At 62.3% G+C, this 57,362-nt stretch carries 51 protein-coding genes and 1 pseudogene (2 of these 52 only partly in view); 20 read left to right on the top strand and 32 right to left on the bottom strand.

Annotation, left to right across the window (positions count from 1 at the left end; translation table 11 throughout):
* The 4 genes in view from pdxA to KW825_RS15905 are tightly spaced (at most 6 nt apart) and all read left to right on the top strand, a layout consistent with a single transcriptional unit that may run on beyond the window.
* On the top strand, positions 1-48 hold the 3' portion of the coding sequence (gene pdxA, locus KW825_RS15890; RefSeq protein ID WP_042654326.1) for a 4-hydroxythreonine-4-phosphate dehydrogenase PdxA. The gene continues 948 nt to the left of window position 1, outside the view; only the last 48 of its 996 coding nucleotides appear in the window; the start codon falls outside the window, past its left edge; it ends in the stop codon at positions 46-48.
* Positions 38-865: a 16S rRNA (adenine(1518)-N(6)/adenine(1519)-N(6))-dimethyltransferase RsmA gene (rsmA, locus tag KW825_RS15895; RefSeq protein ID WP_042654236.1), complete on the top strand. Its 828-nt coding sequence runs from the start codon at positions 38-40 to the stop codon at positions 863-865. The genes pdxA and rsmA overlap by 11 nt, the downstream gene beginning before the upstream one ends.
* Before the next feature lie 4 nt (positions 866-869).
* A complete protein-coding gene (apaG, locus tag KW825_RS15900) occupies positions 870-1,232 on the top strand; it encodes a Co2+/Mg2+ efflux protein ApaG (RefSeq protein WP_218291746.1) in 363 nt (120 codons plus the stop codon).
* A gap of 6 nt (positions 1,233-1,238) precedes the next feature.
* Positions 1,239-2,060, top strand: coding sequence for a symmetrical bis(5'-nucleosyl)-tetraphosphatase (locus KW825_RS15905; RefSeq protein WP_218329754.1), 822 nt, complete (start codon positions 1,239-1,241; stop codon positions 2,058-2,060).
* A gap of 69 nt (positions 2,061-2,129) precedes the next feature.
* On the opposite strand, the gene KW825_RS15910 is transcribed toward KW825_RS15905, so the two are convergent.
* Together KW825_RS15910 and KW825_RS15915 are read right to left on the bottom strand one after the other, a co-directional pair.
* A complete protein-coding gene (locus KW825_RS15910; protein WP_042654239.1) occupies positions 2,130-2,615 on the bottom strand; it encodes a 2TM domain-containing protein in 486 nt (161 codons plus the stop codon).
* Between the two features lie 222 nt (positions 2,616-2,837).
* On the bottom strand, positions 2,838-3,827 hold the full coding sequence (locus tag KW825_RS15915) for a luciferase-like monooxygenase (RefSeq protein WP_218329755.1): 990 nt from the start codon (positions 3,825-3,827) through the stop codon (positions 2,838-2,840).
* Positions 3,828-4,075: 248 nt separating this feature from the next.
* Between KW825_RS15915 and KW825_RS15920 the strand changes: the two genes are divergently transcribed.
* Entirely contained in the window at positions 4,076-6,964 is a 2,889-nt protein-coding gene (locus KW825_RS15920) for an HD domain-containing phosphohydrolase (protein ID WP_371315819.1), read from the top strand.
* 58 nt (positions 6,965-7,022) lie between these two features.
* Here the strand turns inward: KW825_RS15920 and KW825_RS15925 are convergent, their stop codons facing one another.
* The 4 genes from KW825_RS15925 to rplU form a co-directional block, all read right to left on the bottom strand.
* Positions 7,023-8,393, bottom strand: a complete 1,371-nt coding sequence (locus tag KW825_RS15925) for a YjiH family protein (RefSeq protein WP_042654242.1) — start codon at positions 8,391-8,393, stop codon at positions 7,023-7,025.
* Between the two features lie 372 nt (positions 8,394-8,765).
* Entirely contained in the window at positions 8,766-9,971 is a 1,206-nt protein-coding gene (cgtA, locus tag KW825_RS15930; protein WP_218291741.1) for an Obg family GTPase CgtA, read from the bottom strand.
* A gap of 189 nt (positions 9,972-10,160) precedes the next feature.
* The gene (gene rpmA / locus KW825_RS15935) at positions 10,161-10,418 is read right to left on the bottom strand and encodes a 50S ribosomal protein L27 (RefSeq protein ID WP_042654244.1); all 258 of its coding nucleotides are present in this window, start codon (positions 10,416-10,418) and stop codon (positions 10,161-10,163) included.
* Positions 10,419-10,437: 19 nt separating this feature from the next.
* The gene (rplU, locus tag KW825_RS15940) at positions 10,438-10,749 is read right to left on the bottom strand and encodes a 50S ribosomal protein L21 (RefSeq protein WP_033130528.1); all 312 of its coding nucleotides are present in this window, start codon (positions 10,747-10,749) and stop codon (positions 10,438-10,440) included.
* 242 nt (positions 10,750-10,991) lie between these two features.
* Between rplU and ispB the strand changes: the two genes are divergently transcribed.
* Entirely contained in the window at positions 10,992-11,963 is a 972-nt protein-coding gene (gene ispB, locus KW825_RS15945) for an octaprenyl diphosphate synthase (protein ID WP_218329757.1), read from the top strand.
* A gap of 91 nt (positions 11,964-12,054) precedes the next feature.
* Here the strand turns inward: ispB and KW825_RS15950 are convergent, their stop codons facing one another.
* The 10 genes from KW825_RS15950 to KW825_RS15995 form a co-directional block, all read right to left on the bottom strand.
* The gene (locus KW825_RS15950) at positions 12,055-12,243 is read right to left on the bottom strand and encodes a DUF2065 family protein (protein WP_042654246.1); all 189 of its coding nucleotides are present in this window, start codon (positions 12,241-12,243) and stop codon (positions 12,055-12,057) included.
* A gap of 89 nt (positions 12,244-12,332) precedes the next feature.
* Entirely contained in the window at positions 12,333-13,217 is an 885-nt protein-coding gene (gene hflC / locus KW825_RS15955) for a protease modulator HflC (RefSeq protein WP_042654247.1), read from the bottom strand.
* Between the two features lie 3 nt (positions 13,218-13,220).
* Positions 13,221-14,372 (bottom strand): FtsH protease activity modulator HflK, encoded by a 1,152-nt coding sequence (hflK, locus tag KW825_RS15960; RefSeq protein ID WP_042654328.1) that lies wholly within the window; start codon positions 14,370-14,372, stop codon positions 13,221-13,223.
* Positions 14,373-14,463: 91 nt separating this feature from the next.
* Positions 14,464-15,750, bottom strand: a complete 1,287-nt coding sequence (gene hflX / locus KW825_RS15965) for a ribosome rescue GTPase HflX (protein WP_042654248.1) — start codon at positions 15,748-15,750, stop codon at positions 14,464-14,466.
* Positions 15,751-15,813: 63 nt separating this feature from the next.
* Entirely contained in the window at positions 15,814-16,077 is a 264-nt protein-coding gene (gene hfq, locus KW825_RS15970) for an RNA chaperone Hfq (RefSeq protein ID WP_218329758.1), read from the bottom strand.
* Positions 16,078-16,149: 72 nt separating this feature from the next.
* Positions 16,150-17,046 (bottom strand): tRNA (adenosine(37)-N6)-dimethylallyltransferase MiaA, encoded by an 897-nt coding sequence (miaA, locus tag KW825_RS15975; protein WP_218329794.1) that lies wholly within the window; start codon positions 17,044-17,046, stop codon positions 16,150-16,152.
* 118 nt (positions 17,047-17,164) lie between these two features.
* Positions 17,165-19,024, bottom strand: a complete 1,860-nt coding sequence (mutL, locus tag KW825_RS15980) for a DNA mismatch repair endonuclease MutL (protein WP_218329759.1) — start codon at positions 19,022-19,024, stop codon at positions 17,165-17,167.
* A gap of 139 nt (positions 19,025-19,163) precedes the next feature.
* A complete protein-coding gene (locus KW825_RS15985) occupies positions 19,164-20,666 on the bottom strand; it encodes an N-acetylmuramoyl-L-alanine amidase (protein WP_256353893.1) in 1,503 nt (500 codons plus the stop codon).
* Positions 20,667-20,689: 23 nt separating this feature from the next.
* The gene (gene tsaE / locus KW825_RS15990; protein ID WP_042654252.1) at positions 20,690-21,163 is read right to left on the bottom strand and encodes a tRNA (adenosine(37)-N6)-threonylcarbamoyltransferase complex ATPase subunit type 1 TsaE; all 474 of its coding nucleotides are present in this window, start codon (positions 21,161-21,163) and stop codon (positions 20,690-20,692) included.
* Between the two features lie 17 nt (positions 21,164-21,180).
* A complete protein-coding gene (locus tag KW825_RS15995) occupies positions 21,181-22,683 on the bottom strand; it encodes an NAD(P)H-hydrate dehydratase (RefSeq protein WP_218329761.1) in 1,503 nt (500 codons plus the stop codon).
* Positions 22,684-22,815: 132 nt separating this feature from the next.
* On the opposite strand from KW825_RS15995, the gene queG reads away from it, so the two are divergent.
* From queG to KW825_RS16030, 7 genes and pseudogenes are all read left to right on the top strand, one after another.
* The gene (queG, locus tag KW825_RS16000; protein WP_218291734.1) at positions 22,816-23,943 is read left to right on the top strand and encodes a tRNA epoxyqueuosine(34) reductase QueG; all 1,128 of its coding nucleotides are present in this window, start codon (positions 22,816-22,818) and stop codon (positions 23,941-23,943) included.
* A gap of 84 nt (positions 23,944-24,027) precedes the next feature.
* On the top strand, positions 24,028-24,768 hold the full coding sequence (ppgK, locus tag KW825_RS16005) for a polyphosphate--glucose phosphotransferase (RefSeq protein ID WP_218329762.1): 741 nt from the start codon (positions 24,028-24,030) through the stop codon (positions 24,766-24,768).
* A gap of 600 nt (positions 24,769-25,368) precedes the next feature.
* Complete coding sequence (metN, locus tag KW825_RS16010; RefSeq protein ID WP_042654256.1) at positions 25,369-26,412, top strand: methionine ABC transporter ATP-binding protein MetN; 1,044 nt, start codon at positions 25,369-25,371, stop codon at positions 26,410-26,412.
* Positions 26,393-27,046, top strand: coding sequence for a methionine ABC transporter permease (locus KW825_RS16015; RefSeq protein ID WP_218291732.1), 654 nt, complete (start codon positions 26,393-26,395; stop codon positions 27,044-27,046). The genes metN and KW825_RS16015 overlap by 20 nt, the downstream gene beginning before the upstream one ends.
* 26 nt (positions 27,047-27,072) lie before the next feature.
* On the top strand, positions 27,073-27,873 hold the full coding sequence (gene metQ / locus KW825_RS16020) for a methionine ABC transporter substrate-binding lipoprotein MetQ (protein WP_033128759.1): 801 nt from the start codon (positions 27,073-27,075) through the stop codon (positions 27,871-27,873).
* Between the two features lie 96 nt (positions 27,874-27,969).
* Positions 27,970-28,470: a transcription/translation regulatory transformer protein RfaH gene (gene rfaH / locus KW825_RS16025; RefSeq protein WP_218329763.1), complete on the top strand. Its 501-nt coding sequence runs from the start codon at positions 27,970-27,972 to the stop codon at positions 28,468-28,470.
* A 148-nt stretch (positions 28,471-28,618) separates the two neighbouring features.
* Positions 28,619-28,690, top strand: a pseudogene (locus KW825_RS16030) (transcription/translation regulatory transformer protein RfaH); the annotation flags it as partial.
* Positions 28,691-28,824: 134 nt separating this feature from the next.
* Here the strand turns inward: KW825_RS16030 and KW825_RS16035 are convergent.
* From KW825_RS16035 to arcB, 6 genes are all read right to left on the bottom strand, one after another.
* Complete coding sequence (locus KW825_RS16035) at positions 28,825-30,798, bottom strand: methyl-accepting chemotaxis protein (protein WP_218329764.1); 1,974 nt, start codon at positions 30,796-30,798, stop codon at positions 28,825-28,827.
* A 38-nt stretch (positions 30,799-30,836) separates the two neighbouring features.
* Positions 30,837-32,048 carry an EAL domain-containing protein gene (locus tag KW825_RS16040; protein WP_218329765.1) on the bottom strand — a complete coding sequence of 404 codons (1,212 nt, stop codon included), beginning with the start codon at positions 32,046-32,048 and terminating at the stop codon, positions 30,837-30,839.
* Positions 32,041-36,309, bottom strand: coding sequence for a transporter substrate-binding domain-containing protein (locus KW825_RS16045; protein WP_218329766.1), 4,269 nt, complete (start codon positions 36,307-36,309; stop codon positions 32,041-32,043). The genes KW825_RS16040 and KW825_RS16045 overlap by 8 nt, the downstream gene beginning before the upstream one ends.
* 144 nt (positions 36,310-36,453) lie before the next feature.
* Positions 36,454-36,657, bottom strand: a complete 204-nt coding sequence (locus KW825_RS16050) for a hypothetical protein (protein ID WP_084228378.1) — start codon at positions 36,655-36,657, stop codon at positions 36,454-36,456.
* 285 nt (positions 36,658-36,942) lie between these two features.
* Complete coding sequence (dgt, locus tag KW825_RS16055; protein ID WP_218329767.1) at positions 36,943-38,307, bottom strand: dGTPase; 1,365 nt, start codon at positions 38,305-38,307, stop codon at positions 36,943-36,945.
* 37 nt (positions 38,308-38,344) lie between these two features.
* Positions 38,345-40,657: an aerobic respiration two-component sensor histidine kinase ArcB gene (arcB, locus tag KW825_RS16060; protein WP_218329768.1), complete on the bottom strand. Its 2,313-nt coding sequence runs from the start codon at positions 40,655-40,657 to the stop codon at positions 38,345-38,347.
* Between the two features lie 201 nt (positions 40,658-40,858).
* Between arcB and KW825_RS16065 the strand changes: the two genes are divergently transcribed.
* Positions 40,859-41,857, top strand: a complete 999-nt coding sequence (locus tag KW825_RS16065) for a DUF2860 family protein (RefSeq protein ID WP_218329769.1) — start codon at positions 40,859-40,861, stop codon at positions 41,855-41,857.
* A 63-nt stretch (positions 41,858-41,920) separates the two neighbouring features.
* Here the strand turns inward: KW825_RS16065 and KW825_RS16070 are convergent, their stop codons facing one another.
* The 4 genes from KW825_RS16070 to KW825_RS16085 form a co-directional block, all read right to left on the bottom strand.
* Positions 41,921-42,616 (bottom strand): DUF3334 family protein, encoded by a 696-nt coding sequence (locus tag KW825_RS16070; protein ID WP_218329770.1) that lies wholly within the window; start codon positions 42,614-42,616, stop codon positions 41,921-41,923.
* Positions 42,617-42,724: 108 nt separating this feature from the next.
* A complete protein-coding gene (locus tag KW825_RS16075; protein WP_218329771.1) occupies positions 42,725-43,153 on the bottom strand; it encodes an HIT domain-containing protein in 429 nt (142 codons plus the stop codon).
* A 71-nt stretch (positions 43,154-43,224) separates the two neighbouring features.
* Positions 43,225-43,848, bottom strand: a complete 624-nt coding sequence (locus KW825_RS16080) for a DUF2057 domain-containing protein (protein ID WP_218329772.1) — start codon at positions 43,846-43,848, stop codon at positions 43,225-43,227.
* A gap of 84 nt (positions 43,849-43,932) precedes the next feature.
* Complete coding sequence (locus KW825_RS16085) at positions 43,933-44,832, bottom strand: LysR family transcriptional regulator (protein ID WP_218329773.1); 900 nt, start codon at positions 44,830-44,832, stop codon at positions 43,933-43,935.
* A 99-nt stretch (positions 44,833-44,931) separates the two neighbouring features.
* On the opposite strand from KW825_RS16085, the gene KW825_RS16090 reads away from it, so the two are divergent.
* A complete protein-coding gene (locus KW825_RS16090; RefSeq protein ID WP_218329774.1) occupies positions 44,932-45,534 on the top strand; it encodes a short chain dehydrogenase in 603 nt (200 codons plus the stop codon).
* Between the two features lie 139 nt (positions 45,535-45,673).
* On the opposite strand, the gene KW825_RS16095 is transcribed toward KW825_RS16090, so the two are convergent.
* From KW825_RS16095 to dapA, 3 genes are all read right to left on the bottom strand, one after another.
* Positions 45,674-46,777, bottom strand: a complete 1,104-nt coding sequence (locus tag KW825_RS16095; RefSeq protein ID WP_042654272.1) for a phosphoribosylaminoimidazolesuccinocarboxamide synthase — start codon at positions 46,775-46,777, stop codon at positions 45,674-45,676.
* 191 nt (positions 46,778-46,968) lie between these two features.
* Positions 46,969-48,096, bottom strand: a complete 1,128-nt coding sequence (gene bamC, locus KW825_RS16100) for an outer membrane protein assembly factor BamC (RefSeq protein ID WP_218291718.1) — start codon at positions 48,094-48,096, stop codon at positions 46,969-46,971.
* The gene (gene dapA / locus KW825_RS16105; RefSeq protein WP_218329775.1) at positions 48,089-48,976 is read right to left on the bottom strand and encodes a 4-hydroxy-tetrahydrodipicolinate synthase; all 888 of its coding nucleotides are present in this window, start codon (positions 48,974-48,976) and stop codon (positions 48,089-48,091) included. The genes bamC and dapA overlap by 8 nt, the downstream gene beginning before the upstream one ends.
* 201 nt (positions 48,977-49,177) lie before the next feature.
* Between dapA and KW825_RS16110 the strand changes: the two genes are divergently transcribed.
* The 3 genes from KW825_RS16110 to KW825_RS16120 all read left to right on the top strand — a co-directional run bounded on the left by KW825_RS16110 (position 49,178) and on the right by KW825_RS16120 (position 51,087).
* Positions 49,178-49,711 (top strand): glycine cleavage system protein R, encoded by a 534-nt coding sequence (locus KW825_RS16110; protein ID WP_042654275.1) that lies wholly within the window; start codon positions 49,178-49,180, stop codon positions 49,709-49,711.
* Positions 49,712-49,727: 16 nt separating this feature from the next.
* Positions 49,728-50,207 (top strand): thioredoxin-dependent thiol peroxidase, encoded by a 480-nt coding sequence (gene bcp, locus KW825_RS16115; protein WP_218329776.1) that lies wholly within the window; start codon positions 49,728-49,730, stop codon positions 50,205-50,207.
* A 379-nt stretch (positions 50,208-50,586) separates the two neighbouring features.
* Complete coding sequence (locus tag KW825_RS16120) at positions 50,587-51,087, top strand: YfbU family protein (RefSeq protein WP_033128739.1); 501 nt, start codon at positions 50,587-50,589, stop codon at positions 51,085-51,087.
* A gap of 52 nt (positions 51,088-51,139) precedes the next feature.
* On the opposite strand, the gene yfbV is transcribed toward KW825_RS16120, so the two are convergent.
* Positions 51,140-51,580, bottom strand: a complete 441-nt coding sequence (yfbV, locus tag KW825_RS16125; RefSeq protein ID WP_042654277.1) for a terminus macrodomain insulation protein YfbV — start codon at positions 51,578-51,580, stop codon at positions 51,140-51,142.
* A gap of 302 nt (positions 51,581-51,882) precedes the next feature.
* On the opposite strand from yfbV, the gene KW825_RS16130 reads away from it, so the two are divergent.
* A complete protein-coding gene (locus tag KW825_RS16130) occupies positions 51,883-53,085 on the top strand; it encodes an acetate kinase (RefSeq protein WP_042654278.1) in 1,203 nt (400 codons plus the stop codon).
* Positions 53,086-53,155: 70 nt separating this feature from the next.
* A complete protein-coding gene (pta, locus tag KW825_RS16135; protein WP_042654279.1) occupies positions 53,156-55,321 on the top strand; it encodes a phosphate acetyltransferase in 2,166 nt (721 codons plus the stop codon).
* A gap of 405 nt (positions 55,322-55,726) precedes the next feature.
* Here pta and ilvN read toward each other — a convergent pair whose 3' ends face one another.
* Positions 55,727-56,221 carry an acetolactate synthase small subunit gene (gene ilvN / locus KW825_RS16140; RefSeq protein WP_005311605.1) on the bottom strand — a complete coding sequence of 165 codons (495 nt, stop codon included), beginning with the start codon at positions 56,219-56,221 and terminating at the stop codon, positions 55,727-55,729.
* A gap of 79 nt (positions 56,222-56,300) precedes the next feature.
* Positions 56,301-57,362, bottom strand: the 3' portion of a protein-coding gene (locus KW825_RS16145) for an acetolactate synthase 3 large subunit (RefSeq protein WP_218329777.1). 657 nt of this gene lie beyond the right edge of the window; the window shows 1,062 of its 1,719 coding nt (coding positions 658-1,719); its start codon lies beyond the right edge, outside the window; it ends in the stop codon at positions 56,301-56,303.

Raw genomic sequence — 57,362 nt, forward strand, 5'->3', positions numbered from 1 at the left:
ATTAACCACGCCATTCAGATGGTAGAGAAAAAAAGCTATGAGCAGTAAGGTGCAGAGCAACAAGGTGCACATGGGCCACACGGCCCGTAAGCGTTTCGGTCAGAACTTCTTGCACGACCGTTATGTGATCGATCAGATAGTGGCCGCCATCAACCCGCAACCGGGTCAGAACCTGGTGGAGATCGGGCCGGGTCTGGCCGCGCTGACCGAGCCGGTCGCATCCCAGATGGACAAGATGACGGTGGTCGAACTGGACCGGGATCTCGCCGCACGCCTGCGCGAGCACCCCACCCTCAAAGACAAATTGACGGTGATCGAGGCCGATGCCATGCGCTTCGACTTCGGCACCCTGATGGGAGAAGGCAAGGGGCCGCTGCGCATCTTCGGCAACCTGCCCTACAACATCTCCACCCCGCTGATCTTCCACCTGTGCGAGTTCGCCGACCGGGTAGCAGACATGCACTTCATGCTGCAAAAAGAAGTGGTATTGCGGATGTGCGCAGGCCCGGGCAGCAAGGCCTATGGCCGCCTGAGCGTCATGGTCCAGTACTACTGCCAGGTGATCCCGGTGCTGGAAGTGGGCCCCGGTGCCTTCAAGCCAGCCCCCAAGGTGGATTCGGCCGTGGTGCGACTGGTGCCGCACCAGAACCCGACCATAGTCGCGAAGGATCTGCGCTGCCTGAGCCGCGTCTGTACCGAGGGCTTCGGCCAGCGCCGCAAGACCATTCGCAACAGCTTCTCCAACTTCATCACCGACGCTCAGCTGACCGAGCTTGGCATCGATGGCAGCCTGCGCCCGGAGAATCTCTCCCTCGCGCAGTTTGTCATGATCGCCAACTGGCTGGCCGACCAGCAGCAGGCCTGATCCCATGCCATCGTCCCGGATAGTGATCCGTCCGCACCCCAGCTATGTGGCCGGCACCCAGGATCCCTACCATTTTCTCTATCTCATCGAGATAGAGAATCTGGGGCCGGGTACGGTGCAGCTGCTGCATCGGCGCTGGCTCATCACCGACGCCAATGGCAAGATGCTGGAAGTGGAAGGCCCCGGGGTCGTGGGCGAGCAGCCCTTCATCGCCCCCGGTGAGACCTTCAGCTATCAGAGTGGCGTTCCCCTCGCCACTCCGCTCGGCGTGATGGAGGGTAGCTATACCCTGCAAGACGAGTCGGGGCAGCAGTTCGAGGCCCCCATCGCCCCCTTCACGCTGGCCGTTCCCCACATAATTAACTGAGGTTTCATGGCGAACTGTTTCGTCGGTGATGTCCAGGGCTGTTACGACGATCTGCGCCGTCTGCTGGATCTTGCCGAATTCGACTCCGACAAGGACATGCTCTGGCTGTGCGGCGATCTGGTCGCCCGTGGTCCGGACTCCCTCAACACCCTGCGTTTCGTCAAGTCGCTGGGGCAGCGTGCCGTCACCGTGCTCGGCAACCATGACCTGCACCTGCTGGCGGTCGCCAACGGGGTCGCGCCGCTCAAGAAGAAAGACAAGCTGCAGGCCCTGATGGAGGCGCCGGACAGGGACGATCTGTTGGAGTGGTTGCGCCAGCGCCCCCTGCTGGCGGAACACCCGGAGCTGCCCATCATGATGGTGCACGCCGGCCTCTCCCCCGCCTGGGACGCCCGCACCGCCCGCAACTGTGCCCGTGAGGTGGAGAGCCTGCTGCGCGGCGATCAATACCAGTGGCTGCTGCACAACATGTACGGCGATCAACCGGACAGCTGGCAGGATGATCTGGTGGGGATAGAGCGTTACCGCTACATCATCAACAGCTTCACCCGCATGCGCTTCTGCTACTTTGACGGCCGGCTCGAGTTCAAGTGCAAGAAGGGGCCCACGGAGTCCACTCCAGGCCTGCGCCCCTGGTTCGAGCAGCGCGAGCACCATGTGGATGACCCCATACTGGTGTTCGGCCACTGGGCGGCACTGATGGGCGCGACCGGCAAGGCCGACATCAAGGCCCTGGATACCGGCTGCGTGTGGGGCAATAGCCTCACCCTGTGGCGCTACGAGGACGATGCCCTGATAGCGACCCCCTGCCCGACCCATGCCAGCTGAGCGGCGGTATCGATAATGCGACGGGCCCGGCATATTGCCGGGCCCGTTTTTTATGTGGTGCCTGTCAGATCATAGCTTGCGGCCCAGCCGTTTCTCGACCTGACGCCGCTCCCACTCCGGTCCGAACAGCTTGAACGGCTGGAACAGGTTGATGGCATGGGACATCAGGCCCAACCCCCAGCCCAGCATGGGCCACCAGGCCCAGATGTAATCCGGGTTGCTCAGGTAGTTGATGACGAAGAGCCCGCCGATCACCAGCACATAGCTGATGAGGTGGCCGTAGAAGCCTTTGAGCCCCTCGACGAACTTCATCGCCTCCCGCTCATCCCTGGCGACATGTACGCTCCCCTGACTGTCGATCTCATTTCCTTTCATCTCGCTCTCCTGCAGTTGAGTCACATCGAGCTCAAAGACGGAGGCCAGGGCCTTGAGGGATTCCAGTCCGGGTGGTTGCCCCTGTTCGATCCGCTGTATGGTGCGCACACTCAGACCAGACAGGGTAGCCAACTGCTCCTGGGACCAGCCTCGCTGCAATCTCAATTTCCTGACTATCATCATCGGCTCCTCGTGGTTATGGACAGGGCCAGCATAGGGCCGAGCGGATGAAGGCAACACGACAAAGGCCTGACATCAACATGACTTTCCTTAAATATCAATACATTAACAGCAAAACATCATCAGAAGCCTGATCGGTAGGGCGGCATCCAAACCTGCTGCTGCCGTCCCGGCAGGGCTAAGGGACAGCTCGCTGCCGATGATGCACCGAGCAGCCAGGACTCACAGGCTTTGCATCAGCTCGGCCGCAATCTCGAACGAGCGCAGCCGCGCCTCATGATCGACGATGGGGCCGTTGAACATCAGCTCGTCAGCCCCGGTCTCGGCCAGCAGCGCCTGCAAGCCATGGCGGACTCTGTCTCGATCTCCCACCAGGGAGCGGGCCAGGGTCTGCTCCATCGCCATCAGCTCCCGCGCCGACCACTCCTCCCCCAGCTCCTGCACCGGCAGCGGCAACTTGCCCGCATCCCCCCGATAGAGCCGCAGGAACTGCTGCTGCACAGTAGTAAACAGGAAGCGGGCCTCCCGCTCTGTGTCGGCCGCCACCATGTTGATGCACACCACGGCATAGGGCTTGGGCCAGCGGGCTGAAGGCTGATACTGACTGCGGTAGAGCGCCAGCGCCTGCAGCAGCAAGCCGGGTGCGAAGTGGGAGGCGAAACCGAACGGCAACCCCATGGCCGCCGCCAGCTGGGCGCTGTAGAGACTGGAGCCCAGCAGCCAGATGGGTACCTCCAGCCCCTGCCCGGGTACGGCCTGCACCGCGCCCGGCTGATCGCCGAAATAGCGCATCAGCTCGCGCACATCGGCGGGAAAGTCATCCACCTCGCCGCTGCGTTGGCGACGCAGTGCCTGCATGGTGCGCTGATCGGTGCCGGGCGCTCGCCCCAGCCCCAGATCGATCCGATCCGGATAGAGCGAGGCCAGGGTGCCAAACTGCTCGGCGATCACCAGGGGCGAGTGATTCGGCAGCATGATGCCGCCGGAACCCAGCCGCAGGGTGCTGGTGCCGCCAGCCAGATGACCTATCAGCACCGAGGTGGCGGCACTGGCGATGCCCGGCATGTTGTGATGTTCCGCCAACCAGTAGCGGTGATAGCCCCACCGCTCGGCGTGTTGGGCCAGATCCAGCGAGCGGCGAAACGACTCGGCCGGTACAGACCCTTCGGGGACGGGCACCAGATCGAGGACGGAATAGGGGATGGCGGACATGGGACACTCCATTGCTTCACAATTCAATAACCTGGGGGGCAATGTAGCATGAGATACCTGAATGGCACACTCGATACCCCATCATCCAGGGTGCCTCTGTGGCCACTAGGCCAGACCAATAAAGCCCCATAAGAAACTTTGTTGTGGCGTGCTAATAATCCCGGCCGGATAATTGTGCTTTTTGTCGCCCTATGAGCACACTGAGAGGGAATCATCACGGCGATCGCCCGTGGGACAAGGATGCGTCCATGACAAAAGCTAGCCTCAGCCGTAGACCCTTTTACGTACACATCGCCACGCTCTTCATTCTGCTGTTCTCCGTGCTGGGGGGCGCCCTCATCCTGCTGCAGTTTCAACAGGGCATGCAGCAGGGACTGGAACACGAGCGCCAGAGCTTCCTGCAGTATCGGGAACAGCTGGCTCTGGCTCTCAAGCTGAACCAGCGCCCGGCCCGCATGTCATTGAGCCTGCTGCGCAGCGGCCAGCTGGCCGCGATGACCAGCCTGGACGCTCGCCTCAGCTACCTGCCCCAACTGGCCGAGGTGCTGGCCAACAGCGCCAGCTATGGCGCCATCTATGCCGGTTACGATAACGGTGACTTCTTCCTGGTGCGCAAGCTGACCAACAGAGCCAAGGCGCTACTGGACAGCCCTCCCCCCGCCAGCCACCTGCTGGTGCAGAGCCTGAGTCAGGACCAGGGAGAGTTCCTCTATTTCGACAAGCGGCTGCATCTGCTCGAGCGCCGGCCCATGCCGGACTACAGGTTCGATCCCCGCAGCCGTGACTGGTACAAGGAGGCGCGCTGGCGCACGGGTATCATAGTGACCCATCCCTATCTGTTCTTCACCACCAAGGAGCCGGGCATGACGCTGGCGGTGGAGAGCGACGATCGCCGGGCGGTACTCGGGCTGGATGCCGGCGTGGAGGGGCTCTCCGCCCTCATCGGCGAGCTGCCCCTGCCCAGCCACTGCCAGCTGGTGCTGTTCGACGAATTAGGCACCCTGCTGGCGACCGATCCCAAGCGGCTGCCCAGCTTCGAGCAACTGAGTCGGTTGCCCACGCTGTCGGTGCTCGAGCACCCCATCCTGACCCAGCTGCAACAACGGATAGTCACCCAGCCCACCCTGCTGCACGGGCCGACCGAGCTGACTCTGACCGCAGAGGATCGCAGTGACTGGCTGGTCAATCTCTCTCCTCTGGACGAAGGCTCCCCCTTCTACATCGCCCTGCTGATGCCGGCAGACATTCTCACCCAACAGGCCCGTCACGAAGCGCTGGTCAACCTTGCCTGGGCCCTGGCCGGCCTGCTGTTACTGCTGCCCGTCATCTGGCTGGTGGCGCGGCGTACCGCGGCCCCCTTGCTGGCGCTGACCCGGGAGGCGGAGCGGATCCAGCACTTCGACTTTGGCGAGAGTGAGGGGCCCGACTCGGCGATCCGCGAGATCGACGATCTGGCCCGCACCATGTCCGGCATGCGGCTGACCCTCGGCAATTTCATGAACATGGGGCGGGCGCTGGCGGCCGAGCGCCGCTTCGATTCCCTGCTCAATCGCATCTTGCACGAGACGGTCGCGGCCGCGCAGGCGGAAGGGGGCTGTCTCTACCTGGCGCAGGACAAGCACATGACGGCGGTACAGGCCATCTGGCGGCAGCAACCCCTGGCCTGCGAGCAGGTGCACTGGCAGGAGGAGCTGCTCGGCGGCCTCTATCACACCGAGCGCCTCAGCCTGCCGCTCGATGAAGACCACTGGCAGCAATATCTGGCCGACTGGGGCCCCTTTCCGGGCCCCCGCCAGCTGCTGGCTGAGCCGCTGTACAACCATCGCCAGGAGCTGATCGGCTGTCTGCTGCTGATCCTGCCGAACTGCTCGTCACAGGAGCTGGCGTCGCGCATCAGTCTGATCGAGGCGCTGGCGGGCATGTCCGCCTCCGCCATCGAGAACCAGCGCCTGCTGGAGGAGCAGAAACAGCTGCTGGAGGCCTTCATCGAGCTGATCGCGGGGGCCATCGATGCCAAGAGCCCCTATACCGGTGGCCACTGCCAGCGCGTCCCCGAGCTGACCCGCATGCTGACCGAGGCGGCCTGCGCCCAGCAGCAGGGCCCCTTCAGCGACTTCAGGCTCAGCGAAGAGGAGTGGGAAGCCATCCATATCGCGAGCTGGCTGCACGACTGTGGCAAGGTCACCACGCCGGAGTTCGTGGTCGACAAGGCCACCAAGCTGGAGACCATCTACGATCGGATCCACGAGATCCGCACCCGCTTCGAGGTGCTCAAGCGCGATGCCTATATCGAGGCGCTGGCGGCCCGCCTGCCGGAGCAGGAGAGGATGGCGAGCCGAGAGGCGGTGGCACCGCTCTGGTCGATCCTGGATCAGGAGTTTGCCTTCGTCGCCGAGTGCAACCTGGGGGGGGAATGGATGGCACCGGAGAAGCTGGCGCGGCTCGATGCCATCGCCAGCCGCAGTTGGCTGCGCACCCTGGATGACAGGCTCGGCATCAGCCGGGAGGAGCTCAGGCGATATGAGAACGAACCGGCCCCGCCGCTGCCCTGCCGCGAGCTTCTGCTGGCCGACAAACCCACCCACCTCATCCCTCGCCCCACCCAGGACAATATTGCGGCGCACAACCCCTGGGGATTCAAGGTCAAGGTCCCCACCTATCTCTACAACCGGGGGGAGCGCTACAACCTCGCCATCGGTCGCGGCACCCTCACCGAGGAGGAGCGCTACAAGATCAACGATCACATCATCCAGACCATCCGCATGCTGGAGCGGCTCCCCTTCCCTCATCATCTGCGCAAGGTACCGGAGATCGCCGGTGGTCATCATGAGCGGATGGATGGCAAGGGCTATCCCCGTCAGCTTCATGGGGCACAGATGAGCATCCCCGCCCGCATCATGGCCATCGCCGACATCTTCGAGGCACTGACCGCCAGCGATCGCCCCTATAAGTCGGGCAAGACGGTGTCCCAGTCGTTGGCCATCATGCGGCACATGGCACAGGATCAACACATAGATCCCGCCCTGTTTACCCTGTTCGTCGACAGCGGCATCTGGCGGGACTACGCCGAGCGTTTCCTGGCACCGGAACAGCTGGATGAGGTCAATAGCCAGAGCCTGCTGGTGGAGCCGGCCTAATCAGCGCCCATAAAAAACGGCCAACCTAGGTTGACCGTTTTATCGCGTAAGCGGGGGCTTAGAACAGCAGATGCGCTACCCCGGCGATCACCGGCAGGGTGACCAGGGTGCGCAGCAGGAAGATGACGAACAACTCCCACAGCTTGACCGGGATCTTGCTGCCCAGCAGCAGGGCGCCCACTTCCGACATATAGATGAGCTGGGTGACCGACATGGCGGCGATCACGAAGCGGGTGATGTCGCTCTCTATGGTCGAGGCCAGCACCGCCGGGATAAACATGTCGGCAAAGCCCACCATGATGGTCTTGGAGGCCGCCTCGGCCTCCGGCAGTTGCAGCAGCTCCAGCAAGGGGACGAAGGGGGCCCCCAGCCAGTTGAAGACCGGGGTATGCTCGGCCAGCATCAGGGCACAGGTCCCGATCGCCATCACCACCGGCAGTACGCCAAACACCATGTCCAGCGCATTCTTCACCCCTTCCCGCGCCACGGCGCCGAGATCCGTCATGCTGTCGGCCTTGGTCAGCGCGCGCTGATAGCCATAACTCAGCACGCTGTGCTGCTGGGGAATCGCCTCCTGCTTGCGGCACAGAGGAGTGCCATCGCTATAGACATCCTTCTTCCAGGAGAGCGGGGGCAGACGCGGCACCACGACGGCGGCCACCACGCCAGCCAGGCAGACGGTCAGGTAGAAGGGCACGAACATGTGCTCCAGCTTCACCTGGGAGATCACCACCAGACAGAAGGTGATGGAGACCGCGGAGAAGGTGGTGCCGATGACGGCGGCTTCACGCTGGGTGTAGAACTTGCCTTCATACTGCTTGCTGGTCAGCAGGATGCCGACGCTGCCGTCCCCCAGCCAGGAGGCGAAGCAATCCACCGCAGAGCGCCCCGGCAGGCGGAACACCGGGCGCATGATGCGGGTCATCATGGTGCCGACAAACTCCAGCAGGCCGAAGTCCAACAGCAGCGGCAACAGCAGGCCGGCGAAGATGAACACCGAGAACAGCACCGGCAGCAGATCGTGCAGCACCAGGCCACCGGTCGCCCCGGAGCGCAGCACCTCGGGACCGGCCTCGAAGAAGGTCAGCAGCACGAAGACGCCGCCCAGCACCCGTACGCAGGCCCAGAAGGGGGAGACGTTGAACAGGCTGTTGAGGAAGGGGCGCCTCACCAGGATCGCCGGCTTGAACAGCCAGGTGACCAGGGTCATCAGCATGGTGGTGGTAATGATGCCACTGACCATGGCCACCAGATGATCGGCGAACACCGTCTGCACCAGCTTCGCCAGCACGGCGACGGGGATGGTGACATTGCCGTCATAGATGACGGGGGTCATAAACAGCAGGATCCCGATGAGTGACGGGACCAGGAACATCAGCACGTTGCGGCGGGTATGGATCGCCGGTGCCTGCAGGGTCTTTTCCAACATGATCTACAGCCTTAATGTTACTTTTCCTTCAGCCAGGCCGCCTGCATATTCATGCCCTCGCCCGGCAAACGGGCGCAAGAATAACCCAAAAAAATGCACAAACAAGCTTTAAATGAATTATTTCAAGCATAAGTATTTTATCAGGCAAACCGTCCATAAGAACAACCCGAAACAGACATGCATATCAATTCAATTCAATTGGTTAGCATATTGTTTCATACAGGTTAAGTTCAGGTGCGCAGTATAATCAGTTGCGGTTGGCAGGCAATAAGTGGCATGAGAAATATATCTATAGAGTGATCCGGTCGATCCTCCCATAAAAAAACCGGCGCCTGTTGCCAGGCACCGGTTTCTCAGCGAAGCAGATGAAGATCAGTCGCGGACGTAGATGACTTCGACGCCGTCGTCGTCTTCATCGTCCAGATCGTCATCGTCTTCCAGACCATCATCAAAGGCCATAGAGGCTGCCAGGGCGTCCGCCTCGGCCTGAGCCAGCTGGTTCTTGTGGTAGTCGTCCCACTTGAACTCGACCTTCTCGATGGCGGCCTTGGCGTCGGCTTCCAGCTGACGGGGCATGGTATCCAGCAGATCCAGGATGTCGTAGCACACCTTCTTGGTGCCTTCCTTGCTGATGGCGGTGATCTGGTAGACAGGACCTTCGTAGGCCAGCGCGGTCTTGACCCGCTCCATCACCTCAACCGCATCTTCTTCCAGGATCAGATCCATCTTGTTGAACACCAGCCAGCGCGGCTTGGCCGCGAGTTCCGGGCTGTATTTCTCCAGCTCGCGGACTATGGTGACGGCGTTCTCGGCAGGATCCGAGTCATCGACCGGGCAGATATCCACCAGGTGGAGCAGCACACGGCAGCGTTCCAGGTGCTTCAGGAAGCGAATACCCAGACCGGCACCCTCGGCGGCGCCCTCGATCAGACCCGGAATATCGGCGATCACGAAGGAGCGGGAGTTCTCACCACGCACTACACCCAGGTTGGGTACCAGAGTGGTGAAGGGGTAATCGGCCACTTTTGGACGGGCGGCAGACACGGCGCGGATGAAGGTAGACTTGCCCGCGTTGGGCAGACCCAGCATGCCGACGTCGGCCAGCAGCAGCAGCTCCAGCTTCAGGGTGCGCACTTCACCCGGCGTACCGCTGCTCTTCTGATAGGGCGTACGGTTGACCGAGCTCTTGAAACGGGTGTTGCCGAGACCGTGGAAACCGCCCTTGGCGACCAGCAGCTTCTGGCCGTGACTGGTCAGATCCCCCAGCAGTTCACCGGTATCTTCATCACTGGCACGGGTACCGACCGGTACCTTCAGGACCCTGTCCTTGCCGCGACGACCGGTACAGTTGGAACCTCGACCGTTCTCACCGCGCTCGGCGGCGTGGAAACGCTCGAAACGGTAGTCGATCAGGGTATTCAGGTTTTCGTCGGCAACCAGATAGACGTCACCGCCGTCACCACCGTCACCGCCATCCGGCCCACCGTTGGGAATGTACAATTCCCGACGAAAGCTCACACAACCGTTACCACCGTCACCGGCATCGACTCGAATCTGGACTTCATCAACAAACTTCATAGGTAACCGTCACCCTTAATTCGAAAAACCGATACGCAATTATAGTGGTACAGACCCCTGGGGGCGAGACGCATCTAGGCGATAAGGCCTGTCAACGCCGGCTCATCAGCGTGCCGTTTTTTCGTCAAACTCTTCAGAAAAACAAAAGCCCCGCCTGTTGGCGGGGCTTCGGATCCTTGCGGTCCGTAATTACTCAGCAACGATGCTAACGTACTTACGATTCAGCGGACCTTTAACTTCGAACAGGATCTTGCCAGTCGCTTTCGCGAACAGGGTGTGATCGGTGCCCAGACCAACGTTGGTGCCAGGGTGGAACTTGGTGCCACGCTGACGAACGATGATGCTGCCTGCCAGTACAGTTTCGCCACCGAAGCGCTTCACGCCGAGGCGTTTGGCTTCTGAGTCGCGACCGTTACGGGATGAACCGCCAGCTTTTTTATGTGCCATTTTTCAGATTCCTCTCGAATTAAGCGCTGATGCCAGTGATTTTGACTTCAGTGAACCACTGACGGTGGCCCGCTTGCTTGCGATGGTGCTTACGACGACGGAACTTGACGATAGTCACTTTCTCGCCACGGCCGTGAGCCACAACTTCAGCAATAACCTTGCCACCTTCAACGAAAGGAGCACCTACTTTAAAAGTGTCGCCTGCAGCAACCATCAGAACTTCGTTGAAGTCGATGGTAGCGCCAGTCTCAACGTTCAGCTTTTCCAGACGAACGATTTGACCTTCGGCCACACGGTGTTGTTTTCCGCCGCTTTGGAATACCGCGTACATTTGATTAACTCCGTAAAGGCGTGTCTTTTGCTCAAGGCCAGACACGCGCAAAAACCTATAACAATGGGCCGGCATTCTACGCAAATCGATTTGCTCAGGCAAGGCCAATTTCGCAAAAAGTTTATTTTGTGCGCATATCTGCCGCCGTGAATAAACGCTTAACTGTAACCCATTGTGAAATCGTGTAGAATCCCCGCCATTGCTAAAAACGCAGTAATTGCTGCCGTCACGTTACGAGACTTATGGACCAACAGACTATCCGTGCGCTCTGTGCCGCCGACATGACGGCGGTCAATGAACTGATCTTGGCGAGGCTTCAGTCCGATGTCAGCCTGATCAACCAGCTGGGTTTCTACATTGTCAGTGCAGGCGGGAAACGGATGCGCCCCATGCTGACGGTGATGGCCGCTCGCGCACTGGGGTACCAAGGTCAGGATCATCTCAAGCTCGCTGCCATCATCGAATTCATTCACACCTCTACCCTGCTGCACGACGACGTGGTCGATGAATCCGACCTGCGCCGCGGTCGGGAGACCGCCAACGCGCTGTTTGGCAATGCCGCCAGCGTGCTGGTCGGCGACTACCTCTACAGCCGCTCCTTCCAGATGATGAGCGAGCTCTCCAACCTGAGGGTGATGGAGATCCTGTCGGATGCCACCAACACCATCGCCGAGGGGGAAGTGTTGCAGCTGATGAACTGCAACGATCCGGACACCACGGAACAGAGCTACATGACGGTCATCTACTGCAAGACCGCCAAGCTGTTCGAGGCGGCCACCCGTCTCGCCGCGGTGCTGACCCATCAGCCCGAGCCCGTCGAGCAGGCCATGACCGACTACGGCAAGTACCTGGGCACCGCCTTCCAGATCATCGATGACGTCATGGACTACTGCTCCCAGAGCGACGAGATGGGCAAGAACGTCGGCGATGACTTGGCCGAGGGCAAACCGACCCTGCCGCTGCTGCGCGCCATGGCGGTGGGCTCGCCCGAGGAGCGCCAACTCATCCGCGATGCCATCGAGCACCGCAATGGCATGGATCACCTTGACCGGATCCTGGCCATCCTGGACAGCACCGGCGCCCTCGAATACTCCCGCCAGCGCGCCCGGGAAGAGGCCGACAAGGCCATAGCCGCGCTTGCCATCCTGCCGGATTCAGAGCACAAGCAGGCGCTGGCCACCCTGGCCCAGATGGCGGTGCAGCGCAGCGCCTGAGTCAGCATTCAACAGCGAATGAAAAAAGAGGCCCATTGGCCTCTTTTTTATGCGCTGCGCTGCGCTGCGCCGCAGCCTCCGTTTCTACGGCTCAATGCGCCAGCGCCCAGAGGATCACGCCCCCCGCCACCACCAGGCAGCCACCGATGCGGCGCAGTTGCTCCGGCGGCTGATCGCCGAGCAGGCGCAGCATCTGCTGCCAGGCCCTCGGCATCAGCAAGGGGCCCAGCCCTTCAAACAACAGCAGCAGCCCCAATCCCATCAGCATGGATGTCAGCATCCTCTCTCCTTGCACAAAAAAAGCCACCCGCTCGGCAGGTGGCTTGGCGCCATAATGCAAAAGGGCCTGAATGCTCAGGCCCTCTGGTCTTACTCTTTGGTGCCGTGAGGCGACTTGAGGTAGCGGAAGAACTCGCTGTCCGGCTTCAGGACCATCAGGTCGTTGCCACCGGCGAAGCTCTTGCGATAGGCCTCCATGCTACGCACGAAGCTGAAAAACTCGGGGTCTTTCTTGTAGCTGTCGGCATAGATCTTGGCGGCCTCGGCATCCCCTTCACCACGCAGCTGACGCGCGTTACGCTCGGCGTCTGCGATCATGACGGTCACCTTGCGGTCGATGTCGGCACGCAGGATCTCGGCCTGCTCGCGGCCCTGGGAGCGATGCTCACGGGCAACGGCGGTCCGCTCGGCACGCATCCGCTGATAGATGGAGCTGGAGACTTCCACCGGCAGGTTGATCTGCTTGATCCGCACATCCACCACCTTGATACCGAGCTCGGAGGAGCGCGCCATCTTCATCAGGGCATCTTCCATCACGGTACTGCGCTCACCGGAGACGATGTCCTTGATGGTGCGGTTACCGATCTCGGAACGCAGACCGTTGTTGATCTTGCGCTTGAGCAGGTCTTCGGCCTGGATCTTGTTGCCACCACCTGTTGCCAGATAGTACTTGGAGAAGTCCTCGATCTTCCACTTCACGTAGGAGTCGATGATGAGGTCTTTCTTCTCCGAGGTGACGAAGCGATCCGCCTGACCTTCCAGAGTCTGGATGCGAGCATCCATCTTGCGAACCTGGTCAATCACCGGCACCTTGAAGTGCAGGCCCGGCTCGAAGAGGCGGGGCTCACCAGAGTCAACCCGCTTCACCTTGCCAAACTGCACGACTATCCCTTTCTGCCCTTCATCGACGATGAAGACGGAAGAGAAGCAGACCATGGCGGCCACAGCGATGACACCAATAGCTATTTTTTTCATCTATTAGTTTCTCCCTGTGCTGAAACGGTCACCGCCACGCAGCGGCGTCGGAGTGGAGTTAGCCCCTTCGTTGGACGGCTGGGCCGGCTCCACCGCAGGTGTGCCCGCCGGACGTGCCGGTTGCACGGCATTCGCCTTGCCAGACAGCTTGTCGAGCGGCAGGTAGATCATGCTGTTGTTGCCAGCAGGCATGTCGACCAGCACCTTGTTGGCTTGCTGATAGAGCTCTTCCATGGTTTCCAGGTAGATACGCTCGCGAGTCAGCTCGGGGGCAGACTGATACTGGGGCAGCAGCTCGTTGAAGCGAGCGACCTCACCCTTGGCCTTCAGCACGATCTGGGACTTGTAGCCTTCGGCTTCCTGTTCCAGACGCTTGACCGAGCCGCGGGCCTTTGGCTCCACTTCACGGGCATAGGCTTCCGCTTCACGAATGAAGCGCTGCTCATCTTCCTGGGCGGAGATGGCGTCATCGAAGGCGTCCTTCACTTCTTCTGGCGGACGAGCCGGCAGGAAGTTGACGTCGACGATCTGCAGACCCATCTGGTAGGGCTCGATGATGCCATCGATCACCTGCCAGGTCTCCTGACGGACTTTTTCCCGACCCGTGGTCAGGACGTCATCCATCTTGGTGTGACCCACCACGTAGCGCAGGGCGCTGTCGGTGGCCTGGCTCAGACTCTCGTCGGCATTGGTGACGCTGAACAGATACTGCTCCGGATCGACCACGCGATACTGCACGTCCATCTCGACCCGGACCACGTTCTCGTCCTGGGTCAACATGAAGCCGGAGGCCGGCAGGGAGCGTACAGACTCGACGTCCACCGGGATCACCCGATCGATGAAGGTCGGCTTCCAGCGCAGGCCGGGATCCACGTTATGGGAATACTCCCCAAAGCGCAGTACCACCCCGCGTTCGGCTTCACGGATGGTGTAGAAGCCGCTGACGACCCACACCACCACGGCCACAACCAGTGCGATGGAGAGGCCAAACTTGCCTACATCACCACCACCCGATTTGCCACCACCGAACAGGCCACCGAACCGACGGCTCACCTTACGCAGCATTTCATCCAGATCAGGGGGTCCCTGATTCTTGCCGTTATTCCCCCAAGGGTCACGGTCTTTGCCGTTGTTTCCAGGCTCATTCCAAGCCATCAGCGTCTCCATTAATACATGCGGATGGATATCATCTCTACCGGGCCATCGATCGTTGACGAAGCCGCTAAGCCTTCATCTTCATCGACCATCAATGCCTGATAAAGCGTTGTAAACTCTCACCTTCTTGTTTCATGAGGCGGTTCCAGTCGGCCACTTGCAAGCGCACCTCCAGGACAAAATCCCCCTCCTCACTGAAACCTTCCTGCTCGATGCCTTTCAGCCGATAGAGCGCACTGCGCAATCTCGCGGCCGAGGGCGGCAACTGCAGGGTGTGATGGACCATGGATCCGGCCAGCAATTCGGTCAGGGCCGCGAACAGGTATTCGCTCCCCTCACCGGTCTGGGCCGACAGCCAGACCCGCAGTGGACGACCCTCGTCATCCCGCTCCAGGCCGGCCGGACGATCGGTCAGCTTGTCTATCTTGTTACAGATCATCAGCTGGGGACGGTCGTCCGCCTCGATCTCGGCCAAGACTGTCTGCACCGAATCGACATTCTCCTGCATCTGCTCATCGGCACAATCCACGACGTGCAGCAGCAGGTCCGCTTCGCGGGTCTCCTGCAGCGTCGCCTTGAAGGCCGCGACCAGATCATGGGGCAAGTGTCGAATAAATCCAACTGTATCCGCCAGGATCACATCACCCACATCCTGGATCACCAATTTACGCAGGGTGGGATCCAGAGTTGCGAACAATTGGTCGGCAGCATACACGCTGGCATCTGTAAGTTGGTTGAACAAAGTGGACTTTCCGGCGTTGGTATAGCCCACCAGTGAAACGGTTGGCACCTCGTTGCGGTTGCGGGCGCGACGGCCCTGCTCCCGCTGCTTCGCCACCTTGTCGAGTCGACGCAGGATCGCCTTGATGCGTTCCCGCAACAGGCGTCGGTCGGTTTCAAGCTGAGTTTCACCCGGGCCGCGCAGACCGATCCCGCCCTTCTGACGCTCGAGGTGGGTCCAGCCTCGCACCAGGCGAGTAGAAAGATGACGTAATTGGGCCAGTTCGACCTGCAACTTGCCTTCGTGGGTACGGGCGCGCTGGGCGAAGATATCCAGGATCAGGCCGGTTCTGTCCACCACCCGGCACTGGAACAGACGCTCCAGGTTGCGCTCCTGGGCAGGGGTCAGGGCATGGTTGAAGATGACCACGTCGGCACCCAGCATCTGTACCTGGGACGCGATCTCTTCAGCCTTGCCGCTACCGACAAAAAATTTGGCACTGGGAGCGCTGCGGCTGGTAGTCACCACCCCCAGCGCATTCACCCCGGCCGAGCTCACCAGCATCTTGAGCTCTTCCAGATCCTCCCGCTCACCCTCATCGCTGAAGTTGACATGTACCAGAACGGCCTGTTCACCAGCTTCGTAACGGTCAAACAAGCGCTTGCTCCTTAACGGGTCTCATGATGAAACTGAGTTGGCGAGTCGGCTCGCCGCGGGATATCACGCCTCGGCTTCACCCTGTTCTTCACCGACGGCGCCCGGGGCGGGCTGGTGATGGTTGACGGCGCGGGCCGGCACCACGGTGGAAATGGCGTGCTTGTAAACCATCTGGCTCACGGTGTTCTTCAGCAAAATGACAAACTGGTCAAACGATTCGATCTGACCCTGCAGTTTGATGCCGTTGACCAAATAAATAGAAACAGGAATCCGCTCACGGCGCAGCGCATTCAAAAACGGGTCTTGGAGAGATTGCCCCTTAGCCATCTTTCTTTTCCTTATAGTTTGTTGTTTTTAAACACCGGATATCAATATAACAACCTGATTATACAGGGAGTGTCAAGCCGCACCAGCACAGGCTAAGACCCTTGCCAGATTGCCAGACTCACCAGATTCCAACCAGGTCAGGTTGGGCCAACCGCGCAACCAGGTCATCTGACGCTTGGCCAATTGGCGGGTGGCAACAATGCCACGATAACGCATCTCATCATATCCCACTTCCCCTGCCAGGTAGTCCCACATTTGGCGGTAGCCAACGCAGCGAATTGCAGGCAGGTCGGGGGTGAGATCCCCCCGCTCAAACAGAGCGCGCACCTCTTGCTCGAAGCCGTTTTGCAGCATCAGATCGAAGCGTTGCTCGATACGTTGATGCAGCACGGCGCGATCGGAGGGCGCGATGGCAAACTGGTGCACCCGGTAGGGTAATCCTTCCCCCTGTACCTGGGTCAACTCGGTTAGCGTCTTGCCGCTGATGCGATAGACCTCCAGGGCCCGGCTCAGGCGCTGCGGGTCATTGGGGTGGATACGCGCCCCGGCGACCGGGTCGATGCGCACCAGCTCATCGTGCAGGGCCTGCCACCCGAGGCGGGCCGCCTCTTCTTCCAGCACGGCGCGGATGGCCGGGTCGGCAGGCGGCAGTGGTGAGAGCCCCTCCAGCAGCGCCTTGAAGTAGAGCATGGTGCCCCCCACCAGCAGCGGGATGCGGCCACGCCCGGCGATCTCGTCCATCTCGCGCAGGGCGTCGCGGCAAAAATCCGCCGCCGAATAACTCATGGCCGGATCCAGGATGTCGATCAGCCGATGGGGCGCCTGGGCCAGCTCGGCGGCACTCGGTTTGGCGGTGCCGATATCCATGCCGCGATAGATGAGCGCGGAATCCACGCTGATGATGTCGCAGGGCAGCGCCTGACACAGGGCGATGGCGAGATCCGTCTTGCCGGAGGCCGTCGGCCCCATCAGAAAAATTGCGTTCGGCAAGTCAGCCACGTTTAGGTTCCTCTAACACGTCTGCCCACAACAACAGGCACAGGGTGCGATAACTAGCCATTGTGTGAAGGCGTTGGCCCGGGGCGAATCAGCCGCCATGGGCAAACTCTTCCAACACGGTCGCCAACGACAGGGGGCGTACCATGCGAATGTCTGCCAGTTGGTCACTGAAATCGGTCACAAGTTCCGTCAGTAAACGACTGGCCGTTGAAAAATCATATATTTTTTCAGAGCTTATGCCCTGCTCTACCAACCATTGGCATACTACCTCGGCCAGCTGGCTGCCATCACTGTCAGATCCGCTCTCGATTAACTGCAGCAATTCGGGTAAGAGCCGCACCAGATCGGTCTGGCGCAACAGCGCCGGCACCCGAGTCAGGATCATGGTGTCGCGCCCGCCGCTTTTCAACTCCAGCCCGATGCGTTTGAGCAAACGTTCCTGCTCTTCCACCAGCGCAATCAGGTTTTTCGGCAACTTGAAGGAGACCGGCAGCAGCAAGGGTTGCGCCGCCAGCCCCTGACCCCAGGCATCCAGCAGCCAGTGGCGCAGCAGCACCCGCTCGGCCCGCACCAGGGAGAGCAGCACCAGCTGACCGTTGCGCTCCAGCAGCAGGTAGGCCTGCTCCACCAGGGTCAGGGCGCGGCAACCCTGCGGCGACGGGCTGGTCGTGGCGCCGGCGGTCGGCGTCGCCACAGCCGCGTCACCCGCCATCGGCAGGGTGGTGAGCAGGGCGCCCATGCCGCGCATCGCCTCCTGGCCGGGGGGCTCGGGCGGCTGATAGCTGCCGGCGCGAGCCGCTCCCCCTTCCCGCACCTCCCGCGTAGGCGCCGGGGCTCGATAGCTGTGCTCGGTGCCGTACCACTCAGGGCGGGGCGCCTGGCCGGGGTACTCTATCTGCGGGCTGGCTGGCAGCTCGACCTGACTCTCGGCCAGCGGCTCGGCGGCCGGGGCCTCGCGGCGCAGGGCGGTGAACAGGGCCTGGAAGATGAAGTCGTGCACCAGGCGGGCCTGGTGGAAGCGCACCTCGTGCTTGGCCGGGTGGACGTTCACATCCACCTGGTGCGGATCCAGCTCGATGTAGAGCACATAGGCGGCGAAGCGGTCGGCCGGCAGCAGCTCGTCATAGGCCTGGCGGATGGCATGATTGATCAGCTTGTCGCGCATCATGCGGCCATTGACGTAGGTGTATTGCAGATCGTTCTGCGGCCTGGCCCCCGCCGGCAGCGCCAGCCAGCCCCGAAGGCGCACGTCGCTGTGCTCGCTCTCCACCGCCAGGGCGTGGTGCATGAAGGGGGTGCCACAGACGGCGGCGAGGCGGCGCTCCTGCTCCGCCACCGTGTTGGCGGACTTGTACTGGCGCACCACCTTGCCGTTGTGGCGCAGGATCAGGGTGCAGTCGAAGCGGGAGAGCGCGATGCGGCGGATCAGCTCGTCGATGTGGGCGAACTCGGTCTTCTCGCTGCGCATGAACTTGCGCCGGGCCGGGGTGTTGAAGAAGAGATCCACCACCTCCACAGTCGTGCCCACCGGGTGGGCCGCCGGCTTGACGGTGACGTTCATCTCGCGCCCCTGCGCCTCGGCCTGCCAGGCTTCGGTCTGCTCCTGGGTGCGGGAAGTCAGGGTGAGGCGGGAGACTGAGCTGATGGAGGCGAGCGCCTCCCCCCGAAAGCCGAGGCTGTTGATCCCCTCGAGATCATCCAGGGTTGCCACCTTGGAGGTGGCGTGGCGGGAGAGCGCCAGCACCAGCTCGTCCTTGGGCACACCGCTGCCGTTGTCACGGATGCGGATGAGCTTGGCGCCGCCCTTGTCGATGTCGACCTCGATCCGGTCGGCGCCCGCATCCAGGCTGTTCTCCACCAGCTCCTTCACCACGGAGGAGGGCCGTTCCACCACCTCACCGGCGGCAATCTGGTTGGCCAGGATCGGCGGCAAAATACGGATCGGCATCGTTTACTCCTGACGTTTCATCTTGCGGGATCCAGACGCCTTCACAACGAAGGCTGGCCGCTCGACCACCTCACTGGCGGCAATCTGCTTGGCCAGAATGGGGGCCAAAATAGGGATCGCCATCGCTGGCTCCCGATCTTTATCCTTGGGGGATATAGATCACCTGCCCAATCTGGATGTCCCGCGACTTGAGTTTGTTGATCTCGACCAGCTTCGCCTGGCTCACTCCGTGCTTCTCGGCGAGACGGGAGAGGCTCTGGCCACGGGTGACCACGTGCCGGATCATCTTGGACTTGTCGTTGCTCTGCGCGCTGGTGACCGGCACGCTCGGCTCCTTGGACGCCACCGAATAGGGCTTGATCACCCCGGCGCCGGATCCGCCGCTGACGCTGCTGACCGGGGCGCCGCCGTCATTGCTGCGGCTCGGCACCGTCGCCGGCATGCGGTTGGTCACCTGCTGCTGGGGCGCGGCCGCAACCACCGCCTTTTTCGCCGCTGGTTGACTGCTCCTGGCCACTTGCTGGCCCTTGCCGGTCATCATGGGGCCCTTGGTCGGGTGGCTGCGATAGTAGTTGCGGATCCCCTCGAAGATGGCGCGCGCCAGCTGATCCTGATAACTGGCGGTGGCCAGCAGCTTCTCTTCCCCATGGTTGGAGATGAAGCCGGTCTCCACCAGCACCGAGGGGATATCTGGCGCCTTGAGCACCGCCAGGCTGGCGTGCTCCGGCGCCTTCTTGTGCAGCCGGGCGACCTTGCCCATGGAGCGCAGGATCTGGCGGCTGACGTCATAACCCTCGGCCCTGGACTTGTCCATGGAGAGATCGAGGAAGGTCTGCGCCAGATAGGGGTTGGGGTCGGATTCGGCCAATACCTTGCCTACCCCGCCCAGCAGTTCGCCCTGTTTCTCCTGCTTCTCCAGCCAGCTGCCCATCTCGCGGTTGGCGCGGTTGGTCGACAGCACCCAGACCGAGGCGCCGCGCGGCGTGGAGTTGTGGAAGCTGTCCGCATGCACCGACACCAGCAGATCGGCCTTGGCCTTGCGGGCGATCTCGGAGCGCTTGTTCAGGTCGACGAAGTAGTCACCACGGCGGGTCATCACGGCGCGCATGCCCGGCTCGCGATCGATCAGCGCCGCCAGCTTCTGCGACACCGCCAGGGTCACCCGTTTCTCGTAGGTGCGGCGCGGACCTATGGAGCCCGGATCTTCCCCGCCATGGCCCGGATCGATAGCGATCACTATGGCCTTGCCCTGTCCGCCGACCGGCGCTGCCTGGGCCGTGGTGGCACCCTTCTCTTCATAGGGCAGGTCGATCACCAGCCGGTGACCATAGGGGCCCGCCGGAGCCAGCGGGAACACCACCGGCTTGATGGTGGAGCTGAGATCCAGCACCAGACGCAGGCTGCCCTTCTCGAGGGGCGTGCTCTCGCGGATCTTGCGCACCAGCTCGCTCTTGTTCCCGATGCGAGTCAGATTGGCGGCGTTGCTCGCCCCTTTCAGGTCGATCACCAGGCGGCTCGGGCCGCTCAGGGTGAAGTAGTTGAAATTGGGGGCGCTGCTCATGTCGAGCACCACCCGGGTGTTATCCGGCGACGGCCAGACCCGCACACTCTTGAGCTGATTCGCCCAGGAGGGTAAGGCCATCAAGGAGAGGACAATAACAAGGATCAAGCGCACTGAGATGACAACCGTTCCAGAATGGCTTCGCCGATAGCAGTGCGGGCCGCTATCAGGGCCTCGCGCTGCTCGTGTACATACGTCAGGGTAATCTCCAGATCCGGGGATGGCAGCCAGCCCTCCCCTTTCTCCGGCCACTCGACCAGGCAGAGGGTATCGGCGCCGAAATAGTCCCGAATCCCCATGAACTCCAGCTCTTCCGGATCGGCAAGGCGATAGAGGTCGAAGTGGTAGACCTGCCAGCGGTCCAGCTCATAGGGTTCGACCAGGGTATAGGTTGGACTCTTAACCTTGCCTTGATGGCCGAGCCCCTGCACCCAACCGCGGGTCAGGGTGGTCTTGCCAGCCCCCAGAGAGCCGTGCAGAAATACCGTGGTCGCCTGCTGGCACGCCTGTGCCAGGCGGCCACCCAGTGCCACTGTTGCTGCCTCATCCGGCAGTGTCATCATCAACGTTTTTGCCATGTTCTTCTTGTTACTTGTTACTGTGTCGGATTGACCAGACGGCGGATCCAGGGCAGCAGATCCGATGCCAGCATGCCCCTCTCCCCCTCGGCGGCAGCCAGATCGGCCGCCTCGCCGTGGATCACGGCCCCCAGCCGGGTTGCCATGCTGGCAGACCAGCCCTGTGCCAGGAGGGCGGCGATTATACCAGATAACAGGTCACCCATGCCGCCACTGGCCATGCCGGGATTGCCTTCATCACAGAGGCTGATGCGCTGGCCGTCGCAGATGAGCGAGCCCGCCCCCTTGAGCAGCACGACGCCGCCGTAACGCCGCTGCAGCCGCGCGACGGCGGCGAAGCGATCCGCCTCGATCTCGGCTATGGTGCAGTCCAGCAGACGGGCCGCCTCCCCGGGGTGGGGCGTGAGCACCCAATTATCCTGATGACGGGGCCCCTGCGCCAGCCAATTCAATCCATCGGCGTCCAATACCAATGCCCCGTCGGCCCTGACCAGCCGCTCGTACTGGGCGCGTCCCCACTCGTCCTGACCGAGCCCGGGCCCCACCACCTTCACCTCGGCCCAGTCCTCGTCGACCCCGGCTTGCCCGCTCATCAGCTCGGGCTGCACCAGGCTGACGGCGCCATGGCTCGGGTGCTGGCACAGCCGCACCAGACCGGCCCCCGCCCGCAGGCAGGCCAGCCCCACCAGCAGTATGGCCCCCTGCATGCCCAGGTTGCCCCCCACCAGCAGGACCCTGCCGTTGCTGCCCTTGTGCGCCGAGCGTGGGCGCGGGGTCAGCAGGGACTTGAGGGCGGGGTAATCGATCCGCTCGGCGGCGGGGACAAGGCCGGCATCCGGCGTCACCCCGAGGCTGTCGCAGTCGAGCAGACCGACACCGTCCACTCCGTCGGCGGTCAGCATGCCCTGCTTGATGCCGATGAAGCTGAGGGTGCGAGTGGCGCGCACCAGGGCGCCCATGGCGCGACCGGTGTCGGCGTTGAGCCCGGAGGGCAGGTCCACCGCCAGCACGGGGGCATTCAAGCCGTTGATTGTTGCGACGATCTTTGTCATGGAAGGGGAGAGGGGGATATGGACACCGGTGCCGAGCAGTGCATCTATCACCAGATCCGGTGGCGTCAGCGACGAGAGTTCGAGCTCGTCGACCAGCTGCACGCTGCCCCCAGCGGCCAGCCATTCATCGGCGGCCCGTCTGGCATCCCCTGTCAGCAGGGCGGGGGCCCGCGCGGCGATCACCAGGGGATCGAGGCCGATCCGTCTGGCGAGGCGCGCCAGCACATAGCCGTCGCCGCCATTGTTGCCGGGGCCGACGAAGATCCACCAGTTGCCGCACTGGGGCCAGTGGTGGCTGGCGTAGCAGAGCAGGGCCGCGCCGGCCCGCGTCATCAGCTCATAGGTGTCGCACCCTTCGCGCCGGGCCCAGCGCTGCTCCAGCGTGCGGATCTGTTCGGCCCGCCACAGCGGCTGTGCTAAACTGGTGCCTTCTTTCCCGCTGATAGCATCCTCGATAACCTGTACCATGACGGCTCCCGACCTTCATCCTCTAGTGGCCCGGCTCCCCGCCTGGCGTATGACCCGGCATGACGATGCCCGGCCCTTGCCACATTATCGCCCACATATGCAGACCCTCCGCCTGCAGGCAGATGAGGCAGCATGACGGCCACCGAACTTCAGCAACTGGCCCAAGATATCAAGCTCTGGGCACGCGAGCTAGGATTTGACCAGGTCGGCATCACCGACACGGATCTCGCCGTCGAGGAGCCCAGATTGCAGGCCTGGCTGGACGCCGGCTATCACGGCAGCATGGACTACATGGCCCGCCACGGCATGATGCGGGCCAGGCCCCATGAGCTGCTGCCTGGCACCCTGCGGGTGCTGTCGGTGCGGATGAACTATCTCCCCTTCGAGGCGGGCTTTGCCGCCACCCTGCGCGATCCCACCCTGGGCTACATCAGCCGCTATGCGCTCGGCCGCGACTATCACAAGGTGCTGCGCAACCGGCTCAAGCAGCTGGGGGAGCGCATCGAGCAACGCTGCGAGACGCTAGGCTGGCGTCCCTTCGTCGACTCGGCCCCGGTGCTGGAGCGCCCGCTGGCGGCCAAGGCGGGGCTCGGCTGGGTGGGCAAGCATTCGCTGCTGCTCAACGAAGCGGCCGGCTCCTTCTTCTTCCTCGGGGAGTTGCTGGTCGACCTGCCACTGCCGATGGACGCCCCGGTGGAGAAAGAACAGTGCGGCAAGTGCGTGGCCTGCATCAACATCTGCCCCACCGGCGCCATCGTCGCGCCCTATGTGGTGGATGGCCGGCGCTGCATCTCCTACCTCACCATTGAGAGCGACGAGCCCATTCCGCTGGAGCTGCGCCCCCTGCTGGGCAATCGCATCTATGGCTGCGACGACTGCCAGCTGATCTGCCCCTGGAATCGCTATGCTGATGTGAGCCCGGAGCCCGACTTCAACCCTCGCCCCAATCTGCACCGCCCGCCCCTGCTCGACCTCTGGCAGTGGTCGGAGGCCGAGTTCTTGAAGCACACCGAGGGCAGCCCCATCCGCCGCATCGGTTATCAACGCTGGCGCCGCAACTTGGCGGTGGCGCTCGGCAACGGCCCGGCCACCGCAACGGTGAGCGACGCCCTGCAAGGGGCGCTCGGCGCGGCCGAGACCATGGTGGCCGAACATATCGAGTGGGCGCTGGCGACCCTGGCCCAACGCCAGCAGGATGACAGCAAAAAGACTCGCTTGTTGATCCGCTGCATCGAAAAAGGTCTGCCGGATCACGCCTAAGTGATCTGCCCCTTGCCGGATGCGGGTCATTTTTTCATGCTCTGCCGACGTTTGACCCTCGGCACACTAAAAAGGAACACTCTGATGCAGATGTTGGGAGTAGATATAGGGGGATCCGGGATCAAGGGCTGCCTGGTCGATACCAAGACGGGCATGCTCATCGGTGAACGTTACCGCCTGGCCACCCCGCAACCGGCTACCCCGGCCGCCATCGCCCACACCCTCAAGGCGCTGGTCGAACACTTCGAATGGAAGGGGCCCGTGGGTTGCGGCTTCCCCGCCATCATTCACAACGGCATCGCCAAGAGTGCCGCCAACATCGACAAGAGCTGGGTCGAGACCGATGCCGCCCACCTGTTTGCGGATGTGACCGGCCTGCCCTGCCACGTGCTCAACGATGCCGATGCGGCGGGCCTTGCCGAGATGCGCTTCGGCACCGGCCGGGATCGCAAGGGGGTCATCATCCTCATCACCGTCGGCACCGGCATCGGTACCGCCCTGTTCGTCAACGGCCAGCTGCTGCCGAACACCGAGCTGGGTCACCTGATGCTGGAGGGCATGGTTGCCGAGCACTACTGCTCGGACGCCGCCCGCAAGCGGGAAGATCTCTCCTGGAGCCGCTGGGGCAAGCGTTTCAACAAGTATCTGGCCAGACTGGAGTTCCTGTTCTCCCCCGACCTCTTCATCCTGGGGGGCGGCAGCGCCGCCAAGCTCGACAAGTTCATCGACAGGATCGAGACCCGGGCCCCGCTGGTCGCCGCGACCAGTCTCAATCAGGCCGGCATCATAGGGGCGGCGCTCCATGCCGTGGAGCAAGGGGGCTGAGTCTACTTCCCCTTATAGTGATCCACTTCCTATAGATGACAGAGGCCCGGCTTATGCCGGGCCTCTGTCATTGGGCGGCGGGCGATCAGCGGGGCGCCACCCCAAACCGGCCTGCTCAACCCTTCTCTCTGCTCCCGAGCCAGGATGCCGATGGACCGCCACGCCTCCCCAAGGCCCCGCCCCTGCTGGCGTGACTGGTTATTTATTGTTCTTCATCAAGGGGATGGCTCAAAAAAGAGCAGGGGACAAGGTGCCAGTATCTATGCGACCTTAAGCACGGGTGATGAAGACGGGGAGAGAGTCGGTTCTGGCGCTGGCTAACAAAACAGGCATTTAACCTGCATTAACCAGCTTATATTCGGCATTTTAAAAAAAAACGAAATCCGATATCGCCACCTGCGAAATCACCACTTTCCATAGTCATCCGGCAGGAATCCTTAGCATTTTTTTAGACGTCTAGACGTAGAAACATGCGTTGACACAGCCATCCGGACATCTTAGCATCATCCTCCATGATGGCAGAGCAACCCAGTGAAACCTCTGCCCAATTCACCCGCCTGTAGCGCCCTGTGCTTTAAGGCTGTTAGCACGGAAGAATCCATGATTAAGTTGATCGGTCTCAACAAAGTCTACGGTAAAGGCAGTGACGCCGTGCACGCCCTGCGTGACGTGAGCCTGCATGTGCCACAAGGCAAGATTTTCGGGGTGATCGGTGCCTCCGGTGCCGGCAAGAGCACCCTCATTCGTTGCGTCAACCTGCTGGAGCGCCCCACCCAGGGCCAGGTCTTTGTCGATGGCCAGGATCTGGCGGCCCTGCCCGAGCGGGATCTGACCCAGGCCCGTCGTCAGATCGGCATGATTTTCCAGCACTTCAACCTGCTCGCCTCCCGCACCGTGTTCGCCAACATTGCCTTCCCGCTGGAGCTGGCGGGCTGGAGCAAGGCGCAGATCCAGGCGAGGGTCGAGGAGCTGCTCGCCCTGGTCGGGCTGGAGGCCCGCGCCCACGCCTATCCATCCGAGCTGTCCGGTGGTCAGAAGCAGCGCGTCGCCATCGCCCGCGCCCTGGCGCCGGCCCCCAAGGTGCTGCTTTGTGACGAGGCCACCTCGGCGCTCGATCCCCAGACCACCCGCTCCATCCTGAGCCTGCTCAAGGAGATCAACCTCAAGCTGGGGCTCACCATCTTGCTCATCACCCACGAGATGGACGTGGTGAAGGGGATCTGCGACGAGGTGGCCATCATCAGCGACGGCAGCCTGATCGAGCAGGGCGAGGTGGCCTGGTTCTTCAGCAATGCCAAGACCCAGCTGGCCCGTGACTTCATCCACTCCACCATCCATCTGGAGGTACCGCAGGAGTATCAGGACAGGATGAGCCCCGAGCGGGTGGCCAACAGCTATCCGCTGGTCAAGCTCGGCTTCACCGGCAGCACGGTCGATTCGCCGTTGATCTCCGAGGTGAGCCGCCGTTTCAACATCGATATCAGCATCCTGAGTGCCGACATCGAGTACGCCGGCGGGGTCAAGTTCGGCTTCCTGCTGGCCGAGCTGTTCGGGGACGAGGCCCAGTGCGAGGCCACCCAGCAGTTCTTCATCGACAACCACATTCAGCTGGAGGTTATGGGCTATGTCCGAAGCAATGATTAATCTGCTGTTCACGGCCCTCGGCGACACCCTGATCATGGTGTTTGCCTCCGCCCTGTTTGGCTGCCTGCTCGGGCTGCCGCTCGGCGTGGCACTGCACGTGACCAAGGCCGGCCAGATCCTGGCCAACCCGCTGCTGAACAAGACGCTCGGCATCATAGTCAACGTCGGCCGCTCTGTGCCCTTCATCATACTGCTGGTCGCCATCATTCCGCTGACCCGGCTGATCGTCGGCACCAGCATCGGCACCATAGCCGCCATAGTGCCGCTGACCGTCGGTTGCATCCCCTTCATCGCCCGTCTGGTGGAAGGGGCGCTGATGGAGGTGCCGGACGGCCTGCTCGAGGCCGCCAAGGCCATGGGTGCCAAACCCTTGCAAATCATCGCCAAGGTGCTGCTGCCAGAGGCCCTGCCCGGGATCCTCAACAGCATCATCATCACGCTCGTCACGCTCGTGAACTACTCCGCCATGGCCGGTGCCATCGGTGGTGGTGGTCTGGGGGATGTGGGTATTCGCTACGGTTACCAGCGCTTCGATCCAACCGTCATGCTGGTCACCGTGGTCATTCTGGTAGTGCTGGTTCAACTCATCCAGAGCGCGGGTGAGCGCCTGGTCAAACAATGTGATCATCGTTAATAGTCGATTTCTGACAGGAGGTTTTTATGAAATTGGGCATTAAATCCGCTGCGGCAGCGCTGCTGGCAACTCTGGTACTGGTCGGCTGCGGCCAGAAAGAAGAGAACAAGACCCTGAAGGTCGGCGCCATCGCCGGCCCCGAGACCGAGCTGGTCGAGACCGCGGCCAAGGTGGCCAAGGAGAAATACGGTCTGAACGTCGAGATCGTCACCTTCTCTGACTACGTCACCCCCAACGTGGCCCTGAATGATGGCAGCGTCGACGTCAACGCCTTCCAGCACAAACCCTATCTGGATGCGCAGATCCGTGATCGCGGCTTCAAGCTGGTGCCGGTTGGCAACACCTTCGTCTACCCGATCGCCGGTTACTCCAAGAAGATCAAGGCTCTGAGCGAGCTCAAGGACGGTGCCCAGATCGCGGTGCCGAACGATCCGACCAACCTGGGTCGCTCCCTGATCCTGCTGGAGAAGCAGGGCCTGCTGAAGCTGAAGGAAGGCGCCGGTCTGGAAGCGACCGTGCTGGACATCGCCAGCAACCCGCGCAACTTCAAGATCGTCGAGCTGGAAGCCGCTCAGCTGCCCCGCTCCCTGGAAGATGTTGATCTCTCCATCATCAACAACACCTTCGCCGGTCAGATTGGCCTGACCCCGACCGAGAACGGCCTGTTTGTCGAAGACAAGGAGTCCCCCTACGTCAACCTGATCGTCGCTCGTGAAAACAACAAGGACGAAGAGAAGGTCAAGCAGTTCGTCCAGTCCTTCCAGACCGACGAGGTCTACAAGAAAGGGACCGAACTGTTCAAGGGTGGTCTGGTGAAAGGTTGGTAATCACTCACTCTGCAAAAAAGGCCGCGCCAAGCGTGGCCTTTTTTTTTGCCCCCGTTATCATGGGCGTCAGCACGGTAACAAACACAAAACAGAACAATGAAAAAATGGTATCTGGCCTACTGCAAGCCTAAGGAAGAAGCCCGCGCCCGCGCCCATCTGGCAGCCCAGGGTGTCGAATCCTATTACCCCATGGTGGAAATCGAGAAGCTGCGCCGCGGCAAGCGGGTACCGGTGCGTGAGCCCATGTTTCCCAACTACCTGTTCATCCACGTGGATCTCGACGAGGTCTCGCCCATCACCCTGAAGTCGACCCGCGGCATCAGCCGCATCGTTCATTTCGGCAAGGAGTGGACGGATGTCAGCAGCCAGCTGATCTATCGGCTGATGAGCCGTGACGACAGCGATGAGGCCAGGGCCAGCTATGCGCGCCTGCCGGGTCAGGGGGACAAGGTGCTTATCGAATCTGGCCCCCTTGCCGGGTTCGAGGCCATCTATCTGGAGCCGGATGGCGAGAAGCGGGCGATCCTGCTGGTCAGCCTGCTCAATCAGGAGACCAGCAGCAGCTTCGACAACCAGGCCTTCCGGCGCCTGGACTGACCCTCCCCAGACGTCTGCGGCGAGAAGCGCCCCCATTCCTGCTGGTCAGCCTGCTGAATCAGGACACCAGTAGCAGCTTCGACAACCAGGCCTTCCGGCGTCTGGACTGACACTCACCGGGCGTCTGCGGCGAGAAGCGCCCCCATTCCTGCTGGTCAGCCTGCTCAACCAGGAAACCAGCAGCAGCTTCGACAACCAGGCCTTCCGGCGCCTGGACTGACGATAAGCCGAGCCTGGGATAACAGGGTGACACGGGCAGATCAGCCTGCTCCCTCAAGAGGCTGGCAGCTGCTTTGACAACCAAGCCTTTCATCACCGGGATAAGACAGAGGCGGGCATTTGCCCGCATCTGTCTTATCCCAGCTCGAACCGGCTGATGACCGAGGTCAGGCGCCCCGTCTCCCGGCTCAGCCTGGCGACTATCTCCTCCCCCTGCTGACTGCGCTCACTGGATTGGCGGCTGAGCCCGGCGATCTCCTCGACAGTCCCGGCCACCTCCTGCGCCACCCGCGACTGCTGCTCGGTGGCGGTGGCGATGGCTCCCAACTGGCCGCAGAGATCCTGCACCAGCCGGGTCATGGTCTCCAGGGTCTCGGTCACCGACGCCACAGCGCCGTGCCCCTGCTCCACCAGCCGGGTGCCGCTGCCCACGGTGTCGGCGGTCTGCCGGGTCTGTTGCTGGATGCTGGCGATGGTCAGGTTGATCTCCGCCGTCGACTGGCTGGTGCGACTGGCGAGCTGGCGCACCTCGTCCGCCACCACGGCGAAACCACGGCCCTGCTCCCCGGCACGCGCCGCCTCTATGGCCGCGTTGAGCGCCAGCAGGTTGGTCTGCTCGGCGAGGGTGGCGATGACCTCGGTGACGCGCCCCACCTGCTCACTCTGGCGGCTCAACTGCCCCATCGCCTGGTTGGCCTCGGCAATCATGGCGGCGATCTGCTGCATGGTGGTGGTCATGCGCGTTAGGGCGTCGCCCCCCTGGCGGGCCTGTCGCTCGGTCTGGCGGGCCGCCTCGGCCGCCTCGGCAATGTTGCCCGCCACGTCCCGGGTGCTGGCCGACATCTGCTCTATGGCCGCGGCAACCGTATCGACCCGCTGATTCTGGCTCGCCAGATCCCCCACTATGATGTTGCTGGTACGGCCCACCTCGCCGCAGGCGCCTTCCACCTGCCCCACGGCACCCTGGATCTCCCCCACCAGCTGACGCAGCTGGCCCGACATCCGGTTGATGGAGCCGGTCAAGCCACCCAGCTCGTCTCGCCGCAATACCGGTAGGGGCGCGGCCGGCAACCGGCCATCCGCCACCAGACCGGCACGGGCCACCAGGCTGGCGATGTCCCGGGTCAGCCGACGGCTGAACAGCAGGGCCACCAGGGTGCCGAGCGATATGGTGCTGAGGGTGGTCAGCAGCAGGCTGTGATGGATGGTCTGGCCGGCGGCGGCCATCTGACCGGCGATCTTGTCGACCTCTGCCCGGGTGTGGGTCACCTGGGACGCCAGCTGGCCGGCGAGCCTGTCCAGAGCCGGCTCGACGTCGGTGGCCATCAGGTGATTGGCCTGATCCCAGTCGGGCGCCTGCCGCCTGGCGATCACCTGGCTGACCAGCTCGGCGAAGGGCGCCGACATCTGCTCGAACAGGGCCCAGAGCCCCTGCTCGGCCTCGGTGAACTGGCCCTGCTGCTGTTTCAGCTCGGCCACCCGCTGCAGATGAAACTGGTAGTAATCCTGGTACTTGGCCTGATACTCCTTGTCACCCGAGATGAGGAAATCCCGCAGGGCGGAGAGGGCGTTGGCGAGGCCGTTGTAGGCATCGCCCACCTGCTTGAGCAACAGGCGCCTATCGCCGGGCAACTCGGCTTGGGGGGTCGCCACCTCTTCGTTGGCGAAGGATTGCAGCTGATCGAGTGCAGCCTCGGCCAGGGGGCCCGCCTCCAGCAGCATCAGGCTATGGGCCGGCAGGTTCTCCTCGGTGTGAGCCAGGGCCCACACCTTCTCCTGCTTGCCCTTGAACGCCTCTAGGGCCCGGGTCAGGGCGGGGGTAAACGCCTGCCGCTCGATGGCCTGCCAGGCGCCGCCCCACTCCAGCTTGAGGCGCTGGGCCTGGGCCGGATCCTTGCCGAGGATCAGGTAGGCCCGCAGGGAGGAGACGGTGGCGATCAGCGCCTTCTGGCTCGCCTCATCCCGTTGCAGGGCGGGCAGGGCCTGCTCCAGCAAGGCCGACTGCGACAGCTGGATCCGGCCCAGCTGATGGTACACCAGGGCGGAGGAGAGGATGATGAGCAGATTGATAAAACAAAAGCTAAACAACAGCTTGCTTGAAATTTTCATGAACGTCCTTGTTCGACTGCGGGCATCCTGCCCCGGGTTCAGTTCTTGATCAGAGCGGGTAATCGATCCAGCCAGGAGCGATGCCACTCCAGCAACTCATCCCGCGGCATGGGGCGGGCGGAGAAGAAGCCCTGGCACTGATCGCAGCCCAGTCTGGCCAGCAACTGCCAGGTGGACTCATCCTCGACCCCCTCGGCCACCGACTTGAGCCCCAGCTTGCGGGCCAGCTCGATGCTCGACTCTATGATGGCGAGCCGGGAGGGATCCTCATAGCAGCGATCGACGAAGGAGCGATCCAGCTTCAGCTCGGTGAAGGGCAGCAGCGCCAACTGCTGCATGGAGGAGTAACCTGTGCCGAAGTCATCGATGGAGAGCCCGAAGCCGTGCATGCGCAGGCGCGTCAGCACCTCCAGCGACTTGCCGAGATCCTTGACGAAGGCACTCTCGGTCACCTCCAGGGTGATGAGCTCAGGGTTGATGCTCCAGCGCTGGCAATGATTGAGCAGGGTGTTGCAGAGATCCCCCTCGATCAGCGAGGTGGTGGAGAGGTTCATCGACAGGTTGAGGGAGAGCCCGGTCTGTTCCCACAGGTGCCCATCGCGCAGGGACTTGTTGATGATCACCTCGGTCAGCTGATCGATCAGTCCATGGCGCTCCGCCAGAGGGATGAAGTGCACCGGTGAGACCAGGCCATACTCGGGGTGCTGCCAGCGGGCGAGCGCCTCCATGCCGATCCACTGACCGGTGCCGAAGCTGACCTTGGGCTGATACCAGGGCAGCAGCTGATCCTGCTCCAGGGCGGCGCTGAGATCGTCTTGAGTCAGGCTGTGGCCGTCCTCCTCCTGGGTCCGCTCCTGCTGGGGCCGCCAGGCACCGATCAGCTGCCTGATCTGCTGCGGGTCGGCGGGCTTGTCGATGCGCCCCAGCACCTGCAGGCCATAGGCCGTGCTCATGCGCAGCACGGCGTCGACCACATCGTCTTCCAGCGCACTGCACAGGATGACGCCACCCCTGAAGCCTCCCAGCGAGAGCCGGCGCAGCAAAGCCATGCCGTCCATGCCGGGCATGCGCAGATCGCAAAACAGGATGTCGACCTGGTGGTGCTGACACAGCTCCAGCGCCGCCTCGCCATCCTGTGCCTCCAGCAGCTGGCCGTAGCCGAGCCTGCTGATCTGGTGCATCAGGGCCTTGCGCTGGAAGTTGTGATCCTCCACCACCATGATCACCAACTCATGCTGCTTGTTATTCATCGAGCCATAGTCCAATTTCGCATGCAATAGCATCCATCAATACCTGTACTGTCTGACTCAACTCATCGAGCCTGTCCAGCTGTTTCAATCTGGCCGCAGCCTCCAGCTGAGCCGCCTCCGTCGCCAGGGCCGTCTGCCCGACCATGCGGGCCGCCCCCTTGATGCGGTGTGCCGTCTCCACCAGCGCCTGGGTATCCTGACACGCCAGCGCTCGCACCATCTCCTCGCTATCCTGGCGATTGGAGTCCAGATACTCCTGCGCCATGCTGCGGGCCAGCGCCTCATCACCGAACAGGGAGATCCAGCTCAGCGCCTGCTCCTGGGTCGAAGCCTGAACGCGGGGCTGCGGCTCGCTCGGCGCACTGGCGACCGGCAACCAGCGCTGCAGCGTCTGGCGCAAGGTCTCCAGGCTGTAGGGTTTGAACAGCATATCGTTCATCCCCGCCGCCTGCATCTGCCGGCTGGCCTCCTCCGAGGTATCGGCCGTGACGCCGATGATGGGCGCCGGATCCCCCGCCGCCCGCAGGGTCCTGGTCAGGCTGTAGCCATCCATCACCGGCATGTGGCAATCGGTCAGCAGCAGGGCGAAGCCCTGCCCCTGCCAGGCGCGCAGCGCCTTCTCGCCATCATCGACCAGCTCGGCATCGATGCCGAGAATGGCGAGCTGGCGGGCCAGCAGCGCACGGTTGATAGGATGATCATCGGCGACCAGGACACGGCCCTGCAACTTGTCTACCAGGAATTGCCCCGGCTGAGTGGCCCGCTCCCCCGCCAGCTGGCGGCAGGTTTCCAGCAGCAGGTCGGGATAGAGCGGCGACTGACCCAGCCGCCACCAGGCATCGCTGCCCATACGTCCGCGCAGCGCCTCCTGGGGGGAGAGCACTATGCCCTTGAGCGCGGATTGCTGCAAATGCTGCTGCCAGTCCGTGCCCAGCGCCCGCTCCAGCAGGCGCTCCTCCGCCAGCAGGCGACCGCTCAGCGGTTGCCGCCACTGATGCGGCTCCAGCCGATGCAGCCGGGCGCCCAGCTGCTCCATGGTCGCCCGCAGCGCGGCATCCTCCCCCAGCCACCACCAATCCTGATCGACCAGCGGCGGGGCATCCCACTGACACTCGGTCAGCGGGATCTTGAAAGTCACGCAGGTCCCGGTGCCGGGCTTGCTCTCCAGCGCCAGGCTGCCCCCCATCTTGTGGATCAACTGCTGGCAGATGGCGAGCCCGAGCCCGGTCCCGCCGAAGCGCCGGGTGATGTCGGATTCGACCTGCTTGAAGGGGGTGAACAGGTTCACCTGCTTGTCATCGGCGATGCCGATCCCCGTATCCCGCACGGCAAACAGCAGCTGGTTCGCCTGATAGCCGACCCGGATGGCGATCTCGCCCCACTCGGTAAATTTCACCGCGTTGTTGAGCAGGTTGGAGATCACCTGCCCCACCCGGATCGCGTCCATGCTGGCCTGATCCGGCACCTCGGCGGCCCACTCCAGCGTCACTTTGAGCCCCTTGCCATAGGCCAGGGTGGCGTGACCGCGGATGACATCGCAGATGACCGAGGTGAGTCGGCAGACGTGGTAATGCAGCTGCAGCTGGCCCGCCTCTATCTTGGAGAAGTCCAGAATATCGTTGACCAGATAGAGCAGGTTGTTGGTCGAGGTCGCGATGTTGCGCAGCATGTAGCGCTGATCGTCGTTGAGGTCGCTCATCTGCAACAGCTCCAGCATGCCGTGCATGCCGGAGATGGGGGTGCGCAACTCGTGGCTCATGGTGGCGAGGAAGCGACTGCGCGCCTGCATCGCCTGCTCCGCATAGGCGCGCGCCTCCCTGAGCTCGTGTTCCTGCTGCTTGAGGGCCGTGATGTCGTGGATGACGCCGTTGAGGATCAGGTTGCCCTCCTCCTGGCGCACGAAGCTGCCGCGCACCTGCAGGTAGCGCAGCCCCTCTGCTCGCTCGACCTTGACCTCCAGATCGAGGGGAGCCAGGGTCTCGGCGTGATTGGCCACCTTGCTGACGAAATCCTGCAGCGCCGCCTCGGTAAAGCCGAACACCTCGCCGCCCGACTCCACCGACAGCAGCCCCTCCCCGCTGCTGCCCAGGATCTCCCTCGCCCCCTGGGACACATAGAGGAAGCGCCCCTGGCCCGGCCCCTGCCACAGATACTGATAGACGATGCCAGGCATGCTGTCGGTGATCTGGGTGAGGCGGGTCTCCGCCTGGCGGGCCCGCGCCTCGGCCTCCTTGATCCGGGTCACATCGGTCAGCACCGTCAGGACCCCCAGCTGCTCGCCGCTCTGCGCGCGATAGGGCTGTTTGGCATAGATGACGTGGAACGCGGTGCCATCATGGCGCCGGCTGTAACCCGCCCCCTCCATCGCCTGGCCGCTCAGCCACACCTCCTGCTCCTCCCTCAGCACCTTCTCCCGCTCCAGGGATGGCAGGTTGTCCAGGTGATAGAGGCCGCCATCGCTGCGCTCGCTGATGAAGGCATCGCGATAGGCCCGATTGCACAGGGTGATGCGCAGGTATTTGTCACGCAGCACCACCATGTTGGGCAGCGAGTCAAGCAGGGTCTGCACGAAGGTGAGCTGCTCGTTCAGCTGCTGCTCGGCCAGCTGGCGCTGCACTATCTGGCGGCGCAGGGTCCGGTTCCAGCCCATGAACAGCAGCACGCAGAGCAGGAAGATACCCACCCCGAGGGAGGACCACATCAGCACTGTCCCCGGGTTGATGCCCGTCTGTATGGTCAGCGACAGCCACTTGTGTTCCAGCTTGGCCAGCTCTTCCGGCCGGATGGAGAGCAGCACCTTGGTCAGGATCTGCTGCAACATGGGATCCTGCTGACGCACCGCCATGGCGATGGGTACCCTCAGCTCGTTGCCGGAGAAGACCACCTGATAGCGATCGCTGAAGCCCTTTTGCAGCGCCTGCTCCAGGGTGGTCATGCTCATCAGCACATAGTCCACCTGGCGGCTGTCGAGCAGCGGGAGCAGTCCCGCATCGCTGCTGGCCATCACCGGGATGGCGCCGACCTCGGCCAGCAGCCGCGTCTCGACCGAGCCATCGACCATGCCCACCTTGTGCCCCCTCAGCTCCGCCGCGCTGGACAGCTCCGCCATCCCTTGCCGGGCCGCGATCACCCTGTGTATGAAGGCGTAATCCGGGGTGAACAGCAAGGATTGACGGCGATCCTCGGTCGAGGTCATCGCCGGGACGAAGTCCAGCTTGCGCGCCTTGAACAGGGCCTGGGTCTCGGCCCAGCTCTGGGTCGGCACCAGGGTGAATTGGAGACCGGTGCGCACACTCAGCAGTTTCAACAGGTCGGCGATGAAGCCGTGCAGCTGGCCGCGGCTGTCGATCTCACTCACCGCAGGCCAGTCGGGGGCCACGCCATAGCTCAGGGTGGGGTGTTGCGCCAGCCAGTTCAGCTCGCTCTGGTTGAAGACGATCTGGCGTGGGCCATGGGCCAGCTCATAGTCGACTATGCCCCCCGTCTCCAGAATGCGGCGCCGTTCATCGATCGGAATGTCGTTGAGCGCCGCCTCCAGCAAGCCCTGCAACGCCTTGTTCTTGGGGCCGACCGCGATGGCCAGCGAAGTGTCCTGCACCCAGTCCGGGGTCGACACCGTCAGGTTCGCCTGTTGCTGCAGCCGCTGCAGCCGTATCAGAGATGGCAGATCCCCCAGATAGGCATCCGCCAGCCCCTTCTTGACCATGAAGACCGCCTCATCACTGCTGTCGGCCTCGACCATGTCGTTGATGCCCAACAAGGCCAGCTCTTCGCAGGAGCTGAAGCCGAACTCGCACACCCAGCGCAGCTCCCGCGCCTCCTCCAGGGTGGGCTCCTCTTTCGACTTGGCCAGCAGGACGGCCCGCGGCAGCACCATGAGATCCGAGGTAAACAGCATCTGCTCCAGCCTGGTCTGGCTCGGAGTCACCCCGATCAGCATGTCGACCTCGTCATCCATCAAGGCTTGCTGGGCACCGGCATAGTAGGGATAGGTCTTGTAGCGCAGGGTCAGGTGCAACTTGTTCGCCAGCAGGGTGGCAAAATCGTCAAGCGGGCCGCTGAAGCCACCCCGGCTATTGGTATAGACATAGGGGGGCCAGGCCACGGAAGGCATGCCGACCACCAGTTCGTTGTGCGACGAGAGCCACAGCCGTTCCGACAACCCCAATCTGTTCTTATCCAGATGCGAATCGGCGGCGGCCCCCAGGCTCCAGCAGGCCAGCCAGCACAACAGAATGGAACGAACGCAACGATACAACATGGATGACTCCTGCACAGACCGGTGGGTGATCATAGAGTTTTTGGTTAAATGTGCGACTAAAAAATCAGGGCGGCACCGATCAGAAACGAGAATGGCAGGCCTAGGCCTGCCATTTGCACATCAGGGGGAGCGAGTCCCCCTCCATCAGGTTATTCGGTTCCCAAGGCGGAAGCCGGTTTGAAACTCCCGCACACGGACATGGGCAACCTGCACATCCTGCCCTTCCAGGCCGATGTCTTTCAACATGGCTGGCGAGAGATTCAGGTAGCTGACGCGACGCTCCAGTCGGGTGATCCGTTTCTGAACCAGGGATTCGACGGTGCGCAGCAGGACGAGCTCGATAGACATAATATTCTCCAGTTGAACTTGCGGTTCTCCCGGAGAGAGGACATCACCCTGCGGGATAACCGCGGGTGATGAAAAAGCAGGGGTTACCTGTTTCCTCCACGCGGTAAATAAAGAGCACGAGTCTTCGCGCTGCCAATGCAGCGATCGAACGCAACGTTGAACATGGAATGTTGCATAGTCGTCTCCTTACCGGGTGAAAGTTGTACAAGTTGCCACAGTCTAGAAAAACACCGAATTTTGTGCAATATCCATCCCACCCATATGGGTGGGATGGATATGGACCGATCAGATCCCGGACAGCAGCCGGAACTCCTCCAGCGCATAGGTATCCGTCATGCCGCTGACGTAATCGAGCAACAGCCGGACGCGGTAGTACCACTCCTGCTCGGCCCCGGATTCAAAGCGGGGATCGGCGGTCGCCACCGCCAGCCGGTATGCCTTGAGGTGGCGGGCCGACAGCCGGTGAAACAGCCGCCGGGCGAAGAAGAGCTCGCTGCCCCCCTTGCCCGCCAGCAAGCGCTCAAATTGCGCGGCCGGCAGCGCCAGCAGGCAGGCGTAAGTCGAGAGCACGCCGCGCAGGGCGGCATAGCCTTCCAGCTCCAGCGCCTCCACCTCAGGGCGCATGAACACCTGCTCGCGGGCCACCTGCTTGAGGGTATCGAGCACCCGCGCCGCCGGCGCCTGACCGTGCAGCAAGGCCTGGGGATAGGCACCGCTCAGGATGACGACATGCTCGCTCACATAGGTATCGGCCGCCAGGGTGACCAGATCCCGGGTGAGCTGTAGGCGAAAATGGGGAAAGAAGCCGCGGCCGGACGCCGCGGCCTGGGCCAGCAGGCCGGCCATGTAATCCCCCCCGTCGGCGCTGCGCAGCGCCTGCAGCAGCTCGCTCAGGCTGAGGATGTGCCGATCGACCGCATCCTCCAGATCGGCGATGCAGTAGGAGATGTCGTCCGCCGCCTCCATGATGTACACCAGCGGATGACGGCAGCCAGGGGCCAGCCCCAGGTGCTGGCTCAGGGACTGATAGAGCGGCTGCTCGCTGAAGAAGATGCCGCGCTTGCTGGCCCAGCCGTGGTGCTGGCCAAAGTGCTGACCGGGCTGCGGCTGCTGCGGGTACTTGCACAGGGCCGCCAGCTGGCCTAGGGTCAGGTTCAGTTCGTGCAGGCTGTGCACCAGCCGCAGGCTCTGGGCGTTGCCGTCGAACACCAGCAGATCCTGGCGCAGCTCGGCCCATTGCGGGCTCGGGAGCCGGTCATGGGCACTGGCAAACAGCGCATCCAGCTCCTGTGCCAGCCACTGGCTCATCACCTGCTCGCCGAAGTGGCCGAACGGCGGGTTGCCGACGTCGTGCAGCAGGCAGGACATCTCCACCAGATTGATGAAGGCCCCCTCACAGACAGTGCCCGCCGGCAGGGCGGCCAGGATGCGGCGGCTGATCTGGCGGCCGGTCTCCTGCACCTCCAGCGAATGGGTGAGGCGGCTGCGCACCGAGGCCTTCACATCGAGCGGAAAGACCTGGGTCTTCTGTTGCAGGCGGCGCACCGGCGCGGCCTGCACTATGCGGGCGCGATCCTGTTCGGTCGCCTCCAGCAGGGGCTCCTCGCCCCAGGGGTGAACCCGCAGTGAGGGGATCAGGCGCTGATACATGGGCTGCGTCTCCTTAGCTGTGATGACAGGGGCCGACTCAGGAGAGCAGCCAGCGGCGCAACCGGGCGATGTCACCCGGGTATTCACGGCGCAGCGTCTCGATCCAGTCTTCCACGTTCTCCCACCAGGCGGGGTGCTCCGGGCTCTGGATCAGCTGGGCCGTCTGCTGCAGGCGGCGCAGGCCTATTGAGCCGGCCGCCCCCTTGATCTTGTGCGCCTCCTCCACCACCCCGGCCTGATCCCTGGCGATCATGTTGGTGTCGAGCACCGCCATGTAGTCGGGCAGCATCTTCTCGAACAGGTCGACGCTGGAGAGCAACACCGGCTTGCCGACCGTGCTGGCGTAATCGGTGAGGAAGGGCAGATCCAGCAGCTCATCCTGATTGCCCGCATCCTCCTGCTCATCGGCCTCGTCGTCGGCCAGATCCGCAAACAGGTGGCCAATCACCTCGCGCACCGCCTTGGATCCCAGCGGCTTGTTGATCACATCCTGCAGACCGCGATCCCGATAGTACTGGCGATCGCCGGTGCTATTGGCGGTGAGTGCCACCATGGGCGGCAGGCTGTCGCCGTAACGGGCCAGCAGCTGGGCTGCCACATCGAAGCCGGTCATGTCCGGCAGCTGGATATCGAGCAGGATGAGGTCGAAGTCATCGGGATTGGCCATGGCCAGCGCCTGGGTCCCATCCCGCGCCACCTTGACCTGATGCCCCAGCTTGGTGAGCAGGGCGCAGGCCACGGTCACGTTCAGCTCCACATCCTCCACCAGCAGGATGTCGAGCGCCGGCAGCTCCTGCTCCGGCTCGGCGGCCAGGGATTCGACGCAGTCCACCTCGAGCTCGGCGGTGAAGCAGGAGCCCTCGCCGGGATCGCTGTCCACATAGAGCTCGCCGCCCATGGCCTGCACCAGCTGACGGGAGACCGCCAGACCGATGCCGGTGCCGGTGGCGTGCTTCTTGCCCTGCACCTGATAGTACATGGCGAAGATCTTCTCCTGCTGGGCGCGCGGAATGCCGACCCCGGTGTCTTCCACCTCGAAGTGCAGCGCCAGCTTGCCCGGCACATCGGACGCGTGGGAGAGGCAACGCACCGTCACCCCGCCCTCGTCGGTAAACTTGACCGCATTGCCCACCAGGTTCCACAACACCTGGCGCAGGCGGGTGCCGTCGGCCATCACGAACTGCGGCATGTCCCCATCCCGGTCGAAGTGCAGGTAGAGCCCCTTCTGCTCCGCCTGGATGCGCGACAGCGTCTCCAGCTCGTCGAGGAAGGCGGGCAGGTCGATGCGGGTGGGAGCTATCTCCAGCCGGCGGCGATCGAGTTTGTCGAGATCGATGATGTCGTTGAAGATGTTGCCGAGCGTCACAGCGCTCAGGTGAATGGTCTTGAGCTGCTGGTGCTGCTTGGCATCGAGCGGCGTATCCATCAGCATCCGGCTGAGCCCCACTATGCCGTTGAGCGGGGTGCGCAGCTCGTGGCTGATGGTGGAGATGAAGGTGGTCTTGTCGCGACTCGCCTTCTCCAGCTTGTCCTGGTATTGCTTGCGCTCTGTGATGTCTCGGCCAAAGCCGAGCAGGCCGAGCCGCTTGCCGAAGCGGTCGAAGAAGGGCACCTTGCGCAGCTCGAAGTAGGCCTTGCGGCCATCCGGATACTCCAGCCACTGCTCGTAGGTGAGCGGCTCGTTGCTGGTGAAGACCTGCTTGTCGGTCTCCACCACCTTGCTGGCGATGTCCTGCTTGTAGACATCGAACGGGGTCAGCCCGATGAGTTCGGCCTCGACCTTGCCGGTCAGCTCCTCCATGGCGCGGTTGCAGCCGGAGAACTGCTGCTCCTCGTTGCGGTAATAGACCAGATCGGGGGAGCAGTCGATGAAGGAGCGCAGCAGGGCGGTGCGCTCACCCAGGTGCAGCTGGGCCTTCTCGCGCTGGAACACCTCGTTCTCCAGATCCTCGATCGCCTGCTGACGCAGGGTCTCGGCCCTGTTGGTCTCGGCTATCTGGGCGTTGAGGCGACTGATGTTCTCCTGCAGCTGGCTGTTGAGCTCGAGATCCCGCTCGCGCATGTCCTGCAGCTTGCGCACCATGCGGGTCAGCCGCTGACGGGAGTCCTCCAGCTGATCCACCACGATGGAGAGGAAATAGACGGCCCAGGGGGTCACCAGCAGGCCGAAGAACACCGAGCGCACCAGGTCGACGATATCCACTGTGCCACGCAGAAACTGGGTCACGCCCATCTGAATCGTCACGGCCAGCACTATGATGCCCGCCGCCAGCAACATGCTGAAACGGACCAGCCCCAGCTTGGTCATCAGGTCGACGTAGTACTGCGCCCAGGATTTGATTTGCTTCATCTCGTTGTTTTCTCCCCGCTATTGCGCAAACAGAATACCAGCACGGCGCACCGAACACTTGCCCGTCACCGCATAAATTATTGATTAACGTCACACTCCTGCTGGGGTAGCATGCCCACCTTGGCCAGTCAGCCCCAGTTCAGCAAAGGACGCTGACCCGGCCATGCGGTTTCATCATTCGTCATTTCAGGAGTCCTACTGATGCGTAATCTCACCCTGCTGAGTCTCAGCCTGCTGGTCGCCAATGCCGCCCACGCCGATCTCGGTGCCATTCCCACGCAATCTGGCTGGTCCGGTTTCTTGTTGGGAGGGGTCAGTGCCATCAGCCATGAATCCAATTTCTATGCCGGCGGGGACAGCAATGGCCACATCGACGGCCTCGGCTCCCCCGCCAGCGAGAGCGAGCTGGCGCCGCTCATCAACGCCGACATCCGCTACACCTTCGCCGATACCCGCACCCAGGTGTTCCTCGGCAACCTCATCCAGGATGCGCTGCGCTTCGACTTCACCCAGCAGCTCGGGATCCGTCAGGAGATGGGCGACAAGGGGATAGTGGCGGGCTCTGTGGTATTCAACGCCATGCCGGTCGAGCTGTGGAGCGATCCTTTCGCCGTCGGGGTGGATCGCAGCGCCACCGATGCCAAGTCGAAGGGCGTGCGGTTCGCCTGGGACAAGATCTGGGGCAGCAACTTCAATGGCAGCCTCACCACCCGGGAAATGGAGCTGGATGAGGAGCACAGCAGCCAGCAGTACGATCAGCGCCACGGCACCCACTATGCCCCCATGCTGGATCGCAACGGCAAGATCCATGACATGGAGCTCTCCTACCAGTGGCACTTCGGGGGTGGCCAGCTGCTGGAGCCCGCCATTCTCTACAAGCAGGCCGATCTCGATGGCAGTGCCGAGAGCTTCAAGAACCTGGGGATGCAGCTGACCTATGCCAAGCGCGGCCCCCAGTGGTCCGTCGTCGGCAACGCCTATGCCGGCAAGCGCGAGTATGACGAGGCGAATCCCCTGTTCGGCCAGCGCGCCGATGCCAAGGAGTTTGTGCTGGCCGGCACCTTCTTCTGGCACAACCTGATGGGGGTCAGGGATCTCTCCGCCACCGTCACGGCGGCCTACAACCAGGCCGATTCCGACATCGCCTTCTACGATAGCCAGACCAGCATCCTCAGCGCAGGTCTGCTCTACAACTTCTAAGTCGTGTCGACCCGAATACAAGGAGGCCACCCCAGGGGTGGCCTCCTTGTATCTGCTTGGTCATCAGAGACCGAGCGAGTTGAGCAGGTCGTCGTGATCGTTGGTGACGGGCGCCACCGGGGCCGGCTTGGCCGCCGCCAGCTTGGTCTGGGCGATCAGGGCATCGGGGTCAATCTCCTCCTGATCCCTGCCCTCGTTGTGCAGCCGGATGAACTCGGTGCCGTCCATCGCCAGCTCCAGGTAGAAGATGTTGTTGCTGGCGGTGAAGAAGGTGACCCTGCGGGTCTCGGGATTGTCGAGGTTGGTATCCACGCTCAGCATCACCTGCTTGTTCAGGGCCAGCATCTTGGGCTGGTTCTGGGTGATGTGAGTCTGCAACTCGCGGCCCACCTTGCCGGTGAAGCTGCCGAGGATCTGGTTCATCAGCTCGCCCATGACGTTGCTCACCTCGTCCGAGGTGTGGGAGATGGCGAGATCCTCCTTGGAGAGCCCCATGCTGAGCATGTAGCTCTGGTAGAGCTCCATGGCCGCGGCGGCGGAGAAGTTGATCACCACCAGGCCGGAGAAACCGCCATCAAACAGCACGAAACAGCCGATATCCGGCTTGAGGCAGGTCTTGCTGATCCGCTGCACCATGCCGGAGAAGCGCACCTGGGTCTGGGTCGCCGCGCTCAATACGCCCGTGACCGAGTTGCACAGGCTCAGCAGCACATCCTCGGTGGTCAATACGGCGTCATCATCGGATCTTGTTAGTATCATGGAACCTTCCTGCTGATCGAAAATGGGCTAGTCGTTGTCGTCAGGCTAACAGATAGCCTGACCCCGGCCTGGAAACAGCGAGCCAGCTCTCACTTGATGCCATTGTCACTATTGAAGAGGGGTAAATCCGCTCAGGGTCGCCAGCCGGGCTCGCCAGTTATCGGCCGCAATCCGTAAATCTTGCGCCTCATATGCCACGGCAGGGTGCGCACCCCAGATGGGGCCAGGCCAGGCGGGGTCCGTACTGAAGCGGGCCACATGGTGCAGGTGCAGCTGGGGCACCAGGTTGCCGAGCGCCGCCACGTTGATCTTGTCCGGACTCAGCGCCTGCTCCATCAGGGCGGCGACGGCGCAGGACTCCTGCATCAGCTGTTGCTGCTGCTCGGGTGCGAGGTGGTGGATCTCCCGCAACTGGGCGATGCGGGGCACCAGGATGAGCCAGGGGTACTGGCTGTCTCTGGCGAGCAGGACGCGGCAGAGCGGCAGATCCCCGAGCGGCTGGGTATCCGCCTGCAGGCGGGGATGCAATTCAAACATGAGAACCTCGTTGGTCAAGATGGGCAGGTCGCCAGGCGACGGTGCCCACGTTACTGCAACGAGGGGCAAACTTAAAGCTGGGGCACGGCCCAGCCGATGAAGCGCTTGCGCAGCGCCGGATCGGCCTGCAGGAAGAGTCGCTGCAACTGCCCCTCCAGCTCGCTGGCGGCCACCGGTACCGAGGTTCCCGCCGCCACCGTCGCTACCGTCGTCGCGCCGACCGTGTTCAGCGCCGCCTTGCCCCCGCCGCGGTTGTACTCCTCCAGCCTGGCGCGCCAATCCATGCCGATCTGCATGCCGTTGACCACCAGCTCATCCTGCTGCATGGCCAGTGGCTGGCCCCCCGTCTGCAGGCTCACCAGCGGCGCCTTGGCGTAGCGCTCCATCCCGCTCTCATCGCCGGGAACGGCCGCCTGCAAGCGTACCGACTGCCGGCTGGCGTCATAGCGGATCACCTGGGGCTCGGAGCGGATCTGGCGATCGTTGTCGCTGCTGTTGCGACTCGGGATCACCCCCTCATAGCGCACCAGCAACTGCTGTTGCCCGTCGGCCAGCACGGCATGCTGCTCGTCCTGCACCTTGCCGGCGCTCACCGCCAGGATCTGGAAATTCTCCGGTACCCTGACCTCGACCTCGGCCTGCGCCGCCCCGGCACACAACAGCATGACGCCGACCCAACCCTGATGACCCTTCATCCTCTGCCTCTCTCCATCGCTGTGATGAGCGCAGGGTAGCAGCCGGATATGACAGAAAAATAACGCTGGCTCAGCCGGTTGCACTCAGATCAGGTAGTGCGGCCGCTCGGCAAACCACTCGGCCAGCACCTGCTTGAACAGGCGGATCTTGCGCGGCACCCGCCGCTGCTGGGCATGCAGCACATGGAGCGGGTGCAGGCCGGTCTGCCACTCCCCCAGCACCGCCACCAGCTCCCCCCTGGCCAGGCTGGCTTCCACCAGCATCAGCGGGCACTTGGCATAGCCCATGCCAGCACGGGCCAGCTGCAGCAGGGTGCTGTAGTGGTTGGCCCGCACCCGTCCCTGCACCGGGATCAGGGCCTCCTCCCCCTCCTTGCGAAAATGCCACTGCTCCCAGGCGGGGTTGCTTCCCTGCAGCAGACAGCTGCGGCCGCTCAGCTCATAGGGGGTGGCCGGGATCCCCTCCCGCGCGAGCAGGGCCGGGCTCGCCACCACCACGTCTCTCAGCCGGCCGAGTGGCAGCGCTACCAGGTTGTCCGGCACATGGCTCATGGCACGCAGGGCGATGTCGTGCTCCCCCTGGCTCATGTCGACCATGGCGTTGGTGAAGTTGAGCTCGACCTGCACCCCGGGGCAGCGCTCGGCGAAGCGTGCCAGCAGGTCGCTCACCATGCGATCGCCGGTGCTGACCGGGCAGGTGAAACGCAGGCGGCCGCCGTCCTCCTCGGTCAGGGCCTGGATGTCCTGCTCCGCCTGCTGGGCCAGCGCGAAGATCTGCCCCGCCTGCAGATAGAGCGTCTTGCCCGCCTCGGTCAGGCTGAGCCGGCGGGTGGTGCGCTGCAACAGCTGGGCGTTGAGGGAGGCCTCCAGCGCGCTGACGTGGCGGCTCAGCATCCCCTTGCTCACCCCCAACAGGTCGGCCGCAGCGGAGAAGCTGCCGCGTTTGACCACCTCATAGAAGCTGGCCAGGTGGGCGATATCCATCCATTCACTCCAATATGGAAACAATACGTTCATATTAAGCGCTTTTTCTTCTCTTTAGTCCTACTAGAATCCTGAATATCCCAATCAGGAGTGACCAAGATGAAAATCGTAATTGTGGGTGCCTCCGGCACCATCGGATCCGCCGTCAGTGAACTGCTCGCCAGGGACCATGAGGTCATCCGGGTCGGCCACAGCCAGGGGGATGCCAGGGTAGACATGACGGACTGCGCCTCCATCACCGCCCTGTTCGCGGGGATAGGCCGGTTTGATGCCCTGCTGGTGGCCAGCGGCAGCGTCGCCTTCAACGCCTTCCCCGAGATGACGGACGAGCAGTGGCAAACGGGGCTGGAGAGCAAGCTGATGGGCCAGATCAGGCTGACTCGCGCCGCCATCCCGCACCTCAACGACCGGGGATCCATCACCCTGATCGGCGGCATCCTGAGCGAGGAGCCCATCAACTGGGGGGTCAGCGCCAGCACTATCAACGGTGCCATCGAACACTTCGTGCGGGCCGCGGCCTGCGAGCTGCCGCGGGGGCTGCGCATCAACGCGATAAGCCCGACCGTGCTGGTCGAATCCATGGACAAGTATGCCGACTTCTTCCCCGGCTTCGTGCCGGTGCCCGCCGCCCGGGTGGCCCAGGCCTACAAGAAGTCGGTGCTGGGGGTACAGAGCGGCCAGGTGTTCAGGGTCAACGGCTGAGGCCACCCTCTCCCACTGCCAGACACCAATAAAAACGGGCCCGCGATGGGCCCGTCTGTTTATCCGGCGCTGTGCCCGGCTATGCCTTCTTGTCACCAGCAAACGTTTGTTTGTCGGCGACAAAAAAACAGGGCAAGCCTCAGTCGATCAGACCGTACTGCTCGCGCAACACCTCGATGATCTCCTGCTTGGGATTGGCACTGCGCACCAGCGGCTGACCGATGATCTTCTCGGCGATCCCCACGTAGGTGTTGGAGATGTCCATCATCACCGCCGTCGGCAGCTTGTTGTCGCGCGCCAGGGCGAAGCGTTCCGGCATGCGGTGCTTGTTGAGCAGGATGTCCGGATCCGGGAAGTGGTTCAGCAGCCACTGGCGGAAGCCCTCTTTCGACTTCTCGACGATCTGGCCTTCACGCAGGGCGGCGCCGTCCCAGATGCGGGAGCTGTCGGGGGTACCCACTTCATCCATGTAGATGAGCTTCTCGTTGCCGGCGGCGTCCTTGACGTAGCCAAACTCGAACTTGGTGTCGACGAAGATCTGATCGAGCGCGGTCAGCGCATCGCTGATCACGTTGAAGCCTTCCTTGAGCAGCACTTCGTAGCGGTCGATGTCGGCCGGCTTGCTGAAGTTGAAGCCCTGGCAGTGGCGCTCGATGTCGGCACGGGAGACGTTGACGTCATCGGCTTCCGGTACGCCATCCAGCCCCTTGAGCACACCCTTGGTGGACGGGGTGATGAGGATCTCCGGCAGCTTCTGATCCTTCTTCAGCCCTTCCGGCAGGCGGATGCCGCAGAACTCGCGCTCGCCATCCTTGTAGGCACGCCACATGGAGCCGGTGATGTACTGGCGGGCGATGGCTTCGATCATCACGGGACGGGCTTTCTGCACTATCCAGACGAAGGGGTGCGGGATATCCAGGATGTGGCTGTCGGCCAGTCCCTTCTCCTTGAACAGCTTGAACCAATGGCTGGAGATGGCGTTGAGCGCCGCGCCCTTGCCCGGCACGCCGTTCAACCCGTCCACGCCCTGCCAGATGCAGTCGAAGGCCGAGATGCGGTCACTGATCACCATGATGGCGAGCGGCGCATCGGCCGGCACATCATAGCCTTTCTCTCTTATGAGCCGGGCACTGTCTGCCGGGGTCAACCAGTAGACGCTGCGCACTTTGCCGGAATGGACAGGTTTATCGGTACGGATCGGCAAATCGTCATTCACCGCCAATACTTGATCTGCAAGACTCATGGCTTTTAACACTTCCTGTTGTGGGACTGATAAAACAGGAGCTCCAGGCCCCTGTTTGTGGGGGTAAACATAACGAAGCGAGAGCACTACCCCCTTTATAAACTGGGGGATTCACTTAACAAACAAGAGTACTAGGCTCTCTGTTTGTAAGGAAATTCACATAACAAAACAGGGGCACCAGGCCCCTGTTTCTATTCTGCTTTTGCCGCAGCCTGATCGGCTTGGCCCTTGGCGAATGCCTCGGACAGGCTGATGTACATCTGGGAGATGACCCCGGATGCGACCGGCTTCTTGTCCTTGTCAAACAGGGTGATGGAGGTCTTTCCTCCGGCCATCTCGCCGAGCTGGAAGCGATACTTGTCTTCCTCCAGCTTGAACGGCTCGGCCCCCTTGGCCTGCCAGAACTCGGCACCCGGATCGTCATACTCGACGTCGATCCAGCCCAGGGACTGCTGGGTATCCTTGATGACGAAGCCGTAATTTGGCAGCACCTGATTGAGACGGCGCCACACCTGTTCGAAGGAACCATCGGCAATCCAGGCGCTCAGCTCGTTGTTGTCGAGGCCAAGCTCCATGCCCATGCCATCGTTGGACTTGTGCTGCTCGCGAGCCTTGAGCTGCTTGTCGTAGTAGAGGGAGAACTGGTTCAGGGCGCGGGTCGCGTAGCGTTGGCCATCGGCCGCGGTCAGCGCTGTGGTGGTCTCGCCGTCGTAGGTCTCTTCGTGCTCCAGCACCCGCACCGACATGTTGACGGCGTGGCGCTGGACATCGTTGTGCAGGGTGAACTGATAGCGCTGACGAATGCGGAAGTCTTCGTCTTCCTCACCCCAGCCATCGAGCGCACCGGTGTTGTCGAACCAGCCGGTCTGCAACACGCCGCCCTGCTGATCCAGCTGCTCGGTGGTCACCTTGTGCTGGGCCAGGAAGTTCATCAGGAAGGACCAGGTGTCACGCTCCACGCTCTGGCTGGTGCTCAGGGCATAGAAGGCCAGGGTAGGCTCGCTGGCATTGGGTACGACCTGGCTGCCGGGGACCACGGTCAGCAGCTGGGCAGGAGGACGCACATCGACCTTGGCGCCGATGGCACCCTCGCGGCTGCTCTCGGGCAGGGCCGGAATGTCGAAATTGCTGTTAAAAGCGGGGGCACTCAACCCGGCGGGCACGAGGAAGGCACGACCTTCGAGGCGGTTCTCTTCGTACTCGAAGCCACGGTTGGCCATCTTGCGATCCTGGGGTGAGCTACAGGCTGCCAACACGGCAACGGTCGCAACACTCAGCACCAGGCGCACTGCATTTCCCTTTCCATTTGCTTTAAACACTCGCCATCAACTCCGCAGTCGTCAGTGCTCGGGTCATCGCTCGCTCGCCCTCGGGGGTGAGGTCGGTGAGCGGCAGACGCAAGGTCGCCGTCGCCATCAATCCCAGTCGGGCACAGGCCCACTTCACCGGGATGGGACTCGGTTCGCAGAACAGAGTCTGATGCAACGGCATCAATCGATTGTTGATATCATGAGCCAGACCGGCATCACCGGCCAGCGCAGCACGACACATGTCGGCCATCTGGGCCGCCGCAATATTGGTGGTGACTGAGATGACTCCGTCCCCCCCTTGCAGCATAAAATCACATCCACTGGCATCATCGCCACTATAAAGCGCAAAATTCGCTCCGCACAGCTCCCGCAGCAGCGGTGTCCGGTCGAGATCACCGGTGGCCTCTTTCAGGCCTATGATGCCGGGCACCCTGGCCAGCCTGGCCACGGTCTCCGGTTTGAGATCGCAGCAGGTGCGACCGGGCACATTATAGAGAATTTGAGGCAGACCACTAGCCTCGGCGATCGCACAATAGTGACGATAGAGGCCTTCCTGGGTGGGTTTGTTGTAATAAGGGGTCACCGAGAGGCCTGCCACCACGCCGGTTTGGGCGAAACGGCGGGAGAGTGCGATGGCATGGGCGGTGCTGTTGGAGCCACAACCGGCGATGACCGGGATACGCCCGGCGGCAAACTCGACGGTTTTTTCCACGACGGCGATGTGTTCCTGCTCGCTCAGGGTCACCGACTCCCCGGTGGTCCCCACCGCGACAATGGCACTGGTGCCGGCGGCGACATGATGATCGACCAGGGCGGCCAGACTGGCCCAATCGACTTCACCCGAGGCCAGCATGGGGGTAACGAGCGCAACAATACTACCGCGTAACATGGATTTTTCTCCCGATTTTCAGGGGCGTTATGGTAAAGCTGCCCCCTTTGAAAAACAAGGGAGGCGAGGGACAAGCCGTGTTACCATCCGCCACAAAACGCAGCAATGCAGGCGTGCAGGACATGGCCCCAAGCTTGGCCTCCATGCCCAGGAACAGAGCGCGCTGCAAACGCCTTCGCAATAATGGACGAGAGACGATTTATGACTCACTACCTGGTCGTAACGGCCATCGGCACGGACAGGCCTGGCATCGTCAATGAGGTTACCCGTCACGTCAGTGGCTGCGGTTGCAACATTGTCGACAGCCGTCTTGGCATCTTTGGTAACGAATTCACCTTCATCATGCTGTTGTCCGGTGACTGGAACAGCCTGATGCAACTCGAGATAAGTCTGCCCCTGCGCAGCCAGGAGTGGGATCTCATCACCATGATGAAGCGCACCGAGCGCCACCACTCCCTGCAGTACGACATCAGCGCCAGTGCCGAGGTCCTGATCCGGGATCAGCCCGGCATCGTCAGCCAGTGCACCCAGTTCTTCAGCGATCATGGTTGGGACATCCAGGCCATGCAGACCATTACCCTCGAGCAACAGCCGTTCAACCTGCTCAAGGCGAGCTTTCAGTTGAACCTGGCCAAGCAGGGAGAGTCTGGTGAATCCAAGGCGGCCTTCGCCGAATTCTGTCGTGAACTGGGCGCCGAATCGTTCGAGTTCCTCATCAATCACAAATACGCCTGACGGCTCAGGAGACCCCATGCAACCACTACAAGCTGGCACCCAGGCCCCCGACTTCTCTCTCTCCGATCAGGATGGCATTCAGGTTAGTTTGTCCTCCCTGCGCGGCAAGAAGGTGCTCATCTATTTCTACCCCAAGGCGATGACCCCGGGCTGCACCACCCAGGCCTGCGGCCTGCGTGACGTCAACGCCGAGCTGGCCGCCCTCAATGTGGTGGTACTCGGCATCAGCCCGGATCCGGCCAAGCGCCTGAAGAAATTCGAAGAGCGCGACAGCCTGAACTTCCGCCTGCTGGCCGATGAAGATCATGCCGTAGCCGACGCCTTTGGCGTCTGGGGCCCGAAGAAGTTCATGGGCAAGGAGTATGACGGCATCCACCGGCTGAGCTTCCTCATCGACGAGGAGGGCAAGGTGGCCCACCGTTTCGACAAGTTCAAGACCAGCGATCACCATCAGGTGGTGCTCTCCCTGATCAAGGGCCAGTCGGCGGGTGTTTGAATCACCTCGCACCTGATAGAGAGAGGGCCTGCAGTTGCAGGCCCTCTTTGCTGATGCGCTTCGTCTTCAGAAACTATGGGGCACGCGGCTGCCTGCCCCGACCCACCTGCGAGCCCTGGGTCGCGGCGAGACCTTATGATGGCTTGCACCTGATGGGGTGCCTTGGTGGTAGATCATCTGGCATGGCCAAATGACGCTTACATTTTTGCCTCTCCACCACACAATACAAGTCGGCCAGGACACATTTAATTAACCGGGTCGCCGGCGGTTTTGATTTCCCCTCTCCCGTTTTTCTCGCCAACCTCCCCTGCCAGATCAAAAAATTCATCTTAGATATGGGTTAACGTGGCTGCAGATTCATTTTCCAGTGAGACAGCCCATGAACATGAGCCACACCGAACGCCTGATCCTGAGCAATCAGTACGAGATCCTGGCCAAACTCAATCCGGAAAAGGCGCCGTTCTACCAGCGCGCCAGCACCATAGTCGAGCGCGGCTACTGCCTGCAGATCCTCGAGCTGGAGAAGAGCTTCGGTCACCTGGATCTCGCCACCTGCCAGGAGGTGCTGGACACCCTGGAGCTGCACCATGCGCTGGCCATCTCCTGGGGCAACCTGGACGCCGCCAGCCAGGCCGAGGTGAATGCCAGCCGACTGAGCTTCAACGGCTACAGCCGCAGCCAGGAGCGCGAGCTGGCGGATTATGTCTGCTTCCTGCTGGAAGTGGACAAGCGTTTCCCCGAGCTGCCGTGCCCCTGTGACGAGCTCTCCAGCGACATCGCCATGCGTGACAAGTACCAACGCATGCTGGCGGCCTGGCGTCAGTGCCCCCGTCAGTACAAGCTCTCCATCCAGGAGATCAGCAAGGTGCTGGCGGCCTGAACAGGCTCATGAAAAAGGCGCCCTTGGGCGCCTTTTTGGCCGTGCTATCGGCTCATTCGTAGAGGAAGGATTTGTCCAACTGCTTGAAGGCGGCATTGAGGGTATCGGCCAGCTCCTCATAACGGGGCCGCGCCACCAGCTGGCGGTGACCGCCCTGCTCGTTCATCTTGCCGTTGATCTCCCGATACCAGCTGGCAAGAGAGGGAGGAAGCCGGGTATCGGCGCGCTGGCCAAGCCAGTAGTAACCCTGCAGCGGCAGGCTGAGCAGAAACAGCACCGAGGCCATGACCGAAGGCCAATAATGCAGCTCGCCAAACTGGAACTGCAACATGACGCTGAACACGGCGAGCGCCGGGATGGTCTTGAGGGCAAACTCGGTGGCCTTGATCACCCGATTCTCGGGGAACAGGGAATTAAGCTCGGGACGGCGCGGCCAAAGAGTCATATAATGACGGCCTTGCTGTAACTTAGTTCCAAAAATGTTCATGCTCATGCTACCTCCGAGCTCTTTTTGAACGTATTAACGGCAAAACCTCGACAATATTTGAGGCTCAATAACAAAGGTTGAGGATGACTTTGTTATTTTTCAACAATCAGGTTATCCTTTGTACGCCTAATTTTTATGCCAACGGCCCGCCGTTGGCCTGTCAGGGACGTCTGGATTTCGGGTCTTGTATCACTATACAAGGGGCAAGCAACAGATTGCCAACCCTCATAAGGATAAGTTGATTGTTTTTGGACGCACCGCGTCCGGCGCATCCTCCAACCCAACCCAATCTGCGATAGGATTTATTCATGAGTAAGCTGGTTCTTGTTCTTAACTGTGGCAGCTCGTCCCTGAAGTTTGCTGTCATTGACGCAACCACCGGTGATGATCTGCTGTCCGGCCTGGCCGAGTGTTTCAACCTCGACGACGCCCGCATCAAGTGGAAACTGAATGGTGAGAAGGGTAGCGCCGATCTGGGTGCCGGTGCCGCTCACCAGGAAGCGCTGGACTTCATCGTCCACAAGATCCTGCCGCTCAACCCGGAACTGTCCAAGAACCTGATCGCCGTCGGCCACCGCGTGGTTCACGGTGGTGAGCAATTCACTTCCTCCGTGCGGATCTGCAAAGACGTGATCGCCGGTATCGAAGCCGCCATTCCTTACGCTCCGCTGCACAACCCGGCGCACCTGATCGGTATCCGTGCCGCGCTGAAGGTGTTCCCTGAGCTGGCCGAGAAGAACGTCGCCGTGTTCGACACCGCGTTCCACCAGACCATGCCGGAAGAAGCCTTCCTGTACGCCCTGCCGTACAAGCTCTACAAAGAGAACGGCATCCGTCGCTACGGCGCCCACGGCACCAGCCACTACTACATCAGCCTGGAAGCCGCCAAGCAGCTGAACAAGCCGGTGTCCGAACTGAACATCATCAACTGCCACCTGGGCAACGGCGGCTCCGTCTGCGCCATCAAGAATGGTCAGTCCGTCGACACCTCCATGGGTCTGACCCCGCTGGAAGGCCTGGTGATGGGTACCCGTTCCGGTGATCTGGATCCGGCCATCATCTTCTTCCTGCACGACAAGCTGGGCATGAGCGTGGCCGAGATCAACACCATGCTGACCAAGGAATCCGGCCTGCAGGGTCTGACCGAAGTCACTTCCGACTGCCGTTTCGTTGAAGACAACTACGACAGCAAGGAAGAAGCCAAGCGCGCCATGGACGTGTACTGCTATCGTCTGGCCAAGTACATCGGCGCTTACGCCGCCGCCATGGACGGTCGTCTGGATGCCGTGGTCTTCACCGGTGGCATCGGCGAGAACTCCGCCCCGATCCGTGAGATCACCCTGAACAAGCTGGGCCTGCTGGGCTTTGACGTCGACCACGACGCCAACCTGGCCGCTCGCTTCGGCAAGGGTGGCGAGATCACCAAGGCTGGCTCCACCAAGGCCCTGGTTATCCCGACCAACGAAGAGTGGGTCATCGCCCACGACGCGCTGGAACTGGTCGGCGCATAATTTAGCTGTAGAGCAAGGCCGCCCCCGGGCGGCCTTTTCCTGATCCCAAAAAATGAACAAGGGGTAATAAGTGGCACGCACTATTATGCTCATCCCGGTCGGCACTGGTGTCGGCGTAACTTCCGTGAGTCTTGGCGTCGTTCGCGCCATGGAACGTCACGGTGTCAATGTCAGCTTCTTCAAACCGGTGGCTCAGCCGCGTCCGGGTGAAACCGGTACCGAGCGCTCCACCGCCGTGATCCGCGCCGCCGCCAACATCAATCCGCCCGAGCCGTTCGCCCTCTCCTACGCCGAGAACATGATCACCTCCAGCAACACCGATATCCTGCTGGAAGAGATCGTGGCTCGCTTCGAAGAGCACGTGAAGAGCAGCGGTGCCGAAGTGGTGGTGATCGAAGGTCTGGTCCCGACCGACAAGCAGCCGTTTGCCAACAAGCTGAACTACGACGTGGCCAAGGCGCTGGATGCCGACATGGTGTTCGTGACCCATCCGGGCAACGACTCCAGCCAGAAGCTCAAAGAGCGCATCGAGCTGGCCTGCTCCAACTTCGGTGGCGTCAGCAACCCGCGTATCGTGGGCTGCGTGATCAACAAGGTCGGCGCACCGGTTGACGAGCATGGCGTGACCCGCCCCGATCTGACCGAGATGTTCGAGGCCCATCACCACACCTCCGACTCCGCTCATAACCTGGAAGTGCTGCAGGTCTTCGGCAAGAGCCCGCTGCGCATCCTCGGTTGCATCCCCTGGAACACCCAGCTGATCGCCCCGCGCGCCAAGGATCTCGCCAAGCACCTGGCCGCCAAGATCCTGCACAAGGGTGAGCTGGACAGCCGTCGCCTGCAGACCGTGACCTTCTGTGCCCGCTCCATCCACAACATGATCGAGCACTTCCGTCCGGGCAGCCTGCTGGTAACCTCAGGCGATCGCTCCGACGTCATCGTCTCCGCCTGCCTGTCCGCCATGAACGGCGTCAAGCTGGGTGCCCTGCTGCTGACCGGTAACTATCATCCGGAGCCGCAAGTCATCGCCCTGTGCCAACAGGCCATGGCCACCGGCCTGCCGATCATGATCACCGGCACCAACACCTGGCAGACCGCCGTCAGCCTGCAGAACTTCAACGTCGACATCCCGGAAGATGACCGCGAGCGGATCGAACTGGTGCAGGACTATGTGGCTGGCCACATCGACAAGCACTGGATCGAGTCGCTCTCTGCCAAGTCCACACGTTCCCGTCGTCTGAGCCCGCCGGCGTTCCGTTATCAGCTGACCGAGCTGGCCCGTCAGGCCAACAAGCGCGTCGTGCTGCCGGAAGGGGAAGAGCCGCGGACCATCAAGGCTGCCGCCATCTGTGCCGAGCGTGGCATCGCCCGTCCGGTGCTGCTGGGCAACCCGGAAGAAATCCGTCGCGTCGCCGAACAGCAGGGTGTGGTACTGACCGATCGCGTCGAGATCATCGACCCGCTGGAAGTGCGCGAGCGCTACGTGCCGCGTCTGGTCGAGCTGCGCAAGAACAAGGGCATGACCGAAGTGGTTGCCCGCGAACAGCTGGAAGACAACGTGGTGCTGGGCACCATGATGCTCGAGCGTGGCGAGGTGGACGGTCTGGTCTCCGGCGCCGTGCACACCACCGCCAACACCATCCGTCCGCCGATGCAGATCATCAAGACTGCCCCGGGTTCGTCGCTCATCTCCTCCATCTTCTTCATGCTGCTGCCTGATCAGGTGCTGGTATACGGTGACTGCGCCATCAACCCGGATCCGAGCGCCGAACAGCTGGCCGAGATCGCCATCCAGTCCGCCGACTCCGCTGCCGCCTTTGGCATCGAGCCGCGCGTCGCCATGATCTCCTACTCCACCGGTACCTCTGGCGCCGGCGCGGACGTAGAGAAAGTGCGTGAAGCGACCGAGCTGGCCAAGGCCAAGCGCCCGGATCTCATCATCGACGGCCCGCTGCAGTACGATGCTGCCATCATGGAGAACGTGGCCAAGTCCAAGGCACCGAACTCACCGGTCGCGGGTAAAGCCACCGTGTTCGTATTCCCGGACCTGAACACCGGCAACACCACCTACAAGGCGGTACAGCGCTCCGCCGAGCTGGTCTCCATCGGCCCCATGCTGCAAGGCATGCGCAAGCCGGTCAACGACCTGTCCCGCGGCGCCCTGGTGGACGACATCGTCTACACCATCGCCCTGACCGGGATCCAGGCCGCCCAGGCCGAGGCAGCCGAAGCATAAGTTCGCCCTATGCTGACACTGCTAAAAAACCCGCCGAGAGGCGGGTTTTTTTATGGCAGGCGGGCGAGCTGTTGATCCGCAAGATCAAATCAGGATCCTGACCGGATCCCGAATACTGGCACCAACGCCTGCCTGGCAAGGGCGAGGGGATAAGCAACCACTCACTGCCGCCACAGGGGATTGGACACTTGCGATCCAGTCGGGATCAAATAGAAATACCCCTTTAAGATCAGCAAACTAACGCCAGACACACCGCTAATCTACAGAGTTTTCCACAGCTTTTGTGGATAGTTTACCGATCATTTGAAAGAAAATGACAGACTCGCTCTGCCCCCTCCCCCCATGGTACCCATGACAAAGGGGCTCCGAAGAGCCCCTTTGGGATGATGCAGCCAACCAGCGGTATCAGGGACGCAATGCCTTGTCGGCGCGAGAGATGCCGCAGACCCCTGAGCGCACCACCTCGATGATCTCGTTGGTCTGGGCCGCCGTCTTGATGAAGGCATCCAGCTTCTCACTCGTCCCGACGAGCTGCACCGTGTACTGCTCCGGGGTCACGTCGACGATCTGGCCACGGAAGATGTCCGCCAGCCGTTTCAGCTCGTCGCGGGCGCCACCGGCGGCGCGAGCCTTGACCAGGGCGATCTCCCGCTCGATGTGTTCACCTTCGCTGAGATCGCACACCTTGAGCACGTCCACCAGCTTGTGCAACTGCTTCTGGATCTGCTCCAGCACCCGCTCGTCGCCCATGGTGACTATGGTCATGCGCGACAGGGTCGGATCCTCGGTGGGGGCCACCGTCAGGGTCTCGATGTTGTAGCCGCGTTGGGAGAAGAGGCCCACCACACGACTCAGGGCGCCGGACTCGTTTTCCAACAGAACGGAAATAATATGTCTCATCAGATTTCCCCCGCCTTGCTCAGCCACATCTCATCGACGGCGTGATCCACCAGTACGACCGAAATAATATGTTCCATCGTCAGGTTCTCTCCGTCTTGCTCAGCCACATCTCGTCCATGGCACCAAACTTGATCTGCATCGGATAGACATGCTCATCCGGGTCGACCGAGATGTCCATGAACACCAGCCGATCCTTCAGGGCAAAGGCCTTCTCCATGGCGCTCTCCAGCTCCGCCGGATCGCTTACCGCGATGCCGACGTGGCCATAGGCTTCCGCCAGCTTGACGAAGTCCGGCAAGGATTCCATGTAGGAGTGGCTGTGACGGCCGCCGTAGAACATCTTCTGCCACTGCTTGACCATGCCGAGGGCACGGTTGTTGATGGAGATGATCTTGATGGGCACCCCGTACTGCAGGCAGGTGGAGAGCTCCTGGATGTTCATCTGCACCGAGCCGTCGCCGGTCACGCAGCACACCACCGCATCCGGGTTGGCGAACTGGGCGCCCATGGCGGCGGGAATGCCGAAGCCCATGGTGCCGAGGCCGCCGGAGTTGATCCACTGGCGCGGCTTGGCGAAGGGGTAGTAGAGCGCGGCAAACATCTGGTGCTGACCCACGTCGGAGGCGACGAACGCCTCGCCCTTGGTCACCTTGTAGAGCGCCTCTATAACCTGCTGCGGCTTGATCAGGTTGGGGTGGGTCTCGTAGGCCAGGCAGTTGCGGGAACGCCACTGCGCTATCTGCTCCCACCACTCCGTCAGCGCCTGCTTGTCATTGTCGAAGCCGCACTCACGGATCACCTCCAGCATCTGCTCCAGCACGGTTTCCACCGAGCCGACGATGGGCACGTGGGCCTGTACCGTCTTGGAGATGGAGGTGGGATCTATGTCGATGTGGACTATGGTGGCATTGGGGCAGAACTTGGCCACGTTGTTGGTGACACGGTCGTCGAAGCGGGCACCCACGGCGAAGATCAGATCCGCGTTGTGCATGGTCTTGTTCGCTTCGAAGGTGCCGTGCATGCCGAGCATGCCGATGAACTGCGGATGGATGCCGGAGAAGGCCCCCAACCCCATCAGGGTGGTGGTCACCGGCAGGTTCAGCAGCTCGGCCAGCTTGGTCACCAGATGATCCGCATTGGC

Origin of the sequence: Aeromonas sp. sif2433 (assembly GCF_019218705.1) — a bacterium.
Taxonomy (GTDB): domain Bacteria; phylum Pseudomonadota; class Gammaproteobacteria; order Enterobacterales; family Aeromonadaceae; genus Aeromonas; species Aeromonas encheleia.

What these genes read in the sequence shown, in the direction of transcription:
- rsmA (WP_042654236.1), top strand. Translation starts at nt 38, where the DNA reads ATGAGCAGTAAGGTGCAGAGCAACAAGGTGCACATGGGCCACACGGCC.
- apaG (WP_218291746.1), top strand. Translation starts at nt 870, where the DNA reads ATGCCATCGTCCCGGATAGTGATCCGTCCGCACCCCAGCTATGTGGCC.
- KW825_RS15905 (WP_218329754.1), top strand. Translation starts at nt 1,239, where the DNA reads ATGGCGAACTGTTTCGTCGGTGATGTCCAGGGCTGTTACGACGATCTG.
- KW825_RS15910 (WP_042654239.1), bottom strand. Translation starts at nt 2,615, where the DNA reads ATGATAGTCAGGAAATTGAGATTGCAGCGAGGCTGGTCCCAGGAGCAG.
- KW825_RS15915 (WP_218329755.1), bottom strand. Translation starts at nt 3,827, where the DNA reads ATGTCCGCCATCCCCTATTCCGTCCTCGATCTGGTGCCCGTCCCCGAA.
- KW825_RS15920 (WP_371315819.1), top strand. Translation starts at nt 4,076, where the DNA reads ATGACAAAAGCTAGCCTCAGCCGTAGACCCTTTTACGTACACATCGCC.
- KW825_RS15925 (WP_042654242.1), bottom strand. Translation starts at nt 8,393, where the DNA reads ATGTTGGAAAAGACCCTGCAGGCACCGGCGATCCATACCCGCCGCAAC.
- cgtA (WP_218291741.1), bottom strand. Translation starts at nt 9,971, where the DNA reads ATGAAGTTTGTTGATGAAGTCCAGATTCGAGTCGATGCCGGTGACGGT.
- rpmA (WP_042654244.1), bottom strand. Translation starts at nt 10,418, where the DNA reads ATGGCACATAAAAAAGCTGGCGGTTCATCCCGTAACGGTCGCGACTCA.
- rplU (WP_033130528.1), bottom strand. Translation starts at nt 10,749, where the DNA reads ATGTACGCGGTATTCCAAAGCGGCGGAAAACAACACCGTGTGGCCGAA.
- ispB (WP_218329757.1), top strand. Translation starts at nt 10,992, where the DNA reads ATGGACCAACAGACTATCCGTGCGCTCTGTGCCGCCGACATGACGGCG.
- KW825_RS15950 (WP_042654246.1), bottom strand. Translation starts at nt 12,243, where the DNA reads ATGCTGACATCCATGCTGATGGGATTGGGGCTGCTGCTGTTGTTTGAA.
- hflC (WP_042654247.1), bottom strand. Translation starts at nt 13,217, where the DNA reads ATGAAAAAAATAGCTATTGGTGTCATCGCTGTGGCCGCCATGGTCTGC.
- hflK (WP_042654328.1), bottom strand. Translation starts at nt 14,372, where the DNA reads ATGGCTTGGAATGAGCCTGGAAACAACGGCAAAGACCGTGACCCTTGG.
- hfq (WP_218329758.1), bottom strand. Translation starts at nt 16,077, where the DNA reads ATGGCTAAGGGGCAATCTCTCCAAGACCCGTTTTTGAATGCGCTGCGC.
- miaA (WP_218329794.1), bottom strand. Translation starts at nt 17,046, where the DNA reads ATGGGGCCGACGGCCTCCGGCAAGACGGATCTCGCCATCGCCCTGTGT.
- mutL (WP_218329759.1), bottom strand. Translation starts at nt 19,024, where the DNA reads ATGCCGATCCGTATTTTGCCGCCGATCCTGGCCAACCAGATTGCCGCC.
- KW825_RS15985 (WP_256353893.1), bottom strand. Translation starts at nt 20,666, where the DNA reads ATGGCCTTACCCTCCTGGGCGAATCAGCTCAAGAGTGTGCGGGTCTGG.
- tsaE (WP_042654252.1), bottom strand. Translation starts at nt 21,163, where the DNA reads ATGGCAAAAACGTTGATGATGACACTGCCGGATGAGGCAGCAACAGTG.
- KW825_RS15995 (WP_218329761.1), bottom strand. Translation starts at nt 22,683, where the DNA reads ATGGTACAGGTTATCGAGGATGCTATCAGCGGGAAAGAAGGCACCAGT.
- queG (WP_218291734.1), top strand. Translation starts at nt 22,816, where the DNA reads ATGACGGCCACCGAACTTCAGCAACTGGCCCAAGATATCAAGCTCTGG.
- ppgK (WP_218329762.1), top strand. Translation starts at nt 24,028, where the DNA reads ATGCAGATGTTGGGAGTAGATATAGGGGGATCCGGGATCAAGGGCTGC.
- metN (WP_042654256.1), top strand. Translation starts at nt 25,369, where the DNA reads ATGATTAAGTTGATCGGTCTCAACAAAGTCTACGGTAAAGGCAGTGAC.
- KW825_RS16015 (WP_218291732.1), top strand. Translation starts at nt 26,393, where the DNA reads ATGTCCGAAGCAATGATTAATCTGCTGTTCACGGCCCTCGGCGACACC.
- metQ (WP_033128759.1), top strand. Translation starts at nt 27,073, where the DNA reads ATGAAATTGGGCATTAAATCCGCTGCGGCAGCGCTGCTGGCAACTCTG.
- rfaH (WP_218329763.1), top strand. Translation starts at nt 27,970, where the DNA reads ATGAAAAAATGGTATCTGGCCTACTGCAAGCCTAAGGAAGAAGCCCGC.
- KW825_RS16035 (WP_218329764.1), bottom strand. Translation starts at nt 30,798, where the DNA reads ATGAAAATTTCAAGCAAGCTGTTGTTTAGCTTTTGTTTTATCAATCTG.
- KW825_RS16040 (WP_218329765.1), bottom strand. Translation starts at nt 32,048, where the DNA reads ATGAATAACAAGCAGCATGAGTTGGTGATCATGGTGGTGGAGGATCAC.
- KW825_RS16045 (WP_218329766.1), bottom strand. Translation starts at nt 36,309, where the DNA reads ATGTTGTATCGTTGCGTTCGTTCCATTCTGTTGTGCTGGCTGGCCTGC.
- KW825_RS16050 (WP_084228378.1), bottom strand. Translation starts at nt 36,657, where the DNA reads ATGTCTATCGAGCTCGTCCTGCTGCGCACCGTCGAATCCCTGGTTCAG.
- dgt (WP_218329767.1), bottom strand. Translation starts at nt 38,307, where the DNA reads ATGTATCAGCGCCTGATCCCCTCACTGCGGGTTCACCCCTGGGGCGAG.
- arcB (WP_218329768.1), bottom strand. Translation starts at nt 40,657, where the DNA reads ATGAAGCAAATCAAATCCTGGGCGCAGTACTACGTCGACCTGATGACC.
- KW825_RS16065 (WP_218329769.1), top strand. Translation starts at nt 40,859, where the DNA reads ATGCGTAATCTCACCCTGCTGAGTCTCAGCCTGCTGGTCGCCAATGCC.
- KW825_RS16070 (WP_218329770.1), bottom strand. Translation starts at nt 42,616, where the DNA reads ATGATACTAACAAGATCCGATGATGACGCCGTATTGACCACCGAGGAT.
- KW825_RS16075 (WP_218329771.1), bottom strand. Translation starts at nt 43,153, where the DNA reads ATGTTTGAATTGCATCCCCGCCTGCAGGCGGATACCCAGCCGCTCGGG.
- KW825_RS16080 (WP_218329772.1), bottom strand. Translation starts at nt 43,848, where the DNA reads ATGAAGGGTCATCAGGGTTGGGTCGGCGTCATGCTGTTGTGTGCCGGG.
- KW825_RS16085 (WP_218329773.1), bottom strand. Translation starts at nt 44,832, where the DNA reads ATGGATATCGCCCACCTGGCCAGCTTCTATGAGGTGGTCAAACGCGGC.
- KW825_RS16090 (WP_218329774.1), top strand. Translation starts at nt 44,932, where the DNA reads ATGAAAATCGTAATTGTGGGTGCCTCCGGCACCATCGGATCCGCCGTC.
- KW825_RS16095 (WP_042654272.1), bottom strand. Translation starts at nt 46,777, where the DNA reads ATGAGTCTTGCAGATCAAGTATTGGCGGTGAATGACGATTTGCCGATC.
- dapA (WP_218329775.1), bottom strand. Translation starts at nt 48,976, where the DNA reads ATGTTACGCGGTAGTATTGTTGCGCTCGTTACCCCCATGCTGGCCTCG.
- KW825_RS16110 (WP_042654275.1), top strand. Translation starts at nt 49,178, where the DNA reads ATGACTCACTACCTGGTCGTAACGGCCATCGGCACGGACAGGCCTGGC.
- bcp (WP_218329776.1), top strand. Translation starts at nt 49,728, where the DNA reads ATGCAACCACTACAAGCTGGCACCCAGGCCCCCGACTTCTCTCTCTCC.
- KW825_RS16120 (WP_033128739.1), top strand. Translation starts at nt 50,587, where the DNA reads ATGAACATGAGCCACACCGAACGCCTGATCCTGAGCAATCAGTACGAG.
- yfbV (WP_042654277.1), bottom strand. Translation starts at nt 51,580, where the DNA reads ATGAGCATGAACATTTTTGGAACTAAGTTACAGCAAGGCCGTCATTAT.
- KW825_RS16130 (WP_042654278.1), top strand. Translation starts at nt 51,883, where the DNA reads ATGAGTAAGCTGGTTCTTGTTCTTAACTGTGGCAGCTCGTCCCTGAAG.
- ilvN (WP_005311605.1), bottom strand. Translation starts at nt 56,221, where the DNA reads ATGAGACATATTATTTCCGTTCTGTTGGAAAACGAGTCCGGCGCCCTG.